This is a genomic window from Thalassotalea mangrovi (assembly GCF_005116735.1).
Taxonomy (GTDB): Bacteria; Pseudomonadota; Gammaproteobacteria; order Enterobacterales; family Alteromonadaceae; genus Thalassotalea_A; species Thalassotalea_A mangrovi.
The window spans coordinates 57,672-115,342 of sequence record NZ_SWDB01000022.1; the positions used below are offsets into that span (position 1 = coordinate 57,672).

The following is a 57,671-nucleotide window of genomic DNA, read 5'->3' on the forward strand; positions in this document are numbered from 1 at the left end:
CTACGGAAATGTGGCGGGCGGTTCGTTTAGTCGTTGACACTGGGTTGCACGCGAAAAACTGGAATGAGCAACAGGCAGTTGATTATTTTAAACAGCATACGCCGTTATCTGAGGAAATCATTCGCTCGGAAGTCCGGCGTTATCTGGTTTGGCCCGGTCAGGCTACGGCTTACAAAATGGGAATGATGAAAATCCAGTCATTACGAAAAATGGCTGAAACGCAATTGCAGCAGGATTTCGATATTCGTGAATTTCACGATGTTGTCCTGACGGGTGGTGCGCTGCCGTTGCATTTACTGGAACAGCGCGTTAATACATGGCTTGAGCAAGTGCCAACAGGCAATGGCGCAACCGTAGTGAAATAATCGCAACTTTGAATATTGGCGAAACCTTACCCATTGATGGCGTTCGTTCGGGGCAAGGTATAAAAGTGGGGCATGGCCCCTAATCGACCGACCAGAATATTTTTCCGGCGGTTACTAGCGTAATAAGTGTGCTGTTCGTTGCAACGGTTTAACAATTAACAGGCACTTATTGAACGACTTAGGGCTAGCAAAGGTTAACAGGTTTTAGTTGAAGGGCTGGTTTAATAATTCCAATTTGCCATTCTCAGCTTTTAACCAGGCTCCTTGCTCGTACCAGTCACCGAGCACGATGCGCTTGGCTGGCATACCGTCAATGTTAAATTGATGAATTGCCGGGCGATGAGTGTGGCCATGGATAAGCAAATCGCAGTTTGCAGCGCGTAATTCCTTTTCAACCTCGGCCTGGGTCACATCCATTATTTCCTGCGGCTTCTGAGCCGTGGACATCGCACTTTTGGCCCGATAACGTTGGGCAATATGACGACGTAGGCGCAAAGGCAGGTTGGTCATAAATACTTGCCACCACCAGGTTCGTGACTTGGCCCGGAATTTTTGATAATCCACATCGCGGGTACAGAGAGTATCGCCATGCATGATTAAGGCCCGCTGACCGTCAATGTCGATGAGCTGTGTATCCGGCAGCAGTGTCATGCCGCACCGTTCAGCGTAGCGTTTGCCAACGAGGAAATCCCGGTTACCCTGAATAAAATAAACGTCGGTGCCTTTGCTTGTGAGTGCTCGTAAAGCCTCAGCGACCGCTTCAGACAGAGGGGTAACATCATCGTCACCTATCCAGTACTCAAACAAATCACCAAGGATATACAACTGTTTCGCCGATGGTGCGGTATTTTTCAAGAAGTCGAAAAAACAGGCTGATATATCAGCCCGTTCTTCGCTTAAATGCAGATCTGCGATGAAATAAATGGGGTTGGACAAGATTAAGCGACTTCCACCGACTCAATGATAATTTCATCTTTTGGTACATCGTCATGAAAACCGAATCGGCCGGTTTCAACCAAAGTCATCTTATCCACGACTTCCATGCCTTCAACAACTTTGCCGAATACGCAATAGCCCCAGCCCTGTACGGTTTCGTTTTTAAAATCGAGAAAACCATTGTCCACTAGGTTAATAAAAAACTGTGCAGATGCAGAATGAGGATCCTGGGTACGAGCCATGGCAAGGGTTCCCCGAGTATTACTCAGGCCATTATTGGCTTCATTTTCGATAGCAGCACGAGTGGTTTTCTCAGCCATACCGGATTCAAAGCCACCGCCCTGAGCCATAAAGCCTTTAATGACGCGATGGAAAATGGTGCCGTTATAAAAGCCGTCCTGACAATATTGTTTGAAGTTTTCTGCCGTCTTTGGGGCATTATCGAAATCTAATTCGATTTTAATATCGCCTAAATTGGTTTTAAATGTGATCATAATTGGTTCCTAATGTGGGAAACATGCACAAGGCAATGGTAATTCAGTGAATGCTGAATTGTACTCAGCCTTTGCAGGAAGTACAAGAACGGGCAATCTGACCGGTTGTGGTAATACCTGTTAGCTGATTAATTTTCAGGGGTATTTTCCGGTCTTTAGTTATGGCGGGGCTTAATGTACAATTGCCGCCATATTTTCCCCTTTATTTATAGTGAATCGAGAACGTTAAATGTTACACGTATACAATACCCTTAGTCGTAAAAAGGAAGAGTTTAAACCCATAACACCAGGCAAGGTGGGTATGTATGTATGCGGTATTACTATTTATGATCATTGTCATATTGGTCACGCCCGCACTTATGTTGCCTTTGACGTAATTGCCCGTTATCTGCGTCACCTCGGATATGACCTGACCCATGTGCGTAATATCACCGATGTTGACGACAAAATTATCAAGCGTGCAGCTGAGAACAATGAAAGCTGTGACAGCCTGACCAAGCGCATGACGGCGGATATGTATGCAGATCTTGATGCCCTAAATGTTGAACGTCCGGATATTGCCCCAACGGTTACAACCCATATGCTAGAGATTATTGACCTGGTGGAACGTCTGATCGAGCGCAAACACGCTTATGTTGCCAGTAATGGCGATGTGATGTTTGATGTACAGTCTTATCCGGATTATGGCAAACTCAGCATGCAAAATCTGGATATGTTGCAAGCCGGTTCACGTGTTGATGTGGATGAAGCAAAACATAACCCCCTGGACTTTGTACTTTGGAAAATGGCAAAGCCAGGTGAACCTTCCTGGCAATCACCCTGGGGTGATGGCAGACCTGGCTGGCATATTGAATGTTCAGCAATGAACTCCAAGCACCTTGGGCAGCATTTTGACATTCATGGCGGCGGCAGTGATTTGCAGTTCCCGCATCATGAGAATGAAATTGCCCAGTCTTGCTGTGCGTTTGATACTCCTTATGTGAATTACTGGTTACATGGTGGCATGGTGCAGGTAAACAAAGAAAAGATGTCGAAATCGTTAGGCAACTTTTTTACCTTGCGCAGTGTGCTTGAGCAATACGACGCGGAAACCGTTCGTTATTTTCTCATCTCTAGCCATTATCGCAGCCAGTTAAATTATTCACAGGAAAACCTGGCTCAGGCCCGTGCTAGCCTCGAGCGTATCTACACGGCACTGCGTTCGGTTACACCAATCGAGGTTCCTTTGGCTGGCAACGATTATGTTGTGCGTTTTGAAACAGCGATGAATGATGACTTTAATACGCCGGAAGCCTTGCCTGTGTTGTTCGAACTGGCTAAAGAGGTGAATCGCTTAAAGGCTGAGGATGGCCAGAAAGCTGGAGAGTTGGCCTATATTCTGATTCAGCTAGGCGCCATTATTGGTATCGCCCAATCTGAGCCTGAGGCGTTTTTGCAAGGTTCAGGAGCTGGTGATGATGAAAGTGAGTTGATTGAGCAGTTGATTGCCCAACGTAACCAGGCTCGTGCAGATAAAGACTGGGCGAAAGCCGATGAAGCGCGAGACAAGCTTAAAGAAATGAACGTGATTTTAGAGGATAGCGCAGGCAAAACCACCTGGCGCCGAGGCTAATACCAATCCACAGTAATTTCCGATCACTCAGCAAATTTTCGGAAGGGTAAAATTCAAAAATTAGTTCAGCAAATATTATTAGTATAAAATCGAGTTAATTGAATAGGTCGTTTATTCAAATTTGCCCATGCGGGAATGCCTGCGAGGCAATTCTACTGCGTAATCGCTATTTGAAATGGAATACCATTCCTAAATATCGACGCCTTGTAGAATTCCCTCGGCTGACATTCTGACTAGATCACATATTAAGTGCATTGGTATAAACTGAAATTTCACATGACCCTGAAAGTGACATAAAAAAAGCCGGTTATTAAACCGGCTTTTTTTATGTCGATACCAACCCTGTTAATCGTTGTATTCTTCGCAGGCAATCAAGGTATTTTCAATCAGGCTGGCAACCGTCATTGGGCCAACGCCGCCAGGCACTGGGGTAATAAATGCGGCTTTATCTTTTGCCACATCAAACTCAACGTCGCCAACCAGTTTACCATTGGCCAGACGATTGATGCCTACATCGATAACGATAGCTCCTTCTTTTATCCAGTTACCTGGAATAAATTCAGGCTTGCCGACGGCAACAACCACTAAATCGGCTTCCTTCACTTTTTGTTCCAGATCCCGGGTAAAACGGTGAGTCGTAGTTGTGGTACAGCCGGCCAGTAATAACTCCAGGGTCATCGGCCTGCCGACGATATTTGAAGCACCAATAATCAGGGCATTGAGACCGTGGGTTTTAATCCCCGTTGATTCAATCAAGGTCATAATACCTTTAGGCGTACAAGGTCTTAAGCCGGGTTGGCGCAGAGCCAGTTTTCCAACATTGAATGGATGAAACCCATCGACATCCTTGTTTGGATCGATGCGCTCAATAATTAAATTGGCATCCAGACCTTCAGGTAAAGGCAACTGAACCAGAATACCGTCAATCTGCGGATCCTGATTAAGCTGGTCAATTACGTCTAAAAGTTCTTGCTGCGTCGTTGTTGCGGGCAAGTCAAAGGACTTAGATACAAAACCGACTTCTTCACAGGCACGGCGTTTGGAACCAACATAGACTTCAGATGCCGGATCATTACCGACCAGCACAACAGCCAGTCCCGGAGCCCGTTGATTATTATTAATGCGTTGTTCGACACGACTTTTCACATTCTGACGAATCTGAGCCGCGATTTGTTTTCCATCGATTAGGGTCGCTGACATTGAAAAATTAACTCTGGTAATTGCGGTGAAAAAAACTACCGTTATTTTCCCATATATTGTTGCATAGTTATATAGCCATGAAGCGCAAAACTTTAAATTGATATCCAGCCATGGAGAGCAATACCTTAAATTGATCCTAGCCGTTCCATTCTCGTATACACTATAGAAAAAAGGGGCATAGTCGCGATTTCACGTAGCGATTGATGCCGGGTTGCTTTAAAATTGAGCGAACAGTTATAAATTCTAAAAAAATATTTGACGACCTTATCCTGCATAGGTAATATGCGCATCCGTTGAGGCACGACAGTGTTTCATGTGTCGGTGATTAGCGCAGCTTGGTAGCGCACTTGGTTTGGGTCCAAGGGGTCGCAAGTTCGAATCTTGCATCACCGACCACTCTTTTCTTTTTAAGAAAATAATTTTAGCGTTTGAAATATTTAATCGCTAAAATAACCTGTAAGGTAGTTTTGCGCCCTTAGCTCAGCTGGATAGAGCAACGCCCTTCTAAGGCGTGGGTCGTAGGTTCGACTCCTACAGGGCGTGCCATACCGTGGTGGCTGTAGCTCAGTTGGTAGAGCCCCGGATTGTGATTCCGGTTGTCGTGGGTTCAAGTCCCATCAGCCACCCCATCTTGTCGGTGATTAGCGCAGCTTGGTAGCGCACTTGGTTTGGGTCCAAGGGGTCGCAAGTTCGAATCTTGCATCACCGACCACTTTCTTTTTTCCTTCTTAACGTTTTCTTTATTCGTCATTTTTACCTAAAGCTGTTGGTTAACCCCTTTCGTCAGGTTTTGTTAATAGTTTGCAACGCCCCCAGAGCGTTTGTCCTCTATTGTCCAAAAGCTGTTTACTCTTCCTATCAGCCTCGTTATAATCCCGCGTCACATAATTTTAATCTTGCTGGTAATGGGTATTCCAGATAGCAGCATTAAGCATCTTTCAGGGATTTTTGATTCCCATTCAAGGTGATTTTCAAAGTCAGGAAAGATGAATGAAATGGCGTCGAAAACGTCAGAATTTGAGGTATGTAAATGCAAGTTTCAGTTGAGACTACTCAAGGTTTAGAACGTAAATTATCAATTTCTGTTCCAGCCGAGACAGTAGATGTAGAAGTTAAGAATCGTTTGCGTCAAATCGCAAAAACTCAAAAGATTAACGGTTTCCGCCCAGGTAAAGTTCCACCATCAGTGATTCAGAAGCGTTACGGCCAGTCTGTACGCCAGGAAGTTGCTGGTGAATTAATGCAACGTCACTTTGTTGAAGCAATCGTTGCTGAAAAATTAAACCCGGCAGGTCGCCCGGCTTTCGTTGCCAAGAGCAATGAAGAAGGTAAAGAGCTGGAGTTTGAAGCAACGTTTGAGATCTACCCTGAAGTTGAACTTACTGGCCTTGACAAGATCAAAGTTGAGAAGCCACAGGTTGAAGTCACCGATGCCGATCTTGACGAGATGTTCGTAACTCTGCAAAACCAGCACAAAACCTGGAAAGAGAACAAGCGTAAGACTAAGAAAGGCGACAAGTTAACGATCGACTTTAACGGTCGCGTTGACGGTGAAGAGTTTGAAGGCGGCAAGGCTGAAGGCTTTGAGCTGGAGTTAGGTTCAAACCGCATGATCCCTGGTTTTGAGAAAGAAATCACAGGTATGAAAGTTGGTGAAGAACAAACCATCAAGGTGACTTTCCCTGAAGATTACCACGCGGAAAACCTGAAAGGTAAAGAAGCTGAATTCGACATCAAAGTGCACAAGACTGAAGGTCCTGTCCTTCCAGAAATCGATGATGAGTTCGCAAAACTGTTTGGCGTAGAAGAAGGTGGTGTTGAAGCACTGCGTGACGAAGTACGTAAAAACATGGAGCGTGAACTGACTCAGGCTGTTAAAGGTAAAGTGAAAGAGCAAATCCTTGACGGTTTAGTAGAAAACAACGATGTTGAGATCCCGAAAGCCCTGGTTGACCAGGAAGTAGACGTATTACGTCAGCAGGCTCTGCAGCGTTTTGGTGGTCAGTTTGATGCGAAAAACATGCCTCAGCTTCCAGCAGAAATGTTCACAGAACAAGCCAAACGTCGCGTAAAAGTAGGTTTGTTACTGGGTGAAGTTATCAAAGTTAACGAACTGAAAGTGGATGACGCTAAAGTTAAGTCTCTGATCGAATCAGCAGCTTCTGCGTACGAAGATCCGCAGGAAGTTGTTGACTACTACATGAATAACCAGGAAATGTTACAGCAAATGCAACACGTTGCAATGGAAGAGCAAGCAATTGAATTGCTGCTTGAAAAAGCTGACGTAACTGAAAAAGAAACGGCGTTTTCTGAAATCATGAATCCAAAGGCTTAATCACTGATTAGTGATTGACTTTGTGTCAAGCAATAGCTTAAATGGCTTATATGAATGCATATAAGCCATTTTTTATTTTATAAGGAAGATCATTGTTTACTTCTAATAATAAACACGCTGAGATTGAAAGTGCTTTGGTTCCTATGGTTGTTGAGCAAACAGCTAAAGGCGAGCGTTCCTACGATATTTACTCGCGCCTGTTAAAAGAGCGGGTCATATTTCTTTGTGGCCAGGTAGAAGAACACATGGCGAATCTGATTGTGGCACAGTTATTGTTCCTTGAGTCAGAGAGTCCGGAAAAGGATATTTATTTATACATTAATTCGCCGGGCGGCAGTGTCACTGCTGGTATGGCGATTTATGATACGATGAATTTTATCAAGCCGGCGGTAAGCACGGTTTGTATGGGGCAGGCAGCCAGCATGGGCGCTTTCCTGCTTTCCGCCGGGGAAAAAGGTAAGCGTCATTGTCTGCCAAACTCCCGGGTAATGATTCATCAGCCACTTGGTGGTTTCCAGGGGCAGGCGTCAGATTTTGAAATTCATGCGAAAGAAATCCTGTCTATTAAGGAACGCTTAAACCGTTTGATGGCTGATCATACTGGCCAACCCTATGATAAAGTAGCGGTAGATACCGACCGTGATAACTTCCTGAGCGCCGAAGCCGCTGTGGAATATGGCTTGGTCGATAGCATTTTAAGCCAACGTTAACCACTGGTTGTGCATTGAGATTTGCGCAATCTGTGAAATACTTATACATAGCGAATGTTGTGTAGTCGCCTGCTGGCAGGCAACAGAAAATATGAGGTACTGACCGTATGACCGATGGCATAAAAGGTAGCGGTGATAACGAAAAATTATTGTATTGTTCCTTCTGTGGCAAGAGCCAACATGAAGTTCGCAAGTTAATTGCCGGTCCATCCGTGTTTGTGTGCGATGAATGTGTGGAACTGTGCAATGATATTATTCGCGAAGAGATTAAAGAAATATCTCCTCAGGCAGACACCGAAAAGTTACCAACACCGGTTGAGATTCGCGAGCATCTTGACGAGTACGTAATTGGCCAGGAACATGCCAAGAAAGTACTTTCCGTGGCGGTTTATAACCACTACAAGCGACTGAAAAACGGTGATGTTCATAATGGTGTAGAATTAGGCAAAAGTAACATCTTGCTGATCGGCCCTACCGGTAGCGGTAAAACGTTACTGGCAGAAACTCTGGCGAGATTGCTGGACGTGCCTTTCACCATGGCAGATGCCACCACGTTAACTGAAGCAGGTTATGTCGGTGAAGACGTTGAAAACATTATCCAAAAACTGTTGCAGAAATGTGATTACGACGTTGAAAAAGCCCAGCGCGGTATTGTCTATATCGATGAGATCGATAAAATTTCGCGCAAGTCTGACAATCCATCGATTACTCGCGATGTTTCTGGTGAAGGCGTTCAACAAGCCTTGTTAAAGCTTGTTGAAGGAACCATTGCTGCCGTACCACCGCAAGGTGGCCGTAAACATCCACAGCAGGAGTTTTTACAGGTCGACACATCGAAAATCCTGTTTATCTGTGGTGGCGCCTTTGCTGGCTTAGATAAAGTTATCGAACAGCGTATGCTGACTGGTACAGGTATCGGCTTTGGTGCGGAAGTCAAAGGTGAAGATCAGAAAAAATCTCTGACCGAACGATTCCAGGAAGTTGAACCGGAAGATTTGGTCAAGTATGGATTGATTCCAGAATTTATCGGCCGTTTGCCGGTTGTTGCAACCCTGAGCGAACTTGATGAAGATGCCCTGATTCAAATTTTGCAAGAACCGAAAAATGCCTTAACTAAACAGTTTACGGCGTTGTTCGACATGGAAGGCGTTGAGCTTGAGTTTCGACCGGATGCCCTGAAAGCGATTGCCAATAAGGCTATGGTTCGCAAAACTGGTGCCCGTGGCCTGCGATCCATTGTCGAGGGTGTTTTGCTTGATACCATGTATCAGTTGCCATCCACCCAGGACGCTACCAAAGTTGTTGTGGATGAGGCGGTAATTAAGGGGGAGAGTAAACCATTAATTATCTATCAGTCGGCAAAAGAGCAACAAGCTAACGCTGAATAGTTAATGCTGTTATCTGTTTGAAAGCCTCCCTATGGAGGCTTTTTGTTTTCTTAAAGCCGTGAAAATTAGTGCCTGGTTGCTGCCGGGCAACCGGCCGATCGCTAAGGCTGTGTTGGCCAGTGCCAATCTTACCTTGTTGCCGTCACGTTAATTATTTTAATTAACACGTTGAAACTCCAGTTGCTATCCCCATATACTCATTAAAGCTAAAACGAATTTTGCTGCTCAATAATACCAATTATTATTGAAGTATGTGCAATTCAGAATGCCAGCCGAGGCATTTATACAAAGCGTCGATATTTAGGAATGGTGATTCCATTTCAAATAGCGACAATGCAGGATAAGTGCCTCTCGGGCATTCCCGAACGGGCGAGTTTTAAAAAGACCCATGCTGCGTTATTCGAAATTGAAATAGATTACTATTCCTGCTTTCGAATGCCTTGCCTGAGCCATTTTAAATTCTCGCTGAATGGGCAAACTTCAATGTTAATTGGTATAAGGCCACGGCCTTCCATTCATATTGAGTGTGGTAAACCACTATTTCCAAGAGAATTTCATGACAAAAGAGCATTCAGGACAGATTGAAACCCCAGTATTAGCCCTGCGCGACGTGGTCGTATATCCGCAAATGGTAATCCCACTGTTTGTTGGCCGTGAAAAGTCCATTCGTTGTCTGGAACAGGCTATGGATACGGATAAGCGTGTTTTTCTGGTGGCACAAAAAGACGCCAGTGTCGATGATCCAACGCCAGACGACTTATACAAAATTGGTACCGTTGCCACCATTTTACAGATGTTAAAGTTACCGGACGGTACGGTAAAAGTTCTGGTCGAGGGCATACAGCGTGCCAGTATTGAAGAGTTTACTGAAACAGAACAGTCGTTTATAGCCAAAGTCAGCTTCATTGCCTCAACTCAGGTAAATGAACAGAACTTTGAAGTGTTGGTACGCTCAGCTGTATCTCAGTTCGAAGGCTACGTAAAACTGAATAAAAAAATTCCACCTGAGGTACTGACTTCAGTCTCTGGTATTGAAGATGCAGAGCAGCTGGCCGACACCATGGCAGCGCATATGCCTTTGAAACTGGAAGATAAGCAACATGTGCTTGAAATTATCAGTGTAAACGAGCGCATCGAATATCTGATGGCGCTGATGGAAGGCGAAATCGATCTGCTTCAGGTTGAGAAGAAAATTCGCTCCCGGGTGAAAAAGCAGATGGAAAAAAGCCAGCGCGAGTATTACCTCAACGAACAGATGAAGGCGATTCAGAAAGAATTGGGCGATATGGACGAAGTCCCCGATGAAGGTGAACAGTTACTTCAGAAAATTGAAGAAGCGAAGATGCCCGCTGAAGCGAAAGAAAAAGCATTGGCTGAATTGCAGAAGCTTAAAATGATGTCACCTATGTCAGCAGAAGCGACTGTGGTTCGAAGCTATATTGACTGGATGATTAGCGTACCGTGGAAAAAACGCAGTAAGCTAAAGCGCAACTTAAAACTTGCTGAAGAAGTATTAGAACAGGACCATTACGGCCTCGAGAAGGTCAAAGAGCGCATTATTGAGTACCTTGCGGTACAGCAACGGGTTAGTCAGTTAAAAGGCCCTATTCTTTGTCTTGTTGGTCCTCCGGGGGTAGGTAAAACCTCTCTGGGCCAATCAATTGCAAAATCTACCGGTCGTAAGTACGTGCGCATGGCATTAGGCGGAGTTCGTGATGAAGCGGAAATTCGCGGTCATCGTCGCACCTATATTGGTTCTTTGCCGGGTAAGCTTATCCAGAAAATGGCGAAAGCCGGGGTTAAAAACCCACTATTTTTGCTCGACGAAATCGATAAAATGTCCTCGGATATGCGCGGCGATCCGGCTTCTGCGCTGCTGGAAGTGTTAGATCCGGAGCAGAACAGTAATTTTAACGATCATTACCTGGAAGTGGATTATGACTTGTCTGATGTGATGTTTGTCGCCACATCAAACAGTATGAATATTCCGGGTCCATTGCTGGACCGTATGGAAGTTATCCGCCTTTCTGGCTACACCGAGGATGAGAAGTTAAATATCGCTCGTCGTCATTTGTTGGCTAAACAGATCAAACGTAATGGCCTGAAAGATTCTGAAATAGAAATTGAAGACAGTGCCATTATTGGCATCATTCGTTTCTACACCAGGGAAGCGGGTGTGCGTAGTCTTGAGCGTGAAATTTCCAAACTTTGCCGCAAAGCTGTGAAGAAAATCCTGCTAAATGACGACATCAAGAAGGTAACTATCAATCAGGATAACCTCGAGGAGTTCCTTGGCGTTCAGCGTTTCGACTATGGTAAAGCCGAAGATGAAAACCGTATTGGCCAGGTAACGGGTCTTGCATGGACCGAAGTGGGTGGTGAGTTACTGACTATCGAAGCGGCTTCAGTACCAGGTAAGGGCAAGTTAACTTATACCGGATCCCTTGGTGATGTGATGAAAGAGTCGATCCAGGCAGCGATGACCGTGGTTCGTAGTCGTACCGAAACGTTGCGTATCAATGACGATTTCAACGAAAAACGTGATATTCACGTACACGTCCCTGAAGGCGCTACACCAAAAGATGGACCAAGTGCTGGTATCGGCATGTGTACCGCTCTGGTATCAAGCCTTACCGGGAATCCGGTGAAAGCCGATGTGGCAATGACCGGTGAGATTACCCTGCGTGGCGAAGTGTTGGCGATTGGTGGATTAAAAGAGAAGCTACTGGCAGCACATCGCGGTGGTATTAAGACCGTAGTAATTCCAAAAGATAACGAGCGTGATTTAAAAGAAATCCCGGAAAATGTGAAGGCAGACCTCTCGATTCACCCTGTTAAATGGATTGATGAAGTACTAAATTTGGCACTCGCAGAGCCTGTTGAAAAGTGGTCTGCAGGCAAGTAGGCGGTTAATTTTTGTTAAGAAAATCCCTTTTTTCAGACTTTTTTTATAAAAAAATGAAAATAGGGCTTTTCAAACAGAAAAAAACTGGTAGTCTGGAAATCGAAGCCACGCTATCCCCCTGTAAGGCTTAGTGAAGCAAGGGATTAGCTGTTAGTTCATAAGATTTTAAATAAATTTTATTTTTGGAACCTGGGGCTTGCGTTTAAAAAAAATGCTTGATATAAAAATTGAGAGCATTTTTCGAAGCTCCGTATAATAACAAGTAAAGGGGAAGACATTGTGAATAAGTCTCAACTAATCGAGAAAATTGCAGCGGGTGCGGATATTTCTAAAGCAGCTGCTGGTCGTGCGCTAGATTCTTTTATCGACGCGGTTTCTGACGAGTTAAAAGCAGGTGAGCAAGTTGCTCTGGTAGGTTTCGGTACTTTCTCTGTACGTGACCGTGCTGCTCGTACTGGCCGTAATCCTCAAACTGGTGCTACCATTGAGATTGCTGCAGCTAAAATCCCATCTTTCAAAGCGGGTAAAGCTCTTAAAGATGCAGTGAACTAAGATTAGTTTCTGAATTTAAAAAAAGCCGGCATATGCCGGCTTTTTTGTGCCTGTTGATCATTGCCAATTCATTTTTCAACTTAGCGACTGGCTGGTTGACCTCCGCTTGCTTAGTTAGGTAATTTGATTTGACCGCTGAGCGCTCTAACCAGCAGTCTACAGTGTCTCAGTCAGGTGAAAGGATAAGCTGGTAGGTATACTAGTATTGTCAATTATTAAGTTAATCCGATGTAACATAAAGAAAGGTCGGGAGAGAGATTTCTCACGCGGGCAACTGGCTTGGAGAGAGCTAAGTAAATGTGATGGCTTCGAAGGTCAGTTGGGTGGCTGGACAAAAAGTGACGATGCCGTTGTTTTAGGTGGCTGGAGTTCCCAAGAGCATGTACGACACTTTATGAGTTCTATTCATGACAATATTTACGATAAAAGTAATCAGTCAGGTACATACAGTCACTGCAACGTTCAATACTTTGAAAAAGTTTTGGATATTACCTCTACGGGCAGTGGTAGAGCAGCTTCTCAACAAAGCATTTTTCAGTTAACGCTATGTCGGGAAGTCGAAGCCATAGATAGATTTATGCGAGACCAAAAATGGCTATGGAATCCTAGCCTGGGAAACGCGAAGGGAATGCTCAGCGGCGTTGTCGCTCGCAGCCTGGCGCACAGGGACCAGTTTCTGGTTGTGACTCGATGGAATTCAAACAGAAATTATCAGGGCTACCGGGAATCTGTTTTGCCGAGCCTAAAACAGCAGGTAAAGCCAGAGGATTATATTAAGGATATATCGGGGTTTTTAGTTCGTGAAGAAAACTTATGGACCGTTAAACCTGATCATGCCGTTCAGCTAATTCAAAATCCTAGCCTAATTTTTATGTAGTTAAATTTTGACTTGAACGGGATTATTGTTCGTTAGGCCTTCATCATTACCCGCTGACTTCGATGTTACGCTTCAACCTAAAGCCATCTTCGAAGTTGCTAACATGCATAGATTGGTAAGTTTGCGTCTGTCGACACTATCCGGTAATTTGGTTAAGCAGCCAGGGGCTGTAATGAGCTGTGAGTTCAACCGATGGACGCAACACACTCATTAAATCGTTCAGCGGGTGTTTCATATTCAAGTGTCTTTCTCGGTCTTTCATTAAGTTGCCTTGCAACTTGATTCAATCGTAACTGAGAATGCACGCTTAAGTCAGTACCTTTGGGGAAATATTGTCGTAGCAACCTGTTAGTGTTCTCATTTGAGCCACGCTGCCACGGGCTTTTAGGATCGCAGAAATACACCTGTATATCGGTTGCTAACGTGAAGTCTTTATGGTTTGAAAGCTCTGCACCTCTATCCCAAGTAAGTGATTTATATAGCTCTGTAGGCAGTTTATTCGATTGTTTGATTAAAGCCTTTATAACCGTCACGGTTTTGTTGTTTGGGACTTTGGCCAGCATGACATACCGTGAATGGCGCTCTACTAATGTGACGATATAGCTGTTGTTCGAACCTTGTATTAAGTCACCTTCCCAATGTCCAGGAACAGCCCTATCTTCTACTGAAGCAGGCCTCTCACTTATCGGTATTGCGTCTGCAATTCCACCAAGCCCTTTGCCCTTTAACGAGGTCTTTCTCGATTTTCGAACTGGCCGGTGCGTTCTAAGGTGCTTTTGGAGTTCTTTTTTCAAAGCTCCGCGAGTTTGTATGTAAAGCGTTTTGTATATCGTTTCATGCGACACATGAAGCTCCTCTTTATCGGGATACTTCCGTTTAAGCCAACCTGATATTTGTTGCGGAGACCAGGCAGCTTTCATCTTGCGAGCAATTATTAAGCATAATGCTTTGCTACCAGCTAGCTTACAAGCTTTTGGGCGCTTGGCATTTTCCCATGCAGTTTTATCGGCTTTACTTGCACGATAACTTCTTAATCCCCCATGACGTTTTACCTCACGACACACAGTTGATGGAGACCTACCAAGAATTCTGGCTATTTCACGAAAGGACTTATCAGAGGCCAGTCCTCGGGAAATTTCTTCTCGCTCATGAAGGCTTAATGCTGAGGGATGTCGCTTCTTTTCAGGAGGTCGAATACCCCCGGCGTTATAAATGGTTGGTTGGATTGACGTATGACCACGATTAAACATCTTGGCGATAGCATGCAAAGTGTCACCTTGTTTATATCTATCCCAGATTATTGCTTTTTGCTCAGCCGTAAAATATTCACGCTTTTTCTGTTTCATGCAGTCGCTCCTCAAGTTAGTTTAAGGATAGCGTTGCACTCACCAGTTGAATTCGCAGCGAACTACAGCCGTTCATCCCAGCTTTTCAAACTATGAACTTGAGTTTTTAGGAAACCTAGTTCGTTTTTAATGCGTCATACCAAATTGGTGAGCTCCAAACTCGTTCCTTAATTGTCTCTGGTAATTCTTTCGGATGCGCTACCTCAGCAGCTTTTGCGTCATACATACTCCATCGACACACCGGATTTTCTAATACTCTGACATAATAAAATGCACTCTGGTCAGCCGAAAAATCTTTATCTTCCCATGTGGCAGCCAGAGTATTAGCTCCTTTATCTTGACTGATGTTGCAAGTTTTTAAGTCTACTTGGGCACCGTTATCGGGACAGCGGTGCGTATCGGGATCAGGTACGGCTCCGTCTGAACAGGCCACGTCGTAGGTATATTCATGTAAGTTTTGGTCGTTATCCATCCACCCCTTAATAACCTGAACCTTCGCAAGTGGTGCACTATCTGCATCCCGCATTGCCCAAATCACCAATTTAGGCGTCTGACCTGATTTAGCGGCAGGTAGGTCACCACCCTGAGGTACTCCATTTTCATACCCCAATTCCACCCAGTTATTTTGCTCATGGCTATTGGCTGGAAAATTGTATCCGGCAAAAACTCGAACCTTGGCACGAGTGCCACTGGTGGCAAAAGTCTCTTTGCGATATAAGGCATCCCATATGTCTTCTCGGGTGTTACTTTCGGCCCAAACTCCAGTGATTGCACCTGGGTTATACAATTTAGTTGGGTCATCATCACCACTCATTCCCATGGCCTCTGCTGTTGGATTGGCTTCAAGGCCCAAACGGATTTTTGGGGTGCTATCATTGGTGGCGTAATGGCCTTTGTAGTCATACTCTGCGGTATCGCTCGGAGTTCCATTGTGATTGTCGGTTGCGCCAACAAAGCCTTGTTTGAATGGGTTTATACCCCACTTGGTTTCTTGTTTCAGGCCAAACTTGAGGCCGTTACGAACAAATGCATACTCATTACTGCACCCAGCGTTTTCACCTTTAGGACATTGCTCAAACACGGTTTCAAAATTGCACTCTTCATCGGTTGTCATAATACCGTTCTGACACTCTGAATTACCTTTAATTTGCATGATTTCGACAAGCCGATCCATGCGGGCACGACGTTCAACGATCTCCTGAGTAAATTCACTACCATCACTATTTTTCCCCCAGTAAAGGCGGCCCCAATAAAAATTAGGGTTGTGAGGTATAGTCAGGACGTTACAGTTGTCAGTACAATTTTGCTCAAGCCAGGCATGCAATTCTTCTCCTGTACCGTCAAAAACACCAAAAACGGTGTCAGTGACATCGGCAGATTTAAAGATAACGTTGCGATGCATCATGCCGCCTTTTCCTTCTGGAGCTCCTGCACTGAATTCCCAGGCAACGAATGTAGTGAATTTACCTGGCTGATAAAAATCAGCGGCGGCTTGTTGGGTGCGTTGCCAGGGACCCGCAACGGCTTGTTCGCAACGCTTGCCATCTTCGCCACAGATATCCTTTAATCGCTGCGCTGGAATTTTAGCAACGCCCGCAAATATGTCCTGATAGGGTTTCATATCGTTTGCTCTGACACCGACACAGGTTTGCGTTTCGTAGCCCTCCTGTTTCGGATTGGTACAGATTTCATATTCACCCAGTCCGCCGCCGTGATCTGTAACAGCCGCAAAATCCAGAGGTTTGCTAATTCGTTTTGACATACCGGTAGGGAGTTTTACTTCTTCGCCCAAAGCGAAGCGATAGGCAGTAAACGGGTCATTCATCGTGTTGCCAAAAATGTAGGCGTCAAGAGAATAGGAAGTATGTAAATGTAATTCGCCAAAATAAGCTTGTTTTAATGGATCGCGCTTAACATTGGCTTCTAGTTCAGCAATGGTAGGTGTTCCCTTTTGAACAGAAGTGGCCGAATCTTCAGGCATACGCTGATCTACGGTTTCGCCTTTCGCCTCGCTAACAGCGAATAAAATTGAAATAGAGGTAAAAAGTATCAACTGCTTTAAACGGGGATGAATTGAGGAAATTACCGGTTTCATAGGTGCCTCTTGTCGGATATATGAAGCAAACCTATTGACCTGGATCTCAAAGTTAATGTTCATCATTATTCCAACTGGAATAGTGATAGAGATCCCTCTCTCATAAACTGCCAGCCACTGCGGTTAAGAGGTTGCAACAACGTTAGGTTATAGCAATAAAGGTAGCTATTAATTACAGTTAATCTAGTTTCAAGCGGTTTTATATTAGAAACTACTAACGGGCCGAGTTTGGCACAACGCTGCCGCTCAGGCTCGGCTAAGATTCCCTGTCGTGGCAGGGAATGACTCAAGGGTTTTTGCTTTTTCTACCACCTTCCTCTTCCACCAGCAAAGCTTACCTCACTCGCAGCGACGCTGTTTGTCGCGTGCTCGGAACAATCTTTGATTGTGTGCTCGGAGTGGCGATTTCTGCCACGTGTTCAAAGCATCGTTTACGATACGTACGCAGGGAGTTTTAACTCCCTGTCTTGACTCTATATTGACCTTGTGCGGCTAGCAGATGTGCCGCGAAACGTTTGTGCTTACGGTTGTTTAACCACTGCACCGGAATAATTTCCCGGGCCAGCGCAGCTTCGAATATGCGAATAGGGTACGCGCCGTAAAATATTCTGGTTGCCTGGATATGGCAATCGCCGTTTGGCGTTAAATCACATCTCGACTCAATAAGCTCCTGTTCAATTGCATCCAGCAACTGTGGCTTTATGTCTGCATTTAACCAATCAACAAATCGATTGTACTGTCTGGCCTGGATCAGTCTCCAAACCATAAACGAGATAATAATAAGCGCCAGGATTACCAGTACTGCTTCCATTTCTTTGTTATTTACCCAAGCGTGTCAATAAGAAAAGATAATACCATTAAGACGTGAAGTCGGCACCCTCAAGAGTCAGCAATTTTGCTTTTAAATCCAGGCCACCGGCATAGCCGGTAAGGGATTTATTGGCACCAATGACACGGTGACAGGGGATAATAATAGCGATTTTGTTGGCGCCATTTGCGGTGCCCACCGCACGCACGGCTTTGGGGTTGTTGATGCTTGTAGCCAGCTCACCGTAACTGCTGGTTTTGCCATACGGAATTTGTTGTAGTGCTTGCCAAACCTGCTTTTGAAATTGGGTACCAGCAGGCGCAAGTTTAACGTCGAACTGGGTTCGCTTACCGTCGAAGTACTCTGTTAACTGCTTACAAACCTGAGTAAATTTCTCCGGTGTATGTTGATATTCCGCTTTTAGTTCGATCGGGACCTTACCTTGTTGAAAACTCAGCTGGGTAAGCCCCTGGTCATTTGCCAGTATTGCAATATCGCCAAACTTACTTTCGAAGACATGATAATACATAGTTTCTTGCTCTTTAAATTGCGTTCTTTTACATATGTTAGTGACTTAAAGAGTGCCACAGGTAGATAGCCGCGTATGCTCGCCAGGGACGCCATTTCTCGGCACTTGCCAATATTTCGGTTTTCTTAGGCCTTACGTTATCGATGGCCAGGGCTTTGATGATCCCCAGATCTTCCGCCGGGAATGCATCGACCACCCCAACACCGCGCATGGCAATGTAATGAGCAGTCCAGGGACCAATCCCTTTTTGTTGGCAAAGTAAATTAACAAATCTGTCAAAATCAACCTGCGGATTAAACCACTGTTGGTGGCTCTGGTAAAAGCCTAACCAGTTTATTAAGGTATTTTGACGTGTGCTGGTAATACCAAGATCCTGAAAGTCCTTTTTATCGCATGAGTCTCCGAAACATTGCACCATCATGGAATCGATAGTAGGAAACAGATTATCGACTTTAGCGTTGAGGTTGTCAGGCAATGACACCATAGCACCAAAGCGCTTGGCAATTCTTCCCGCTAGTGTTGTCGCGGCTTTGACAGTAATTTGCTGGCCAAGGATCGCGCGAATGGTAAATTCGAATATATCCCAACAACCCGGTAGGCGAAGCCCCGGGGTGTCTGCCACTATGATTGCCAGGCGTTGGTCTTTGCTGAGGGTTTCCCGGATTTGCTTAAGATCGCAGTCTAAATCAAACATTTGCCGTACTCGGTTAACCACTTGATCCAGTACTGAGTAATCGGTCAGGTAGACTTCTAAGTTCAGGGCATTCAACTTAAGCTCACTATCAGTGAGGCTGGTTACTTTGAACCATCCCTTGATACCCGCAATTTCTATACTTCGTTGGTAACTACTCTCATCGACATGTTCAACGCCGGGGATTTGTCTGCCCCGGAAAAACGACAGCATCAATGGCCAGTTTAAATTGCCCTGGTAATTGAGGCGGTAGTGAAAGCTCTGGGTATCATTAACCGGTCGGTTCTTTTGCGCACGAAGTTCTGCCGCACTGCAATGATACTGGGATTTAATATGTTGATTGAAGCTACGCAAGCTATTAAAGCCGCTCAGGTGAGCAACTTCGGTTATTGGTAAATTGGAGCTTATCAGGTATTTTCGCGCTAAAATTCCTCGTTGTTGGTTGAGAAAGTTTTTTGGCGGCATCCCTAATGCTTGTTGACACTGTCGTTGTAATTGTCGTTCGCTCATGTTTAACGAATTAGCGAGTGCAGCAACGGTGATTCCTGGATCAGTTTTCACCCGTTCAAGCATCGATGAAAGTGTTTTATGCCGGGATTGTGGTGCCAGCTCGGGGCGGCATCGTTTACAGGGGCGGTAACCTTGATGTTCAGCCTGTGCGGCACTCAGGTAATAACGAACATTTTCTTCTTTTGGTGAGCGGGCAGGGCAGATCGGACGGCAGTATATACCCGTACTGAGCACAGCAGTAAAAAATTGACCGTCAAAGCGTCGATCACGGCTCATCCGTGCCCGATGACAGACTTGTGGATCGATGTCCGTAAAGTCAAAGGTTTCGGGTGAATGTGTTGCCGTGTTGGTATCGTCATCAAGCGGACGATTCATAAGCCACCATACTAAAAAAAGCTAAAATAAGGCCAAAGATTTGACCTTATTGTATGGTATAGGTTTTGAGATTACTCGCAAAAACCCGACATTATAGCGAAAAAGAAATTACCAGCTTCGCACGCGTCCGGTGTCAAGGTGAATAAACCCGGACTCCGGATAATAGCCAACCCCACCGAGTCGCAAAGCTTTCGCCGTGTCTCTGAGCAAGGCCAGATCGACTCCTGGAATGGCAAAGTCGATCGCCATGCCACGCATGTGATAACTTTTTTTAGCCACGCCGGTGCTTTTGCTCGCTAACATTGCATTGGTTTTCGGCGACCGATAGCCGGAGATAATATGGATTTCCTTATCGATGCCTAACTGTTCACAAATGGCATGGATAAAGTCAAATAGTTTGGGATCAAGCGCTGCGACTTCCTGTTGGCGGTGATCTCGTAAATGATGATCAAATGATGCCAACACTTGTTTATTGTATTGACCATTTTGCCAGAATACCCCTTGAACGCGCTCCTGCGTGTGACGGTTATAAAACTTCAGCGCTTTACCATGGCCGGAAAGTATATTCGCATAGGCTTTAGTGGTGAATAGCGGTGCGGTCGCTCCCAATACGGCTATGCCACTCAGGTTGCGGATGAAATTTCGACGATTTTTAGAAACGATGCTCATATAACCTCACTACAGCTGTTACTTACTTAAGAAAACAAGGGGTTTAAGTCAAAGTGCGGGGTAAGGTTAAATTTTCTTTAAAAAGACATCAATAGCTTGAAAAGTGAACAGCTCAGGAGGTGTTTGAATTTATTTCTAACAATATGTTTTATATCGCTTTAATTTTATAAATTATTGTTTACATCTTTGTAACAAGGGTGGGTGAAAAATGCACGGTTTACAGTTGTGTACTTACGAATAACAATTTGTTTACAACTTTATTTGGTACTTTCTCTCGTTTAAATGGACTTTTAATATAAGGCTTAAAAAAATAAAGGTTATTGATGCTTTACGAAATTTTACATGGTGCTGTTGATTGGCTGAAGTCGTTTTACAGTGAATTTTTGGGGAGATCTAAAACACGTCACCCAGTGTATCAGGCGAAGATTAAGGCCATTCGCATTCCGATGCCTGAAACCAGAGTCCCCGCTTTTTCGAGCGCCTCGAAAAAGCAGGCAAGCCTTGTTTACAATGCACCGTGCTCTTTCAGTAACTGATGAGCACGTTGCGCGAGTTGGTAGTAACCTTGCTGATTAAAATGAACACTGTCGGATTTCAATTCCGGCGTTCGTAACATCGATGCAATAATCTCATCGTCAAAGATTAGATCATGTTTGTCCGCTAGTTGGTGATAGAAATCGGCGCTGTCTGAAAACAAACTTTTCTTCGGTATACCAAATAAAACAACATCAATACCACGCTTTTTCGCCATTTGTATCATTTCATCAAGGTTGCGGTGGGTTTGATCTAAGTCCATATTTTTCAGAATGTCATTCCCTCCCTCAATCAAGATCAGCAAATCGACCGGGTATGCGTCGAGGTACTCAGGTAACCTTGCCAGGCCTTCACTGGTCACTTCGCCGGAAACGCCGCCATTTACTACGTTAATACCGGTCATTTGTTGTAATACGCTCGGGTAGCTATGTTCATTTGAGACGCCTTTGCCTGAGGTCAAACTGTCACCAAAGGCCAGGATGGTCGCATCGTTTCCCAGAGGTTGCAGTTGTGGACCGCCACAACCTGCCGTCATTAGCATTATCAAGCCGATAGTAAAGCCGCATATAGCTGACTTTGTGGTGCGAATGGTTATTAAATTGAGCATTTTCGATTGTCGTTATTAGAGAGGGTTGTCACAGAAATGTGAATGAAATTAACGAAATTCATTCAAGTTTTCCACAAAAATAACAAAAATCACTTTGCCTTGCTACCTGCGTATGGTATCAATAGTGATGTTGCAAGGGTTGCGACGCACTAACAATCTAACCTTCCAGAACCTGATAAAAAATAAAAAACTATAAGTTCAATTTATTGGGGAAAAGAAGTGTCTTATACAAACATTCCAGGGAAATCTTGCGCAAGATTTCGCAAAAAACTTATCGCCCAGACAGTGGCAATGTCACTGGCTGCAACCTCGTTTGCCTCCACGGCAGCGTCTGACCAACCTGAAGAAGATATTAGTGATGTGATCGTCGTTACCGCCCAAAAGCGTGTTCAAAACGTGATGAAGGTGCCGGTAACCGTAGACAGTGTATCATCCGATACGATTGAAGAATCCAGTTCCATCTTACTGCAGGATATCGATAAATTTATTCCTGGCTTCGATTTCTCCGAAGGAACCATGACCCAGGCAGGCGTAACCATTCGTGGAATATCCAGTCCAAATATCAGTGTTGGCCTGGATCCATCTTCGGCGACCTTCTTTGACGATGTCTACATGCCGCGCGCCGCACAAAACGTATTATTCTCAGACATGCAACGTATTGAGGTGCTCAAAGGACCTCAAGGTACGCTGTTTGGTAAGAATGCGGCGATGGGGGTTGTTAATATGATCCCAAATGCGCCTCAGGAAGATTTTGAAGGTTTTATTAAAGGCACGTTAGGCACCGATAACCTGGTCCGCATCGAGGGAATGATCAATTTCGAATTGATGGAAGATGTGTATTTTCGCGCAAACTTCCTGAGTAATGAGCAGGATGGTTTTGTTGACAATGTAGCGCGTCCGGAGTGGAACGAAGGGACAAAGATCTGGCAATTGGGCGCGGAGAACCATGATGCAGCGCGGGTTTCTATCAAGTGGCAGGTTAGTGATCGTACCGATGCAACCTTCTCGTTCGACTGGGATGACCTGGAACAGGCTCCACCGATGGCGATCGGTTTAAGTCCTTACGCCTGGGAGAATCCAAATGATGGTGTTCCCGGCAATATAGATCCGTTTGTCAGTAAAGCTGAAAATGATGTGCGTCACGGCGTTGAAGGTCGTGATATGACTGCTTACACATTCAAACTCAATCATGAATTTGATCAATACTGGTCAATGAAACTGGTATCCAGTTATCGTGAATGGCAGACCGTGAATCGTCAGGATGAAGATGGCACAGCAAATATTACTCGTTACCTTGATACTTCCAACAATGAAGAATCGGATATTTTCTATAACGAGTTGCAGATTAATTACAGTGGCGACAAGTTAAACTATGTGGGTGGTGTAACCTATTCAAAAGAAGACGTATGGCAGGAATCGGAGATTAACGTAACTACCGATACTGTTGCTCGCCTGGTAACTCAGGACTTAAATGGCCAGGTTAAACAGGTTGTCGGTGGTGAGGTTCTCTCGGGGCTGCAACAGGCGGGTCTTATCGATATGGCGATGGGGGACGTTGACACGGCAGCGGCAATCTATGCCTGTAGCCTGCAGGGACTCGACCCTTCTAACTGTATCGGTCAGGTGACCTTTAATGATGTTGTTGACCAGGCGTACGCTGACTCCGGCCTTGAAATGGATCACCTATGGAACGCCGATGAGTGGGCCAACGTGTTGTCCGCCTTCGGCATGGACGCGAGCGCAGGCTTTGTTGCAGCTACCGGCGATCTGACATATGACCTGGCCGCACAAATGTTCAACGAGCCATTAATCTTCGGGCCAAGCTTCTCTGGCATGTTCTGGTCGGAAAATTTTGTCAACACCGGTGACTTTACCAGTTACGGTATCTACTCTGATTTTGACTATCAGTTTACCGATAAATGGAATGCCTTCTTTGGCTTGCGTTATACCCGTGATGATAAAGAATTTAGCTGGGAAATTACCGAAACCCAGTTTGCAGAAGAACGTCCTGGGGTAAGTAATATCCTGTTTCCTGCAGTTCCTCGGTTTTCGGCTGAAGAGTCCTGGAATGAGCTAACGGGTCGTATTGGTACGGGTTATCAAATTACCGATGACCATATGGTATTTGTGTCTTACGCGACGGGCTACAAAGCGGGGGGATATGACTCATTAAATATTTCCAGCGCAACCCAGCCATTCGAACCGGAAGAAGTGAAAAACCTGGAGTTTGGTTATAAAGGTGTCCTGGCCGACAGCCTGACCACGACTCTGGCTTTTTACCATACCATTCTTGATGGCAGACAGCGCAGTATTGAGTCTAAACCTCCGGGTCAAAATCAGGCTTTACCAACGGTGGTTAATGAAGATCTCGAACTCAACGGTGTTGAAATAACCCTGAAGTGGGAAATCATCGATGGCATGACCTTTGGTGCGGTCACCGATTATCGCGAGACGGATCAGGAGTCAGAAGCATTTTACAATGCCGTCGGTGACCTGATTGATGCGCAGACAATCTCTGGTGAGTCCAGCGTCAATTATACCCTGACCTATGACTGGTTGATGGATATTGGTCTTGGTGATACGCGTTTACATATCGATTATGTGTTTACCGAAAACACTCGGGTATTCGATGTAGGTCAACCAGCGTTTGTTGAGAACATCCCGAATTATTATGATGATCGTCAGGATCTCAATGCCCGAATTTCCTGGGCCAGTGACGATGATAACTGGGAACTGGCTGTCTGGGGTAAAAACCTTCTCGACAATCGTTACGTCGAAGGTAGTTTAGGTGGCCGTACTGCCGGCGTACTGGGCACACCTTACGTAACCATTAACCGTGGTCTCGAAGCCGGGGTAGAAGTGAAATACGGTTTCTAACCTGACACGCCAATAGCAATAGCGGAGAATATAGGCGACTGTATTCTCCGTTTTTTATGCAGTGAGTTTTTGGTTGATCATCTACAAAGCCAGTATTATTCGTCTGTGATGACACTGAGCTGAACACTTTAATTTACAACGATGTCGACATTTTTTAGCCGAAAACGAGTAATATTTAGCACCTTGTCAACAATGTTTACCGGCCTGCGCCAATATTTACTTTTCGTTTGCGCGTCCCTGTGATATCAATAATACAGCTGCAAGGGTTGCAGCCCACTAAAATTTTACCTTCACGAACCTGATAACGTATCGATTAAGCCAGGGTGCTGGATATAAAAACAATTATTGGGGAAATGAAGTGTCCTTAACTCACAATTCAGGGAAATCTTGCGCAAGATTTCGCAAAAAACTTATTGCTCAGACAGTGGCAACGTCGCTGGCTATGGCATCGTTTGGCGCATTTGCCGCTGAACAAAACGAACCGGAAGAAGATATTAACGACGTTATTGTCGTTACCGCGCAAAAGCGTGTCCAAAATGTCATGAAAGTACCGGTTACGGTAGATTCTGTATCGTCGGATACCATTGAAGAGTCTGGCTCTATCTTGTTGAAAGATATTGATAAATTTATTCCTGGCTTTGATTTTTCCGAAACTAGCATGACCCAGGCTGGTGTAACCATTCGTGGTATATCCAGTCCAAATATCAGTGTCGGCCAGGATCCATCATCGGCAACCTTCTTTGATGACGTCTATATGCCGCGTGCGGCACAAAACGTATTATTCTCAGACATGCAGCGTATTGAGGTACTGAAAGGCCCTCAAGGTACGTTGTTTGGTAAGAATGCGGCGATGGGTGTTGTAAACATGATCCCGAATGCACCGCAAGAAGATTTTGAAGGCTTTGTTAAAGGCCGGTTTGGTACGGACAATCTGGTTCGGATTGAAGGTATGATCAACTTTGAAATGATCGACGACATTTATGTTCGCGCCAACTTCCTGACCAACGAGCAGGATGGCTTCATTGAAAATGTGGCCCGTCCTGAGTGGAATGAAGGTGATAAAATCTGGGATCTTGGCGCCGAAAACCACGACGCTGCGCGCGTAGCCGTTAAATGGCAAGCAAGCGACCGTACGGATTTGACCTTTTCATTTGACTGGGATGATCTTGATCAGGCACCGCCAATGGCCATTGGTTTAAGCCCATATGCTTTTGATGAAAACCCGGATGATGACGTTGTCGGTAACTACAATCCGTTCCCGAATAAAGTTGAAAATGATCTTCGTGGTGGTCAGGAAGGTCGTGATATGACCGCCTATACCCTGAAAGTGAACCATGAATTTGATAATTACTGGTCGATGAAACTGGTATCCAGTTATCGTCAGTGGGAAACCGTGAATCGTGGCGAAGAAGACGGTACCGCCGATATTACCCGCTACCTGGATACCTCAAACAATGAAGATAGCGATATTTTCTACAACGAGCTGCAGTTTAACTACACCGGTGATAAATTAAGCTATGTGGGTGGTGTAACCTATTCAAAAGAAGATGTATGGCAGGAATCGGAAATCAATGTCACTACCGATACCGTTGCCCGTCTGGTTACTCAGGACTTAAATGGCCAGGTTAAACAGGTTGTCGGTGGCGAAGTCCTTTCGGGGCTGCAACAGGCCGGGCTGATTGATATGGCGATGGGCGATGTAGATACAGCAGCAGCAATTTATGCCTGTAGTTTGCAGGGATTAGATCCTTCTAACTGTATCGGCCAGGTGACATTCAATGACGTTGTTGACCAGGCTTATGCAGACTCAGGCCTTGAAATGGATCACCTGTGGAACGCCGATGAGTGGGCAAATGTCTTGTCCGCATTCGGGATGGACGCAAGCGCAGGCTTTGTTGCGGCTACCGGCGATCTGACTTACGATTTGGCCGCACAAATGTTCAACGAGCCACTAATCTTCGGACCAAGTTTTGCTGGTATGTTCTGGTCGGAGAATTTCGTCAATACCGGTGAATTTACCAGTTATGGTATTTACTCGGATTTCGATTATCAGTTCAGCGATAAATGGAATGCCTTCTTTGGTTTACGTTACACCCGTGACGATAAAAAGTTTACCTGGCAAATTACCGAAACCGAATTTGCTCAGGAACGTCCAGGGGTATCCAATATTCTGTTCCCGGCGATTGATCAAATCAGTGCGCAAGATTCCTGGAATGAGTTGACCGGACGTATTGGTACTGGTTACCAACTTACTGATGACCACATGGTTTTTGCCTCTTACGCAACGGGGTATAAAGCGGGTGGTTATGACTCTTTAAACATCTCAAGCCAGGCCCAACCGTTTGAGCCTGAAGAAGTGAAAAACCTTGAGCTAGGTTATAAGGGCGTTTTAGCCGATAGCCTGCGTACGACCTTAGCTTTTTATCACACCATTCTTGATGGCAGACAACGTAGCATTGAGTCAAAACCGCCGGGTCAGAACCAGGCTTTACCTACCGTAGTGAACGAAGATCTCGAACTTAACGGTGTGGAAATTACCCTGGAGTGGGAAATCATTGATGGCATGACCTTTGGTGCCGTCACCGATTATCGCGAGACCGATCAGGAATCAGAAGCATTTTACAATGCCGTCGGTGACCTGATTGATGCACAGACTATCTCTGGTGAGTCCAGCGTCAATTATACCCTGACCTATGATTGGATGATGGATATCGGCCTGGGCGACACCCGGTTGCACATCGATTATGTGTTTGCTGAAAATACGCGAGTGTTTGAGGTGGGTCAGCCAGCGTTCGTCGAAACGATTCCAAACTATTATGATGATCGTCAGGATCTCAATGCCCGCATTTCCTGGGCTAGCGAGGACGATGACTGGGAATTAGCCATCTGGGGTAACAACCTTCTTGATAATCGCTATGTTGAGGGCAGTTTGGGTGGTCGTACCGCTGATGTATTGGGTACCCCATACCTGACCGTAAACCGCGGCTTAGAGGCGGGAGTAGAAGTTAAATACGGCTTCTAATTGTACCGAACCATTCTCTTAACAAGGGTAGGTGAAGCAATTCGCCTGCCCTTTTTTTAGAGGCGAAAATGCCAGACTTTCAGGCTTCAGGCTTCAGGCTTCAGGCTTCAGGTTTCAGGTGTCAGGCTTGAGACCGCTCATCTTCAAAATCCGGGAATCGGAACCTGCGTAGAGTATGTTTGCGGAATCGAATGGTTTTGGGAGCAGAAAAAGGATTAGATATGATTACCTTGAATAACCATACCTAATCCTGTTTTCGTACTTAAATAAAAACAAATCAAACCTTAAGGTGATAATTTGTTTTTCAGTTACCCTTCCGTGGGTGCACTAAAATTAACCTTCTAGAACAAATATTCTATAACTGGTCAGATGTCAACCATGGTTAAATCACGACTAAAATCCCAAATAAATCCTTATATGTCAATAACATCCGACCAGTTTAATTAGAGCTATTAATCTAATTTAGCTGTGTTTTTCGACAAAGCAATTGAAAAATAATTGTTTTTTGAAAATGAAATATATTAACTCAGGATCGACACTGGCAAATGAAAAAGGCCAGTGATACTCTCTTGCCATTATCAAATGAAACCTGATTACCATTGAGTTCAATGAGTTCCCTCAATCTGTTTTTGAGCCATTTTGCGTTCGCACAGTTTACACTGGCATTACTGGTATTGTTCCCAAGAGCCGGTCAGTCTCTGCAAATTCGTTTATATTGTGTGTTGATGCTAACCACAATGTTTTATCTGTTGCCTCAGGTAATCGGGCCATTAACGCTTTATAGCCCACTTTGGCTCCTGGTATTCCTTGCTTCAAATATTTTACCGGGTGTATTTTTTCTGGTCGGCTTGAGTGTGTTTAGTGATCATATAGAAATCAGGCTCTGGCAATACCTGTTGGCGGTAACACCATTAACCATCGCTTGTATTGCGCAGATAATGCTTGCCTATGCCAACCCCGCGTCGGCGCTCGTTGAATCTCTGGCATTGACTGCTAAGGTCTCGGTCATGTTGATTGAGCTGGGGTTAATTCTGTACACCCTGTTTATTGCCCTGAAGTTCTGGCGCAACGATCTTGTTGCCGAGCGGCGCTTTATCCGTGGTGCGGTAATTAGCTTTTGTGCAGCTTATATTTTTCTGGTGATTTTTGTAGAGCAGCTTTTAGGTGTTCGGGGTGACTGGTTACTAACCGGTAAGCTAAGCCTTCTGGCAATATTGGCCACCGGGCTGAACATGATGTTGATGCAGGTGAAGGCGAACTCTATGTTTGAGCCTCCGCAACAAATTCCAGAAAAGACAGATGCTAATGAGCCATTACTGCAACAGCTAAACAAGGCGATGCTCAATGACAAACTGTATCAACAGGAAGGCATTACGATTGCCAGGCTGGCGAAGCACTTAGGGTACGGTGAGCAAAAATTACGGGCGTTAATCAATGGCGTATTAGGGTATCGAAACTTTAATGACTATTTGAATTTTTTTCGTATTGAAGAGGTAAGTAAACAGTTGTTGCTGCCAGAAAATACTTCGACGCCGATACTGACTTTGGCCATGAACAGTGGTTTTCGTTCCTTAAGTTCGTTCAATAAAGCGTTCAAGGACACCCACGGGGTGACACCCAGTCAATATCGTAAGAATCACGGGATAACCTATAAATAATGCGGGTTTGCAAGGAATCCGTCAGACTTTTTCACGAATCCGTAAGCTTTTAATTGTGCAAATTGTATAGTTAATCTAAGTCGTACCCTAAAGGTAACTCTCGTGATAATTAAAATGATAAAACTCATCTTCTCTACTTTTTCTTTAGGATTTTTGTCAGTGCTATTTAATGGCGCATTGGCATTCGCACCTGCTGATGGTGATGTGGAAAAGGGCAAACAGCTGTATCAATCCTGTATCGCCTGCCACGGTGATAAAGGTCAGGGTAACGATACCATGCAGGCGCCAGCGTTGGCCGGTCAATATTCCTGGTATTTGTCGATGCAACTGGATAGTTTTAACTCAGGCAAACGCGGTACTCAGGCAGGAGATACTGCCGGCATGCAAATGGTGCCTATGGCAAAATTGGTTGCCGAAGAAACAGCGAAAACCGACATATTGGCCTACATAGCCACGTTCGATCTGGAAAGTGCGACTAAACCAGAATTAGATGCCGAAACCATGCGCAACGGTTCAAGACAATACAATGCACAATGCAGTGCCTGTCACGGCAACAACGGTAAAGGTAACGCAGCATTAAAATCGCCAAATCTCACCAGCCTTTCACAAGACTACTTAACCCGTCAATTACAAAACTACAAAGCCGGTATCCGCGGCTATCATCAGGACGATAAATACGGCCGGCAGATGAAAATGATGGCGAATACCATCAGCAATGATAAAAACCTTAAGGACATTGTTTCATTCATCCAAACCCTGGATAAGTAATTGAGATGAAATTTATGATTGCCGTTAAATCTAAATTTCAAGACCTGATAAGCCTTGGGGTAGCCTTGGTTGCCGGATTGTCTTTGGCACTAATCTTCGCATCAATGTCAAATGCCCAGGCCAATGAATCGGCAAACTTTGAATTAAAGCAGCATTGTCCACCCAGTTTTGAGAAGAATGTCAAAGGGCATTGTATTCTGCGTACTATGTATGAGTTTTATAATTCGGTTCAGAATCGTGGCGTTGGTGGTACCCAGACTTCTTTGCCGGAACATCGCGATGGCTTTACCCCGGCGCAGATTGATTTAGGCCGTTATCTGTTTTTTGATCCGTTATTATCAAAAGATGGCTCGTTGTCCTGCGCCAGCTGTCACCAGCCAGATAAGGGATTTAGTGATGACCTTGATCGCAGCGTCGGGATAACGGGTGAAAAAGTTGCCCGCAGTGCGCCGACTCTTTGGAACGTCGCATTTCTTGATAAATTTTTCTGGGATGGTCGGGCCAAGTCTCTTGAAGAACAGGCCCTGGGGCCATTATTTGACCCCAAAGAAATGGGTAATAATCCGCAGCAACTTTTGGCAGCGTTGCGCGCTAATACGGTTTATCGGAAGTTATTTCAGCAGGCCTTCGGGAATACTGGGCCAATAGAGCTTGAGCAGGTGGCCCTGGCTTTAACGGCGTTTCAAACGTCTTTGATCTCATTAAATTCTCGCTATGACCAGTACGCGCATGGCTTTCATGACGCGTTGACGGAAAATGAAGTAAAAGGTCTGAATATATTTCGTTCTTTTGTAGCCCGTTGCGCAGAGTGTCACCAGCCACCGTTATTTACCAATAACCAGATAGCGGTTATCGGTACTCCTGAACCAGAAGGAATGGCATTCGACCCGGGAGCTGAAGTTCCATTTCACGATAAGCGGATGCGTGGCGGCTTTAAAGTGCCAACCCTGCGTAATATTGCTAAAACCGCACCTTATATGCACTCAGGCGGTATGAAAGATTTAAAACAAGCGGCTGAGTTTTATACCAAAGGTCGCGGTCATGCGGTACCTGAGGGCGAAGAGTTACTGATTCACTGGCATATCTGGGAGCCAAACCTTAGCGATGAGGAATTGGACAGAATTGTTGATTTTCTTCATGCCTTGACCGATGAGAGCCTGACACCACAAATACCTGAAGTGTTGCCATCGGGTTTGCCACCAGTCGATGCCAAATATGCAGCGAGCCTGCAACAACTTAAAAATTCTACAGGGAATAAACCGATGCCTTCTAACGATCATAATAACAATCAGAACGCATCATCGATTAAAAATCTACAACAAGAAAATCTAGAGGAAGTAAGCGGAGATACATATGAGTAAAGGAAAAATTATTTTATCAGCAGTGCTTGTGGCTGCTGCCTTTGCTGGAGGAACTTATTACGGCGGCAAAAATAGTGCGCCGGTAATTACTTCAAGCACCGGTGGAGCGAGTTTCAGTGGTGGTTATGATAAATCAAAGGATATTGAAGCGCAGGCCGGTACCACTGACGTCGTTGACCTGAAGGCAACAGGTAATGTTATTGTTGTGAAGGAAGGCGACTTGATTATGGACGCGGTTAAAGCCGCAAAGCCAGGCGATACCATTCAAATCATGCCGGGTACTTACCATGAAACGGTTTACGTGGATAAGGAAAGTATCTCGTTAGTTGGGGTAATCAAAGAAGGCAAACGCGCCACTTTAGACGGTAAAGGTATTCTCAATGATGCGGTATTGTATTCTGGCAATAATTTCTCCGTTGAAAACCTGAAGATTACTCAATACAAAGGCAACGGTATTATGGGGCAGGCGGGTAACAACTTTGTAATCCGTAATAATGTCATCGTGGATACTGGTGTTTACGGTATTTTCCCACAACTGGGTAAAAACGGGGTGGTTGAGCATAACGTGATCTCCGGTATTGAAGATGCGGCGATTTATGTTGGTATGAGTGATAACATTCAGGTGGCTTATAACGATGTGTTTGAATCGGTTGCTGGTATTGAGATTGAAAACTCGCGTCATGCCATCGTTGAAAACAATTATGTTCACAACAATACTGGCGGTATCCTGGCGTTTATCACCCCGGGCCTGCCCATTAAAACCACCTACGATGTGATCATCCGTAATAACTTTGTGGTCGATAATAACCACGAAAATTTTGCCATTCCTGGCTCCATGGTAGCGATGATCCCTCCGGGTTCTGGTGTTGTTGTCTGGGCTGGCGATGATGTGATTATTGAAGGTAATATTATTACCAATAATAAGACCGCAGGCATTCTGATTTCCGATCATATCTCCTTTGGTAATGCGACCGGTGATCCAGATTCAGAACCGTATCCGGATCGCACCATGATTTTGGATAATGTGATGATGAGTAACGGCTATGACACCATTGATGAAGTGAAAGCATTGATGCTGACTGAATTCAAACAAGGCAATGCCGATATTGTTAAAGTCGGCGGTGGTGTTGACTCCTGTATTATCAATCGCCATCGTTATGTGACCGTTGGTGTGGATGATTGGAAAGAGTGTGATTTCACCAACACCGATAACATCGAGACTTACCTGTTGGATAAGCCAGTACCACCGCGTGAAATCGATCATTCTGAACGCGGCAAAATTGCCTACCTTGGTATTTGTACCGGCTGTCATACCTATTCAGGCCGTATGATTGGCCCACCGGTGCAAATTATCCAGGCGCTATACATGGATAACCCACAAGGATTGGCGGACTGGATTGCCAACCCAACCAAAAAGCGTGAAGATTATCCGGAAATGCCGCCGCAAAATTATCTTGATGACGAAACCCGTTTAGCCGTCGCTAAATATATGTTGTCGGTCAGCAATTAGCCGAACGACCCATTGCATGAAAAAGCCAGGTTTACCACCTGGCTTTTTTGATTTTGAACGGATACTGGTTCGCTGCTTCGTTACTCGGGTGTGTACCAAACCGGTGAGGTATAGGCTCTGTCCTGAACGATCATTTTTACATCATCAGCGAGTTTTAAATTAAAAAACTTGGCGTCATAAGCAGTCCAACGTGGTTTGGGTATTTCAATCACACGAACATAATAAAAGGCTTTTTCATTGGAATCAAAATCCGGATCCTGCCAGTAGGCCTGTTGTGCAACCGCTCCAATATCATTAGTGTAGGTAGCGTCTTTTACATTGACCGTATTACCAACAGGCTCTTTACAGATCCCATCTTTATCTATCGTTCTACCATCTGAAACGGCAACATCATAAACCCGTTCGTGAGTTGTACCGTCTTTGTCTAACCAGCCTTTGATTATTTGTATCCGGTCGAGATTTGCACCGTCCTGATCTTTCATTGCCTGAACCAGGAGAGTGGGAGATTTTCCGGATGGGGCAGCAGTCAGGTCGCCGCCCATCGGAACGCCGTTAGCATAACCATGGATGGCAAAATCTTCCCGACTCAAATCGGACTCCTGAAAATCCCAGCCAGCGAACAGTCGAACCTTCAGTCGCGAACCTGAGGTGGCGTATACTTCTTTACGGGCCATGGAATCCCAGATTGCTTCCCGGGTATTTTCCCGCGCCCATACTGCAGCCAGACCTGATGCGCCTAGATCTTTAGCGTACAAAGAGAGTTCGGGTTTGGCACCTTCAATCAATACATGCTCGATGCGGTGTGGGTCCGGCTCTACAAAGTGGGCTTTGCCGAAATTGTTATCTTCTCGGGTGGTCGCCAGGCCGGTATGGTTGTCGGTGGAACCTACCATGCCAAATTTAAATGGATTGCTACCGAGTTCGGCTTCTTGTTTCAGGCCTTCTTTTAACGCTGAGCGGGCGTACTCACCCGGGAGCATGTCATTGGTTTTCGGTACCTTACCACTGATATTTCCAGCATCCATGGTTTCGAAATCCGCAAAAGCATCATCCGGAGATAAAAACGGGTGGGTTTCACCATCGCCTTTTTGCTGGGTAACTTCGACAATCGGTTCCCATTTCATGCGAGTTCTGGCATAAGCTTCTGTTAGCGGGTCGCCACTTAAGGTCTTGGTATCAAACATATAGCCGTTCGAGAGATTCCCGTTGTGTGGTATGGCCAATACTTTGCCGCCAGTTTTATCCTCATAGGTTTGCATGTATTTCCATAAATCTTCCGCATCGACGGAATCAAATTGCGAGTAGGGGAGTACCCGATTGGTCTTGTTTTTGTCATCGCGGAAAATGACAACCCGGTGCATATTGTTGCCATTTGGGTGTGAGGTCCATTCAAAACCGTGAAAGGCGGTAAATGAACCGGGCCGGTTATACTTATCGGCGTTCGTCGTTACCAGATCCCAGGCCGCTTTGACCATTTTCGGGTCGTCGATTAAATCGTTATCTTCGGCTCTCAACCATTCGATAAAGGCGTCATAACCTTTGCCAGCTTTGGTCATTTCAACCCACTTTCTTCCTTGTTCATTTTTCATCAGAATTGGATCTTCGCGGCGAATGAAATCGGCAAGACCGAGGTTTTCGGCATGGTCAGCAACGACAATAAAATCGAGAGGTCGTCGGAGTTGGGCTTTCCAACCAAGGTTACTGGTAACGGTTTCTCCCATCGCAAACCGGTAAGCGTCATCTGGTGTTAGGGTAGCACCCGCCATTCCTGAGTCGGTCGACCAAGAGGTGTGTAAATGGGTATCGCCGAAATATACATTGATGGGAGTAGACATCCCCTGGTAGGGCGAATACTCCTTATCAAATTTGTCGGCCTGTGCCATGACGGTTTTGTTAGCGGCGATTGCCAGAAATACACTGATTACCAGAGTTATTCGATTGAGTTTCATTATGACTCCGCTGTACTAAAACTAATTAAAATCAGCGTCCGTTGCGACGAACCGAATGAGCGAGTGTCTCACTGGAGTCCATTGCTTCAATGATTGGTTAAGTATAGAAAAGTACGAACAAAAGTCGAAAATTACTGGTTGTTATAATACATTGCAACGAGTTGCTGTTTTTTACCGTAGGCAAGATACCTTTGTCGCAATTCTTCGGGTAGAGATGCGTCGTCAATGATTACGAACTGTTTCTTCTGATAAAAGCTCGCTAAATCATTTTTGCAAAAGCAATAAAGTTGAGGGTGGTGCACTTTTGCTTTTGCCAATAAGGTTTTAGCTATACCGCGGCCCTGGAAATTTTTATCGACAACTAAAGCATGCAGAAACGGGTAGCTGTTTTGAAATGAAACGATTGCAGAGGCGATGATTTCCCGATTCTCGCGGACCAGGTAAGTAACATCAGCCCCTAAAAAACGGGCTGAATAGCTTTGTTGCTTATAAAAGCGCTGAATCGATTTTTTATCGGACTTGTTTGCGGTCTCAATGGAATAAGTCATTAAGCATGTGTGGGGTCAGTGTCTTTTCGGGTTGTAATATAACATACGGTTGGTTGATGCTTGGAAAATTACAACCGACATTGACCCCATTATTTATATCAGTAAACGCGTCATACTAAGAAGCGCGTAGCGCCTTCTCACCACGGGCAATCCCGACCGTACCGGAGCGAACCACCTCAATGATTTCGGTTTCATTACCGATGATCTTAACGAACGCTGACGTCTTTTCTTCATCGCCGGTCAATTGAATGGTGTAGATTTGTTTACCGACATCAATGATATCGCCACGAAATATATCGGCAATCCGCTTTACTTCGGTGCGGGTTTTGTCGCTCATCGCCAGCACTTTAACCAATACAATCTCACGTTCAATATGAGCGCGTTCCGTTAGGTCAGCAACTTTAATAACATCAATAAGTTTATTCACCTGTTTGGTGATTTGTTCCAGTATCTTGTCGTCACCACGGGTGGTAATGGTGATCCGGGAAAGGCTGGCGTCATCGGTCTGGGCAACACTTAAACTTTCGATATTATAAGCCCGTTGAGAAAACAGCCCGACAATACGAGATAAAGAGCCGGGTTCATTTTCCAATAAAATAGATAAAATACGGCGCATCAGACCTTCTCTCCTTTTTTCAGCCACATGTCATCAACGGCGCCAAAACGCACCTGCATCGGATACACATGTTCCGTTTCATCCACCAGCACATCGATAAACACCAGGCGATCTTTCATCGCAAAGGCCTGGGCAATCGCATCATCGAGTTCACTCGGGTGATTTACCTGAATGCCCACGTGTCCATAGGATTCCACCAGTTTTACGAAATCTGGCAATGACTCCATATAGGAGGATGAGTGACGACCACCGTAAATCATGTCCTGCCATTGCCTTACCATCCCCAAAGAGCGATTGTTCAGTGACACAATCTTGACCGGCAGCTGGTATTGTAAGCAGGTGGCAAGCTCCTGAATATTCATCTGAATAGAACCATCACCTGTTACACATACCACATCCGCATCGGGAAAGGCGACTTTTACACCCATTGCCGCAGGGAAACCAAATCCCATCGTCCCCAGGCCTCCGGAGTTGATCCATTGCCGTGGTTTGGCAAACGGATAGTATTGGGCAGCGAACATTTGATGCTGGCCAACGTCCGAGGTCACGTAGGCGTTACCTTCAGTATGTTTGTAGATGGCTTCAATCACTTGTTGTGGTTTAATGCGTTCCGGATCCTTGTCGTAGCTGAAACTGTTTAAACTGCGCCATTCGTCGATTTGCTGCCACCATTCGCTATAATCATTATCTTCAGTTTTATGGCCTGCAGCATCCAGGCCAGCCATTAATTGGTCAATGACCACATCGACTAAGCCAACAATAGGAATATGCGCATTAACGGTTTTTGAAATCGATGTCGGATCGATATCGACATGAATAATGGTGGCATTAGGGCAGAATTTCTCGACTTTATTGGTAACCCTGTCATCAAACCTGGCACCCAATGCCAGGATAACGTCTGCATTGGCCATGGCTTTGTTTGCTTCGACGGAGCCGTGCATCCCCAGCATGCCAAGGAAATTAGGATGCAATCCGCTTAAGCCCCCCAATCCCATTAACGTGTTGGTGGTCGGCGCATTCAATCGCTCTACCAGCGCTGTCAGTTTGTCACTGGCATCGGCCAGGACAATGCCGCCACCGGTATAAATGACCAGGCGCTTTGCCGCCAATATGGTGTTTACAGCCTTTCTAATTTGCCTGCTGTGACCCCGTACGTTGGGGTTGTAGGAGCGCAGCTTTACTTCTTTATCTAACACAAATGGCGCTTTGTTATCCGGTATCAGGATATCTTTTGGCAGCTCGATCACCACTGGCCCGGGACGCCCGGTTTCAGCCAGGTAAAAGGCTTTGGCGAGAACGTTTGGTAATTCAACAACAGAGCGGCAATTAAAGCTGTGTTTGACGATTGGCCGGGAGCAACCAATGATGTCGGTTTCCTGAAAGGCATCATCACCGATGAGCTGCGAAGGAACCTGTCCTGCTAACACCACCATAGGGATGGAATCCATATAGGCGGTGGCGATACCGGTTATACAGTTGGTATTGCCAGGCCCCGACGTGGCCAGCACAACCCCGGTTTTGCCGGTGGCGCGGGTATAGCCGTCAGCCATGTGAGTTGCCGCCTGCTCGTGGCGGACGAGGATATGTTCGACTTTGTCCTGCTGAAAAATCGCATCATAAATATCTAACACCGAACCGCCCGGATAGCCAAAGATGTAGTCCACCTCCAACTCTGCCAGAGCTTTGATCAGTAATTGTGATCCGCTGTACAACTCTGTTGTCATTTTTTTGCCTTTTTTTTAAGCCGCTAAAAAGAAAAAACCCTCGGGTTTTAAGCGAGGGTCTTGTGAATGTTTATGCGTTTCTTAATTATTCAGTCAAAACCCGGCCCTTGGTAATAAAACCACGACCAGCAGGAGAATGATGACTGAGTTAATAAATTTCACGTTAGATTTCTAATTAAGAATTGTTCATTTATATTTAAGAGGTTTATCTGGGGTTGTCAACAACTAATTAACATTTGCGTAAAAAAAGCACGATTTGGCGTTATTGATGCCATTTACAAGGGGATTTAACTCGTTACAATAGCTACAAATTTTAGTAATTAACAGACGTTTATTTGCAAACGTTTAGTGACCACAATGGGGCGCAGTATGAAGAGTTTTGAAGTAAATTTTGATGGCTTAGTCGGACCTACTCACAATTATGCGGGTTTATCTGAGGGAAATGTTGCTTCACTTTCCAATGCTCAGGACATATCGAGTCCCAAAAATGCAGCCCTGCAAGGTTTGCAAAAGATGAAAGCCCTGCATGATATGGGGATGGTTCAGGGGGTATTGGCACCACAGGAGCGCCCGGATATCTTCTCTTTGCGCCGCCTGGGATTTTCTGGTGATGACGCTTCGGTATTAGCTCAGGCTGCGAAAACCTCGCCAGCTGTGTTATCGGCTTGTTGCTCAGCATCCAGCATGTGGACCGCCAATGCGGCAACCGTATCTCCTTCGGCGGATTCCGCCGATGGTAAAGTACATTTCACACCAGCCAATCTGACTAATAAATTTCATCGTTCGTTAGAGCCGGAAACAACGGGTAATATTCTCAAAGCGGTGTTTAATGACGATAACGTTTTTGCCCACCATTTACACTTGAATGACAATGACCACTTCGGTGATGAAGGGGCAGCGAATCACACTCGCCTGTGCAGTGAGTATGATGACGCGGGCGTACAGATCTTTACCTTTGGCCGCTATGCGTTTAATCGTTCAATGCCGATGCCGGTTAAATTTCCGGCGCGACAAACCTTAGAAGCTAGCCAGGCCATTGCCCGTTTGCACCAGTTGGATGACAGCCGCGTGGTTTACGTGCAGCAAAACCCTGCGGTAATCGATCAGGGCGTGTTCCATAATGATGTTATTGCTGTAGGCAACCAGAATGTGTTGTTTTACCATGAGCAGGCATTCCTGAAAACGGATGAGTTTCTGACCGAGCTGCGCCAGAAGTTTTCCGGTGATGACTTACATTGCATCAAGGTGAGCACTGACGATGTCAGCGTTCTTGATGCAGTGAATACATACTTGTTCAATACCCAGATCATTACTCTGGCAGATGGTTCGATGGCAATTATTGCGCCGATGCACTGTTATCAAAACGAGCGGGTTAAAGCGTATTTAGATAACCTGGTTACCCAGAATACTCCGATCAAACAGGTTAAGTACTTTGACGTGAATGAATCGATGAAAAATGGTGGCGGTCCGGCGTGCCTGCGTTTGCGCGTGGCGTTAAAAGAAAATGAACTTGCCGCAGTAAACCCAAATTGTGTGATGAATGATGAACTTTACACTACCTTAGTAGGCTGGGTAGAGAAGCACTATCGTGACCGATTAAATTTTGATGATTTACGCGATCCGCAATTACTTGTAGAGTCTCGAAACGCACTTGATGAGCTGACCCAAATCCTTAACCTGGGTTCGGTGTATCGTTTCCAGCGATAATGTGCAATTGGTATGAGTTACTTCAGCCTTTTGTATACAAAATTACTGACAGTAACTGAAATAAATACCAAACATGGATAGGTGAACCAGTGTGCCTGTAAGCCGAGTATGTGCAACAGGCAAATTGGAACCAACAAGAACACTACAAAAGGGATAATTAGACAGCTTAGCCAAGTAAATGCTAATGTTTTCATTATCTTTTTATTTTGCTGCATCTCAATTCCTTTTAAGATAAGCGCTAAACTACTAGTTTAGCGCCCGTTTTAGATCTAATCTGTAGCTAATGTATATCCAACACTGATTAAAGTGCCGAGTGCAAATCCAGCAACTGCACCTACTGGTCCGCCAATTGCGAATCCGGCGACGGTTGCCGCCCAACTTCCCCCGGTAGCGATTGCGATGTCGCCGGCATCTGTACCACCAGATACATGGTTTAATTCATTTGTGTTTAACTCTCTCATAAGTTGATTCCTTTCCTTAATTAATAATATGTGTTGCAAAGCAACGTATTAATTATTTATTAGTTGGAAAAGAATTTTACCAAACAACAGATTAAATTCAGTATGGATTCTATACTGTTGTTTTTAAAATGATTTATTTTCAATCGTGGTGATCTTAAATGTGGTCTCCGGATCGTTTATTGATTAACTTCTGATATCATCGTCAGCACATCTTCCAGTGTCTGGGTAAAGTAGATGACATCGGCATCACTAATATCACGGTGACAAACTAGGCGAATTTCTTTACCGGCACTGATTAATATTCCCTCGGCTTTCAATAATTGCGCAATCAGGGCGGGATTGATGTTGTCGGAAAATTTAAAGTACAACATGTTGGTATCGCATGCCGTAATGGTGATGCCATTGATATCCTGTAACCGGGATTTCAAATCCTGACAACGTTGGTGATCCGTGGCAAGGTCACTCACATGATGATCCAGTGCATAGTTCATCGCTGCGGCTATGAGCCCTGCCTGGCGCATGCCACCACCTAGCATTTTACGCCAGCGCCTTGCTGCATGAATAAACGCCTGATTGCCGCAAAGAACCGAACCCATGGGAGTTCCCAGGCCTTTTGAAAAACAGATGGAAACCGAGTCTACATACTGACAGAGCTGCTTCAGGTCGATGTTTAATTCCGTCAGGGCATTAAACACACGCGCGCCGTCAAGGTGAATACTTAACTGGTTATCGTTGGCCAGCTCCCGGATTGATTTAAAATACTCAAGCGGAATGACTTTGCCATGGTGGGTATTCTCCAGACTAATAAGCTTAGTCATGGCAAAGTGTTGATCGTCGGGTTTTATCACCGCCTTAATCGTATCCGGATCCAGTGAACCATTGTCAGCTACGGCGATAGGTTGCGGCACGATTCCGCCCAAGGCTGCGGCTCCCCCGGCTTCGTACAGATACGTGTGATAATGCTGACCAACAATATACTCCTCACCGCGCTGACAATGGGAAAGTAGCGCACAAAGATTGGACTGGGTGCCAGAGCTGACAATCATTGCGGCTTCAAAGCCAGTCAATTCTGCCATACGTTGCTCCAGCGAGTTGACCGTTGAATCGTCACCGTAAACATCGTCACCAAGTTCTGCGCTAGTCATAGCGTTTAACATCTGAGAGGAAGGGCGGGTGACTGTGTCACTGCGAAAGTCAATATAGGAAGTCATGCAGGTTCTCGGGATTAAAAAGCCTGAAACTACGAGCCTCGGGCCTTGGATTATAAGGGTAGTTAATTAGGTTAAATATTAGTGTGCAATGGCGCAAGTGTTTAATGCAGCGTGCAAAAACACCAATTTATTACGGTGCACGGATAACGGGAAAAGTCTCAGGAAATCGATTAGAAGTCCCGGCGCAAGGCCGGGACGATAGCATAACTACTTATCGCTTAAAGCTTACCGCTTGCAGCTTACATCCAAGAAACCAGGATTTCATCTCTGGTTTCTAAAACTCATACATCACTCCCGCATAGCCGTTAATCCCATCTGCCTCGTATTGACTCACAGTTTGATATTGGCGATCAAACACGTTATTCAGCTTAACGTTAAATGACAGCGCCTGATTTAATGCATATTGCATCCCTAAATCAAAGGTGGTGAAACTTGGCAGGTTAATCATGCCGCTATCAAGACTTTTATCCCGGTAGTTGGTGATCAGCGTGAATGAATAATCACGCCAGTCGTAGCCCAGCATGTAATTTGCTGTTAGTGATGGTCGACGCACCAGGTCTTTGTTACTCTGGACATCTTTGGCATCGATATAGGCGACGGCCAGTCGGTTCGATGTCGGACCAACCTGCAATTCGAAAGTTGCTTCAGCGCCCTTGATTTTCGCTTCGTTAACGTTGCTCGGTTGCCACAATCCAAACTCACCGGGCGCCCAGGCAATCAGGTTTTCAAATTCAGAATCATAAGCCGATAATTCCAGTTTGCCCCGGGAAAACAGATATCGGACCAAAAGTTCATCACTCCTGGCCTGTTCAGGTTGTAAGTCGGGGTTACCACTGCCGGGCCAATACAGGTCATTAAAGCCTGGAGCTTTAAACCCGGTGCCGCGATTCAAGCTTACCAGCAAGCCAGGCGTAAATTGATACCCTAAGGAAAGGTTATAGGTCGTATTTTCACCCACTTTTTCAACGTAATCATAACGAATGGCTCCTTCGAGAATCAGGTCGTTAATCTGTTGTCTTCCTTGTAGGAATGCGGCACTGACATTACGACTTTTATTGCTCCATTGTTGAAATCCTTCAACCCAGGGATCTTGATCCTGGTTGGTGCTCACTTCTTCGTTGTACCAATCGACTCCCAGGTTTACCCGTACACCGTCTGCAATACGAAAATCATTAATAAACGCAACCTGCTGACGCCTGGTTTCTATTTTGTCACCATCGACGCGGTTGGTGCCGTTACCATAAGTGGTTGCTGAATTATCGACAATGGCCAGAGAAAGATCGGAGGTGATGGCACTGGTTTGATAAATACTGGCAAGTTTTATGTGAGAGTTCTCACTGTCCTGTTCGTTGGCGTAAAAACTCGGGCAGGTTTGTGACGGATCGTCCCAGCAGGGTTGTTCAGGATAAGATGCATCATATTCATTGTTACCATTTTGCAGGCGGCCGATAAACTCCATGCGAAGATCGTCATTCAGGTAAGACTGAGCGACTACAGCAAGGTTAAAGCGTTCAAAGCCATCAGCATCGCCTTCGTTAATATCGTATGGGTTGCTGGTATCTGTATGGTAAACATTGAAACCTTCACTGTTTTCGTTATTAACACTCAGGCTGATATTATGTTTGTCGGTACCAAATCCGACACCGCCATATCCTTGCAGATAACCATGATTGCCGATACTTGCTCCGACATTGCCTGAACCGTGGGAAAAGCGCTTGGTAAAAATATGAATCACGCCACCAATGGCATCACTGCCCCATAAAGAGGAACGGGGCCCTTTGATAATTTCAATGCGATCGATTTGCTGCGGTGCAACCTGGGAAAAATCCGCTAACCCCAGGCTCGCCGAATGGATGCGTACACCGTCTATTAGTAACAAGGTCTGGCTCGAGTTACTGCCTCGGGTAAAGACAAAGCTCGCCTGTCCTGGACCGCCCTGACTGGCGACGGACATACCGGCAACCTGATCCAGTACTTCACTGAGGTTTTTCGCCTGCAGGCGTTCGATATCGTCGGCGGTTATCACCTGGTTGGCCGATAAACTCGAGGCTCGTAACTCTTCTACACGATTAGCGGTAACCAGCATGGTCTCATCAATCTTTGCCAATGACTGGGCATTGACCTCGCAGCTGAATAGCAGAGAACTGGTAATCGTGGATAGTATGGCAGCAGGCATGCTAACAACCTTGCCTGTTTTTTTTATTTTTACGTTAAAACTCATATTTCCTCACTAAAGGCGCCCTCCGCACCTGAAAAAATTGCTGAAGTCGGTCTCCGGACTAAAACCGGTTGCTCTGTCGAACAGAACAACCGGTTATCACCGTTGCGGGGGCAGTACAGGACTTATCTAAATGACGCACCTGTTTCCCAGATTGCTCAATTAACCAAATTGCTTTGAGCCCTTCAGACAGAACTTCACTGACCCGTTGGCCAGCACCTGTTATTACCGGCTCTGATTGAGCCCGGTAAATTCTTAATCAATGGGACATGCCATTGTCGATTTGCTGATAATATTGCCGGCTTTGCTCAATTTGCTGACAAAGTCTGCCGAGCTCGGCCGGCAACCTTAGTGTCATCCGATGCAGGATGTCCGCATTAGGTTGAACTATCTGGTTATGTTTGATGGCAGAAAGCTGGGGGTACCGTTGCCAGTTAATTGCTGTCGACTCGCCGTTATCTGTGCCAGTCGGTATGATCAATAATTGTGGGTCAGCAAGCAGCACATCTTCGATATTGACTTGTGGATAGTCGCGGGAGTGACGACTAAATGGGTTCACTGCCGCACAAAGCTCGAGTTGTTGTTGCGACCAGGCCTTTCCGGCTACCGTGGTGAGTGGTTGCGACCATATTTGATAGAACACACGCACCGGAGCTTTGTGCTGATATTTGTGCCTTAATTTTTTGATCGATGCGCGAAACTCCTGGGCTTTTCCCTGGCCAATACCCGCTTTACCAAACCGAACGGCAAAAGCCTCAGTCTCTCTGGCGATATCGTCGATGGTTTGTGGGTTGGAATACACCACCGTCTGACCGAGTTGCCGAAGTCGCTGAATATCTGCATCGGGATTTCCGCTTTTCCAGGCAATAATTATATCTGCCTGCAAAGCAATGATGGCCTCGATGTTGAGCTGTGCATAACTACCAACGACGGGAATTGATGTTGCAGCGCCCGGGTAATCAGCATGTTCAAGTGTGGCGACGATGTTGTCCCCCAAGCCAATATCGTAGAGCATTTCTACGAGATGAGGTGCCAGCGCGATAATCCGCAGCGGCTCTGGCTGCTTCTGAGCACCGATAGCAGGAGATGACAAGCAAAGGGCAAGTGCCAGGGCGAGGGCATACAGACCTGTTGTGAAACGCGACATTACCAGTCCAGCCCTTTTTGGGCTTTAACGCCTGAGTGAAAAGCATGTTTGATTTCCTGAACTTCTGATACGGTGTCAGCCATTTCAATCAAACGTCGATGACAGGAACGTCCGGTTATGATCACATGTTGATGGTGCGGACGATTGTTGATGGCATTGATGACGTCATCCAGGTCCAGGTAGTGATAACTGATCATATAGGTCAGCTCATCAAGCAATACCATATCAATATCAGGATCTGCCAGTAAACGCGTGGCGTCTGCCCAGGTTATTTGTGCGGCGGCGATATCGGCCGCTTTGTTTTGGGTTTCCCAGGTAAAGCCGGTCGCCATGACGCAGAATTCAACCCCGTGTTGTTTTAGCAGGTTAGCTTCACCACATTCCCAGTTGCCCTTGATAAATTGCACCACTGCGGCATTGAGTCCATGTCCGGTTGCCCGGGCTACGGTGCCAAATCCAGAAGTCGATTTTCCCTTACCATTACCAGTAATGACGATGACGAGGCCACGTTCATCTTGCGCCTTGGCGATCTTCTCATCGACTTTTTGTTTGATTTTTTGCTGGCGCTGTTGATGTCGCTGTTGTTCACGATTGACCGCATGTTTTTCGTTTGTCATCTTATTTACCCCGTTTGTTTAATTGCCTGGCTGAAGAAAATTACTGCGATTACCCACTTAACGTCGCATCAGGGCGAGAAAAAATATCGAGCCGATAGCGGCAGTAATAACGCCAATGGGAATTTCTTGTCCCTCTAATGCGGTACGGGCGATTACGTCCACCAGCATTAAAAAGCCGCCGCCGTATAAACCGCTGAATACCAGCAGTTTGGCGGTGGTAATGCCAACCCATTTTCGAACGAGATGGGGAATCATTAACCCGACAAATCCGATGCCACCACAGAAGGCAACGATAACCCCGGTTATCGCCGCGCACACGATTAACATAATAATTCGCACCTGATTCACCGAAACCCCCAGGCTCTGGGCACTTTCGTCACTTAATAACAGCGCATCGAGTTGTCTTGATAACAACAGTGAGATACACAAGCCAATGATAATAACTGGCACAATCCAGGCGATTGCCAAATCGTCACTGCGTGCCAGCGAACCCATCAGCCAGAAAATAACCCGGTTTGCGGCAAACGCATCGCTTAAGTACAGGGTAAAACTGGTGATTGCACCGAGTAGGAAAGAAACCGCGACGCCGGCGAGGAGAAGAAATTCTGTGCGTTGCCAGTGCCGGTTAAAAACAATGCCAATAACCAGTAACACCGCAAGCAGAGCGCCGGTAAATGCTGCCAGTGGCACCGGCAGTGCCATACTATCTGCAAAAAAGCTCATCAGGGTTACGCCAAGTCCAGCACCTGCAACGATTCCAAACAAGTAGGGATCTGCCAGCGGATTGCGGGTGATATTCTGCATCAGTGCGCCGGTCATTGCCAGGCCAAAGCCAGCAACAAATCCGGTAATAATTCTTGGCAGGCGAATATCAAAGAGAATTTGCTGGTCAAAGGGGCGCAGGCATTGCTCGAACAGGCAGGCATAAAGCGCCTCGAAGCCAACGCTTTGAGTTCCCATACTCAATGAAAATACTGCCGATATCATTAATATCAGGGCTATCAGCAAGGCATTGACCGCTATGGGGAGGCGTTTAACCACACGTTCCTCCGCTGACAAAGGTTACTCGTTTACCCGGATTAAACGGGTGTGATTCAACTTGACAGGGCAATTTAAATACCTGCTGCAGACGCTCTGTTGTCAGTACCTGACTGGCATCCCCCTGAGCAATAATTTTTCCATCTTGCATCAGCACCAATCGGTCGGCGTATTGACTGGCCAACTCAAGATTATGGATGGAAAAGATAACCGTAATATTTAACTCATTCGCTAATGAAAGGATCTGGTGTTGATAAAATATGTCGAGGTGGTTGGTCGGCTCATCCATCAGCAATATCTTTGCTGACTGAACGATTGAACGGGCGATAAGCACACGTTGTTGCTCGCCGCCGGATAAGGTGTTGAACGAATGCCACCGTTTGTGTTTAAGGCCAACCAGATCTAAGGCTTCGACAATGCGATGATCATCGCCAGAATCATCGATGGCCAGCAAGGGTTTATTGGCTAGCAATCCCATGCGTACCATATCATTGGTCAACAACTCAAACGCCGTACTTTGCTGCTGGCTAACCAACGCAACCCTCCTGGCTACTTGTCGGGTTGAAAGCCGGCTAATCGCTTCGCCAGCAAGCTCAATCTCACCGTTAAAGTTCTTATGTAATCCGGCAAGGCATTTGATCAAGGACGTTTTACCAGCACCGTTTGGGCCGATAATAGCAACCCGCTCACCCTCACGGATGGACAGGTTAATATCGGCCAGAATACAGCGCTCGGCTACATGCCAGCTTAAATTCTCGACCTTGACGGCGTTTTGTCTGGGGGAGCCTGCCACTGAAAAATCCACTTCTGCTATCGATTAATTAGGGGGGAATGGCAAAGAAGCAGGAGAAACAGAATCGATAACTAATAACGATCATGCACAATCAGCGGTGTTTGAAACTGGCTGCATGCCTTTTAGTTTACACTCGCTGGACCATGAATTTTCTCGACCTCACCGCGTCTTCCCGCACGGATTATCATATGCGCCTGATCTGCAATAACACGTTAGGATAATGCATGAAGCACAACAAAAAGGCAGGTATCCTGACTTACAGGGAGATCCCAGTATCAACCTTGCCAACCAATCATCGAAGCATTTGCTAACGTATGGTTAAAGGTTTTTGATTCTGGCCCTGTTCACAGTTGCGGGTACAGTTGTGGCATTAAGGCGCATGGTCGTTAACAACAAATTTGCTAACAGCATCTTGCACCACATTCCCTTTTCAGTCGCATAATGTACCGGGTCTGATCATTCTTCGTTTTTGAGCGGTGAATTCATTCAAATCGGCACGACGACACCATTTTTGCGTTGCTAATTGTAGCAGTAGTAAAACTGATTGAAAACCAGAATGTTAGGTGGGCTGATGGTAGCTGTGGGGCTTAAGGGGTTGGCTGCAGAAAACGACATCATATCGGGTCATTGCAAAAGGCGAAGTCGAGGCTGAAATTACGAAGATACCGTGTAAATTCGCGACTTAAGGAGTCATTTTTCTGAAACCTGTTAGCTTTTACGTTTCCGAGAGCTTATCGACGCTGGCGGTACAATACTGCAAAAAGGTTTCCATAAAATAACCTACTTCGGGCATTTCTTTTTGTGTCGTCAACAGTTTGGCTCGAAGCCGTTTTTCCACATGTTTAAACTCAACGTTATTGTGTCGGATTTCATCCAGGGTCTTGATGTAGGCGGCCAGATTATCAGCTGCCTTAACAATCGCTTTGTATTCCTCATCAACATTATCCTGAACAATGATATCGTGAAAGACATGACGAATGTCTTCGGGTAAAGAATCCAGGCATTGTTGCTCGGCCAATGCTTCTATTTTTTTAAATTCCCTGGAAATCTCTTTATTGGCATATTTCGTCGGTGAAACCACATCGCCGTATTGGGTCTCGGAGGCCTCATGGTATAGGGCGATAGTGGCCACTTTATCGGCATTGATGTTGCCGGAAAATTTTTCATTTTTAATCACCGCCAGTAAATGGGCAATGATCGCCACCTGGTGAGAGTGTTCGGCGACGTTTTCTTTTTTTACGCAATACATCAGCGCCCAGCGCTTGATCAGCGGCATTCGAAACATCCAGGCTAAAAATGTACTTTCCATCCGGCTCCCCTTATACCAATTCCATTAAGTTTCTGCACAACTCAGAGTTAGGGCAGAGGTTCATATGCAACATAGATTTCATTGATATCGTCATTCTATATTAAAGAAATGGTATTAATTAACTGTGACCTGATATATCAGCATATTGCCTGGTTGAATTTTAATCAATGATCGGTGGGCAGGGGGATTGGATAACTTTAACGTTACTAAAAGCTTAACGGCGGGCATAAAAAAGCCGACAGGTTGACGCTGTCGGCTTGGTAAAATTAGTCGGAGCCTGGACTACTGTCCGTTAACGCTCACTTCCAGGTTTTTCAAAATGCCATTGTTAATGTCATAGATAAAGCCGTGGACGGTCAGCTCTTGTTGTCGGTCCCAGGCATTTTGTACCATCGTTGTATTTGCGACGTTTTTCACCTGCTCAATCACGTTCAATTCACACAAGCGGTTGAACTTTTCCGTATCGCTAAGCGAGTTTAACTCGGCTTCGTTAAAACGCTGCACATCTTTGATGTGACGCAACCAGTTATCGATCAAACCATGTTGGTCTTCTGTCATCGATGCAGCAACACCGCCACAACCATAATGACCACAGACAAATATATGTTTAACTTTTAAAACTTCGACCGCATATTGGATGACTGATAAACAATTCAAATCGGTATGCACGACAACGTTGGCAATATTGCGGTGAACAAATATTTCACCCGGTAGCAATCCTAATAATTGATTTGCAGGAACCCGTGAATCAGAACAACCAATCCACAGGTACTCAGGCATTTGTTGTTTAGACAGTTGATCAAAAAAATCCGGTTGTTCGTCCTTAATCGTCTGTGCCCATTGTTTATTGCGTTCAAATAGGTGGGTGATATCAGTCATAAATTTCCCCGTCGGAATTAATTTTTGCCTATTGTCGATAAAAGGCTGATTCAAGTAAAGCGCAATCCCTATGGTCTAATCAGTTAAAATTTTTAGTAACACGGATTAAGCTTAGAAATATTGATATACTTTAGCAGTGTTAAGTTTTGACTTGGAGAATGGTAATGGCGATGGCCAGTGCCCGGCATATATTAGTAAACGACAAAGCCTTGGCGGAAAAGTTGAAAAAGCGACTCGATAAAGGCGAAGACTTTGCCCTGTTGGCAAAAAAATATTCAACCTGTCCTTCAGGTAAACGAGGTGGAGACCTGGGCGAGTTTCGTAAAGGTCAAATGGTAAAAGCATTTGACGATGTTGTTTTCAAAAAAGAAGTCTTGAAAATACACGGCCCGGTGAAAACCCAGTTTGGTTTTCACCTGATCCAGACCATATATCGCAATTAACCTAAAGTCGTCAGCGGCTTGTCAAAGTATCTTTGGCTTTTCCTGCCAGTACAGAAAGGTTGTTCTGGCAGGGACCGTTAATACCGTTAACCTAACGTTTAATTAAGCCGACAATAAATAGTAAAATCGCAGCCCCGACCGTTGCGGTAATGATACCACCGATAATCCCACCTGCGGAGATGCCAAGCATGCCAAAGACGTAGCCACCGATCACTGCGCCAATAATACCGACAATAATGTTGCCAATTAAACCGAATCCACCGCCCTTCATGAGCAAGCCAGCCAGCCAGCCGGCAACACCACCAATGATAAGAAATACAATTAAGCTTTGTGTTTCCATAGGTCACCTCTATCAAAGAAACCAACTTACCAATCCTGCTTTGCATGCGTCAGTTTGAAAACCTGAAAACAATGCATCGCAAGCGCAATGCTTAAAGGATAGTTTAAAATTCAACAAGTCCCTGATTTTCCGCGTATCGGTATTCAATCATCCGCTTTATATCAATAATTATGCTGTTATCTTCGATATGGGCTCGAGACATATTAACCTGCAGTTGGCTTGCACTGCTGTTCAGGCCTTATGACTATTGGTCCTTACGTTCTTCTTCATCCAATGCCTTATTGCGTTCGGCGATACGGCGTTTTTGCTCTTCGGTGAGGTTAAATTTGCGTGCCGTTTTATATAGGTAATAAACGCCACTAATAATAAAGCCAAGGACGGCCAGCAATATAATCCAGTTTGTTGTGCTCATAATTTACCTGTGTTGGTGAAATGGTGCGCAACGACCGGTCAGGAAAAAATCTGCTGTCCGGGCATCGCAATATTGTCCTCGCGTTAAGAGATTGTCGCTGCTTTCAGCCTTTGCACGAATTCAGCGAGATGTTTTAACATGAATTCTGGTTGTTCGAGATGTTGTTCAATAATTTTAACCGTAGCGCTACCACTAATTGCACCTTTCGCGCCACTGGTAATCGCTGCCTTAACATGTTCAGGGGTCGAGATACCAAAGCCTAGCACAGGAGCCGGTGCACCATAGTCAGCCAGCCTGGCCAATAACTGATCCGATGGCATTGCTGCTGCCACCTCAGTACCGGTCACACCAGCGCGGCTTAGCACATAGGTATAGCCTTTGCTGAGTTGCGCAACTTTTTTGAGCGTGGCATCATCGGCATTCGGTGGCGCAATAAAAATTTGCGCAATACCGTATTTTTCTGCGGCTGCTACGAAGGGACGACTTTCCCGAATGGGTACGTCGGCCAATAACACCGAATCGACGCCAATATCACTAAGTTTCTGGTAAAACGCATCCAGGCCGTAGGCAAATACCAGGTTGGCATACAATAACAAACCGATTGGCGTTTTTTCCGAATACGCCCTTACTTTCGCGAGAATCCCGAAACAGGTTTCGGTATTTACATTTGCCTTGAGGGCACGATTTCCCGCCATTTGAATAGTAATGCCGTCAGCACTCGGGTCTGAAAACGGGATACCTAATTCCAGGGCATCAGCGCCGTTATCAATCAGAGTTTTGATAATCCTCAGCGATTGTTCGGCATTCGGATCGCCAATGGTGACAAATGGGATAAAAGCTCCCTGATTGTGCTCCGCCAAACGAGCAAAACACTCGTCATATCTTAATCCGGCCTGACTCATGCGGTTCCCTCCCGGTAGTTTTCGCCCTGTAAAATGTCATACACATGTTGTAAATCTTTATCACCACGTCCTGATAAATTGACCAGGATCACGGTTTCTTCGGTTGCAGCATCGGCCATTTTCAGGGCATGTGCGAGTGCGTGAGAGGACTCTAACGCGGGAATTATGCCTTCTTTTTGGGCCAGTAACTGAAAAGCATGTAATGCTTCATCATCATTGACTGGCACATATTCGGCTCGACCTGTTTCTTTGAGATGGGCGTGTTGTGGACCCACCCCTGGGTAATCCAGTCCCGCCGATACCGAGTAGGACTCTTCAATCTGGCCAAATTTGTCCTGCATAATGTAGGTATAGGCACCATGCAGCATACCTTTACTGCCAGCCACCAGGGTTGCACCATGACGATCGGAGTCGATGCCTTTACCTCCGGCTTCAACGCCAACCAGGGTGACATTCGCTTCGTCGATAAAATCAGTGAACATACCGATGGCATTCGAGCCGCCGCCGACGCAGGCCACCACCACATCGGGTAAACGCCCTTGTTCTTCAAGAATCTGTTGTTTGGCTTCAATGCCGATCATTTTCTGGAATTCACGTACCAGGGTTGGGAAGGGGTGCGGGCCTGCTGCTGTCCCCAACAGGTAATGAGCTTTGTCGTAATTTGCCGACCAGTCCCGCAAGGCTTCATTAACCGCATCTTTTAAGGTACCGCTGCCCGCCGTTACCGGGATCACCTCGGCGCCCATCAATTTCATTCGAAATACATTGGGTTGTTGTCGCTCACAATCTACCTGGCCCATATAGACCCGGCATTTCAGACCTAATAATGCACAGGCCAGGGCCGTTGCCACCCCGTGCTGGCCGGCACCGGTTTCGGCGATAATTTCGGATTTCCCCATACGTTTTGCCAGTAACGCCTGGCCGAGTACCTGATTGGTCTTATGAGCTCCTCCGTGCAGCAAATCTTCACGTTTAAGGTAAATTTTCGCCAGGGGATTGGACACCAGGTTACGACATAAGGTCAGTGGCGTAGGACGGCCCGCATAACTGCTTAACAGTTTTTCAAACTCCCGTTGAAATTCTTCATCCTGTTGCGCATCAACAAATGCCTGTTCCAGTTGCTCTAATGCCGGCACCAGTAGTTCACTGACGTACATACCACCGAACTGACCGAAATAGGCGTCATTGTATTGTGTTTCTGTCTTGTTCATGGACCTGCCTTGTTTTGTCCGTATAAAATTTGTTTAAATCCAGGCCTGGCTGTGTTGCCTTCAAGCCTGGTCTGTGTATCTCAATATTGACGAATCTGGTTAAATGCTAATGTCACTTTTTCCGCTGATTTGACCCCCGCAGACACCTCTAATCCAGAATTCATGTCCAATCCATAAAACTCCTGACTTTCCAGGATATTTAATGCCCTGGCTAAATTCTCCGGGGTCAGTCCGCCAGCCAGAAAGCTGTTGCTAAATAAGGCATCGCTTTGTTCAATTAACTGCCAGTCGAAGGTCTTGCCACTACCTCCACGGATGTTATCCAATAAAAAGTAGTCGGCGTGGCAATGAGACGTATCAAGTGGCGGCACTGCGTCAACCACCTTTATCGCTTTTATGACCTGGCAGCCGACTGGCAAACCTGGTTTAAGTGATTCGATGTATGCGTCACTTTCTTTACCGTGTAACTGCACGGCACTTAGGTTTAAGTCTGCGGCCAGTGTTTGCACCTGCTTAATATCATGATCGGCAAAAACACCAACGAAGTGCAGTGCTAAGCCGTTATCTGCAACGCTATCAATGATGGTCCTGGCTTGATGTGCGCTTACATAACGGGGTGAGTGTTCCACAAAAATCAGCCCAGCGTAAACCGCACCGGCCCTGGCAATGGTCATGGCATCCTCGGCTCGGGTGAGGCCACAAACTTTATGATTACCGTAAATCAGGGTGCGACAGGCAAGGTCGATATCCGCCTGTGCCATCACAGAACTGCCAACTAAAAAGCCATTGACGGCCGGGGCAAGTTCACGCACCTGATGATTATGATAAATGCCCGATTCACTGATGATCAGGCGATCGTTTGGGATCATTGGCGCCAGCTCAAGGGTACGGCTGATATCGGTACTCAGATCCCGTAAATTACGGTTGTTAATCCCTATTAGCCGTGCATTTAAGCGGATCGCCCGTTCGGTTTCCTCGACATTAGAAACCTCCGTTAACACCCCTAAGTTGAGCGAAGCTGCCAGTTCACTCAAGCTCTGGTACTCTTCGTCATCTAGTACACTGAGCATCAATAGCACACCATCGGCGCCATAGTATCGGGCCAGGTAAATCTGATAGGCATCGATAAAGAAATCTTTATTCAATACCGGGCAACCAACCCGTTCGGTTACCTGTTGGAGGTAGTCAAAATTTCCCTGAAAATACTTTTCATCGGTTAATACCGAAATGATCGCTGCATAGTTTTCATAAATATCCGCGATTTCGCCAACATTAAAACTGTCGCGAATCAATCCTTTCGATGGCGAAGCTTTTTTACATTCAAGGATAAATCCCGCATTGTCAGTGGTTAATGCCCCGTAAAAGTCTTTTTTACTCGGTTTAACCGCATCGATAAATCTGGCAAGTGGAAATTCACGTTTTCGCTGCGAAATTTCAATGCGTTTATCGGCAACGATTTTTTGCAATATATTAGCCACGGCTGGTCTCCACCATCGTATTTAATGTGGTTAATGCCTTACCAGAAGCCAGCACCGTCAGCACCATATCCGCCGCTTGTTTGAGGTTATCGGTTTTACCTGCCAGGTAGAGCAGGGCTGCGGTGTTAATCGCCACAGCGTCTCGATGAGCATCCTGGCCACTACCGCTGAGGACTGCCCGGGTAAATTCGGCGTTTTGCTGAGGCTCACCGCCTTCAATATCCGCAAGCTTATATTGAGCTAAGCCAAACATCGCTGGGGTTACCTCTTTCTCCTCCAGACTGTCGCCGTCGATTTCAATCACCTGGGTTGGACCATGAATGGCGATTTCATCGAGGCCACTGCCATGGACGACCCAGGCGCGATTAACGCCGGTTTTTTGCAGCGCTGCGGCGATTGGCTTTAATAGCGCCGGGCTGTAAACACCGAGTAACATGATGCCAGGGCTGGCTGGATTGACTAATGGGCCAAGAATGTTAAACAGGGTCCTGACCCCCATCGCCTTTCGCACCGGTGCCGCATGACGAAAACCACTGTGATATTGCGGCGCATACAAAAAACAAAGATTAGATTGTTTAATGCACTTAACGGCGGTATCCGCTGTCATTGCCAGGTTGACACCAAAGGCTTCCAATAAGTCGGCAGAGCCGGATTTACTGGATACGCTGCGATTTCCATGCTTGGCAACTTTCAGGCCACAGGCGGCGGCCACAATCGCCGCGGTCGTTGAAATATTGATCGTATGAGCACCATCACCACCGGTTCCCACACAATCCACTAATTGATCATCCTGCAACGGAAAATCGCTCGCCGCATCGCGAATGGCAATCGCGGCGCCGGCTATTTCATCAGGACTTTCGGGTTTCATTTTCAATGCGGTTAACACACTGGCAAGCAATTCACCAGGGACCTCGCCGTTGACCACTTTTGAGAAGAACTGCTCGGCCTGAGTAATACTGAGGTCTTTGCCTGCCATTAATTGTTCGAGTATCTGTGACATAATACGTTCCCTTGTAATGGTTAATCTGCGGCTTGCCGATTTTGGCTTAACAGGTGTTGAAAGCTTTGCTCCAGCAATAGGCTGCCATTCGATGTGAGTAGCGATTCCGGATGAAACTGAAACCCTAATGCGTTATCGCCTGGGTGTTCAACGGCCATTGCCATGCCCTTGTATTCGGCGATAACCGCTAAAGTGCCGGGCATCGATGTCGCCACCAGCGAGTGGTAACGGGCTACAGGTAGCGGACTTGGCATGCCTATAAAGGGTCCGTGACCCCGGTGTTCAATTAAAGAGGCTTTGCCGTGAACAATTTCTCCGGCTCTGTCGACTATGCCTCCGTAATGCTCGACTAACGCCTGATGGCCAAGGCAAATACCTAAAATCGGAAACTTACCACAGCAAAGGCTTAGTAGCTCCATCAGGCAACCTGCCTGGGACGGAGAGCCGGGACCTGGTGAAATCACCAGGATCACCGGGTCCGTTTCTGCGAGCATTGTCTGGTATATATGTTCGGCACTGATGGTATTGCGATAAATGACCGGGGCAAAACCTAACGTTTTAAATTCATCGACCAGGTTGTAAGTGAATGAATCCAGGTTATCCAGCATATATAATTTGATGTTCTGCATTACCCGTGCTCCCCTGATTTGTTTTGAGTTGCTGCGTTCGAGGCATGCTGTGCCAACTGGATGGCGCGGATCACCGCCTGTGCTTTTTGTCGGGTTTCATCAGCCTCAGCCTGAGGTTCTGAGTCATAAACGACGCCAGCACCAGCTTGAATATAAGCTATATTGTCCTGTACGAACGCTGAACGAATAACAATACAGGTGTCCATATCCCCATCACCGTTTAAATAGCCAACGGCACCGCCGTAACTCCCACGCCGCTGACCTTCAAATTGCCGAATCAACTCCGTGGCACGTACTTTCGGTGCTCCGGATAATGTCCCCATGTTCATGCAGGCCTGATAGGCATGCAAAGCGTCAAGCTGCGGTTGCAGGGTACCCACCACCCGGGAAACGAGATGCATGACGTGGGAATAACGATCGACCTTTAACAGCTCAGCAACATGACGGCTGCCGCCAACACTTACCCTGGCAATATCATTGCGCGCCAGGTCGACCAGCATCAAGTGTTCGGCTTTCTCTTTCACATCATTGCGTAGCTCCAGTTCAATGCGACCATCCAGATCGGCACTGTAGCTGCCATCGCGTCGAAATCCTCGTCCCCGGGTTCCGGCGATCGGGTATAGCTCGACCTTACGATTGCTGGCGGTAAACTTTAACGCCGATTCTGGTGATGCTCCGAATAATTCAAAGTCCTGGTCTTTGAGGTAAAACATATAGGGACTTGGGTTGGTCTGTTTCAGTTGTCGGTAGGCACTTACCGTGTCCTCACAGGCAAGTGAAAATGTCCGCGATGGCACCACCTGGAAAATATCCCCGGCACGAATATGTTCTTTAAGCGTTTCTACCTGCTGACAGAACTCCGCGTCGCTGACATTAACACTTACCGTCAATGGCTGTGCGTCATTGACATCATTGCCGGTATCATCTGAGCCTTGTGTGGTATCGATAAGTTGTTCGCACTGCTGATGCAAATCAATCAGTTTCTGCTGAACCTGGCGTTGTTCTGCCTGGCTAAAACTATTAGCAATAAATTCAGTGGTTCGTTGTTGATGATCTATCAAGACCAGTGTTTGCGCCAGATAAAAGACGTAATCCGGGCATTGATTGGCGCTATTGGCAACCGCTGGCAGGTTTTCACACAGGCTGATTAAATCAAATGCAAAAGCACCGCCGAGAAACGTAGCATAAGGGGTAGCGCTCTGTGGCGCCATGTTTTGCAATACTCTCAGCACTTCAAAAGGGTTTAAAGCAAGAAGTCTGGACGCTTCATCTAAGTTGGCATCAGCTTGTTTAAACCGAAAATGACATTGTCCGGCACAGGCTTTCGGAACCTGGCATTCCTCAATGCTGTCAAATACCTCCAGGACATCCGCAAAGCAAGGGGCACTGAAATGATTTTGCAAATCGACTATCAGTACTTGTCCATCTTGATCAAGGGCGTAAAGATCAACACGATTACCATGACATTCAACTTTTAAACAGGCATCGACCAGCAAGATACTTTTCAGAGCACGTTTGTCACTAATTTCTGCCGACTCTAACAGTAAACAATGTTGCTTTTCGCGGGTCAGGTGAGCGAACAAAGACAGGGGGTCAGGCTGATAGGAGCCCGCCAATATCTCGGTGTGTACCTGCATCGTAAATGCTTGTTGGTGTTGCTTCATTATTTTTCACCAGTAATTTATTAATGTATAACTGATTGTTTTTTAAGTCTAAAAACGAAAAAACCCGCTAAGTAGCGGGTTTTTAGTAATTTTTTGCGAACGCGCAAAGCCTCATAACCCACCTATGTGAAGTTATGCCACCACCAAATAATTAGAGTAATTGCTTGCTTTGCCTGTACCATTACGCTCAGTTTCCACGTAAAATATAAAATTCTATTTATTAGAAAACAGTAAAATCTACGCTAAGTCAACCTCTGGAGCAAAAACTCTTGAAAAAAAGTGGCGACACTCAACTGCCCTCAAAAAGTGACAGCTCGAAAGGGACGTCAAATGCGGCGCAAGCTCGTGGTTCTATGCCGGTAGCTAACGCATCGGCGGTGAATGATGTTCGCGTTGATTTACACTCCCATACCCAATGTTCGGATGGACATCTTACGGTTCAGGAATTAATCGACAGAGCAAGCACTTATCAGATTGACCAGCTTGCCATTACCGATCATGATACGGTGGCAGGGATTGCCATTGCCAAAGCGCATATTGTCGATAACGAACTACCGATAAGGCTCATTAACGGCATTGAGGTTTCCACCAGCTGGCAAGGATTTGAAATTCATATCGTCGGGTTAAATTTTGATGAAAAT

The 57,671-nt window shown here is 45.8% G+C and carries 48 protein-coding genes, 4 tRNA genes and 2 riboswitches (2 of these 54 cut by a window edge); of the genes, 21 read left to right on the plus strand and 31 right to left on the minus strand.

From position 1 onward, the window contains the following. Nucleotides 1–365: the end of a DUF885 domain-containing protein gene (locus E8M12_RS09705; RefSeq protein WP_136735960.1), read on the plus strand. The gene continues 1,561 nt to the left of window position 1, outside the view; 365 of the gene's 1,926 nt are visible here — the last part of the coding sequence; its start codon lies off the left edge, out of view; its stop codon occupies nt 363–365. Between the two features lie 204 nt (nt 366–569). On the opposite strand, the gene E8M12_RS09710 is transcribed toward E8M12_RS09705, so the two are convergent. Continuing rightward, the gene (locus tag E8M12_RS09710) at nt 570–1,301 is read right to left on the minus strand and encodes a UDP-2,3-diacylglucosamine diphosphatase (protein ID WP_246034095.1); all 732 of its coding nucleotides are present in this window, start codon (nt 1,299–1,301) and stop codon (nt 570–572) included. Nucleotides 1,302–1,303: 2 nt separating this feature from the next. Then, nucleotides 1,304–1,795 carry a peptidylprolyl isomerase gene (locus tag E8M12_RS09715; RefSeq protein WP_136735961.1) on the minus strand — a complete coding sequence of 164 codons (492 nt, stop codon included), beginning with the start codon at nt 1,793–1,795 and terminating at the stop codon, nt 1,304–1,306. Between the two features lie 229 nt (nt 1,796–2,024). Here E8M12_RS09715 and cysS point away from each other — a divergent pair, with 229 nt between their 5' ends. Further along, entirely contained in the window at nt 2,025–3,407 is a 1,383-nt protein-coding gene (gene cysS, locus E8M12_RS09720) for a cysteine--tRNA ligase (RefSeq protein ID WP_136735962.1), read from the plus strand. Between the two features lie 345 nt (nt 3,408–3,752). On the opposite strand, the gene folD is transcribed toward cysS, so the two are convergent. After that, nucleotides 3,753–4,607, minus strand: coding sequence for a bifunctional methylenetetrahydrofolate dehydrogenase/methenyltetrahydrofolate cyclohydrolase FolD (gene folD, locus E8M12_RS09725; RefSeq protein WP_136735963.1), 855 nt, complete (start codon nt 4,605–4,607; stop codon nt 3,753–3,755). Nucleotides 4,608–4,926: 319 nt separating this feature from the next. On the opposite strand from folD, the gene E8M12_RS09730 reads away from it, so the two are divergent. The 10 genes from E8M12_RS09730 to E8M12_RS09775 all read left to right on the plus strand — a co-directional run bounded on the left by E8M12_RS09730 (nt 4,927) and on the right by E8M12_RS09775 (nt 13,374). Next, nucleotides 4,927–5,003 (plus strand) — tRNA-Pro (locus tag E8M12_RS09730). Nucleotides 5,004–5,076: 73 nt separating this feature from the next. Next, nucleotides 5,077–5,153 (plus strand) — tRNA-Arg (locus tag E8M12_RS09735). Between the two features lie 7 nt (nt 5,154–5,160). Beyond that, a tRNA-His gene (locus E8M12_RS09740) sits at nt 5,161–5,236 on the plus strand. Between the two features lie 6 nt (nt 5,237–5,242). Beyond that, nucleotides 5,243–5,319 (plus strand) — tRNA-Pro (locus E8M12_RS09745). Between the two features lie 318 nt (nt 5,320–5,637). Beyond that, entirely contained in the window at nt 5,638–6,942 is a 1,305-nt protein-coding gene (gene tig / locus E8M12_RS09750) for a trigger factor (protein WP_136735964.1), read from the plus strand. 92 nt (nt 6,943–7,034) lie between these two features. Next, on the plus strand, nt 7,035–7,652 hold the full coding sequence (gene clpP / locus E8M12_RS09755; RefSeq protein WP_281277712.1) for an ATP-dependent Clp endopeptidase proteolytic subunit ClpP: 618 nt from the start codon (nt 7,035–7,037) through the stop codon (nt 7,650–7,652). A gap of 107 nt (nt 7,653–7,759) precedes the next feature. Next, nucleotides 7,760–9,040 carry an ATP-dependent protease ATP-binding subunit ClpX gene (gene clpX / locus E8M12_RS09760; protein ID WP_136735965.1) on the plus strand — a complete coding sequence of 427 codons (1,281 nt, stop codon included), beginning with the start codon at nt 7,760–7,762 and terminating at the stop codon, nt 9,038–9,040. A gap of 556 nt (nt 9,041–9,596) precedes the next feature. Beyond that, a complete protein-coding gene (gene lon, locus E8M12_RS09765; RefSeq protein ID WP_136735966.1) occupies nt 9,597–11,945 on the plus strand; it encodes an endopeptidase La in 2,349 nt (782 codons plus the stop codon). 279 nt (nt 11,946–12,224) lie between these two features. Then, the gene (hupB, locus tag E8M12_RS09770; RefSeq protein ID WP_136735967.1) at nt 12,225–12,497 is read left to right on the plus strand and encodes a nucleoid-associated protein HU-beta; all 273 of its coding nucleotides are present in this window, start codon (nt 12,225–12,227) and stop codon (nt 12,495–12,497) included. Between the two features lie 205 nt (nt 12,498–12,702). Continuing rightward, a complete protein-coding gene (locus E8M12_RS09775; RefSeq protein ID WP_169303103.1) occupies nt 12,703–13,374 on the plus strand; it encodes a YdbC family protein in 672 nt (223 codons plus the stop codon). A 185-nt stretch (nt 13,375–13,559) separates the two neighbouring features. On the opposite strand, the gene E8M12_RS09780 is transcribed toward E8M12_RS09775, so the two are convergent. The 7 genes from E8M12_RS09780 to E8M12_RS09810 all read right to left on the minus strand — a co-directional run bounded on the left by E8M12_RS09780 (nt 13,560) and on the right by E8M12_RS09810 (nt 21,538). After that, nucleotides 13,560–14,720, minus strand: a complete 1,161-nt coding sequence (locus E8M12_RS09780) for an IS30 family transposase (RefSeq protein WP_136735969.1) — start codon at nt 14,718–14,720, stop codon at nt 13,560–13,562. Nucleotides 14,721–14,835: 115 nt separating this feature from the next. Continuing rightward, the gene (locus E8M12_RS09785) at nt 14,836–16,815 is read right to left on the minus strand and encodes a DUF3604 domain-containing protein (protein ID WP_169303104.1); all 1,980 of its coding nucleotides are present in this window, start codon (nt 16,813–16,815) and stop codon (nt 14,836–14,838) included. 454 nt (nt 16,816–17,269) lie between these two features. After that, nucleotides 17,270–17,626, minus strand: a complete 357-nt coding sequence (locus E8M12_RS09790) for a hypothetical protein (RefSeq protein ID WP_136735971.1) — start codon at nt 17,624–17,626, stop codon at nt 17,270–17,272. A gap of 46 nt (nt 17,627–17,672) precedes the next feature. Further along, nucleotides 17,673–18,152: a methylated-DNA--[protein]-cysteine S-methyltransferase gene (locus E8M12_RS09795; protein ID WP_136735972.1), complete on the minus strand. Its 480-nt coding sequence runs from the start codon at nt 18,150–18,152 to the stop codon at nt 17,673–17,675. A 37-nt stretch (nt 18,153–18,189) separates the two neighbouring features. Beyond that, nucleotides 18,190–19,728, minus strand: coding sequence for a DNA-3-methyladenine glycosylase 2 family protein (locus E8M12_RS09800; RefSeq protein WP_136735973.1), 1,539 nt, complete (start codon nt 19,726–19,728; stop codon nt 18,190–18,192). Nucleotides 19,729–19,836: 108 nt separating this feature from the next. Continuing rightward, nucleotides 19,837–20,397, minus strand: a complete 561-nt coding sequence (mepK, locus tag E8M12_RS09805; RefSeq protein ID WP_136735974.1) for a peptidoglycan L,D-endopeptidase MepK — start codon at nt 20,395–20,397, stop codon at nt 19,837–19,839. A 505-nt stretch (nt 20,398–20,902) separates the two neighbouring features. Beyond that, nucleotides 20,903–21,538, minus strand: a complete 636-nt coding sequence (locus E8M12_RS09810; RefSeq protein ID WP_136735975.1) for a GDSL-type esterase/lipase family protein — start codon at nt 21,536–21,538, stop codon at nt 20,903–20,905. Between the two features lie 219 nt (nt 21,539–21,757). Between E8M12_RS09810 and E8M12_RS09815 the strand changes: the two genes are divergently transcribed. The 6 genes from E8M12_RS09815 (at nt 21,758) to E8M12_RS09840 (ending at nt 32,734) form a co-directional block, all read left to right on the plus strand. Beyond that, nucleotides 21,758–24,415: a TonB-dependent receptor gene (locus E8M12_RS09815; RefSeq protein WP_246034096.1), complete on the plus strand. Its 2,658-nt coding sequence runs from the start codon at nt 21,758–21,760 to the stop codon at nt 24,413–24,415. 358 nt (nt 24,416–24,773) lie between these two features. Then, nucleotides 24,774–27,437 (plus strand): TonB-dependent receptor, encoded by a 2,664-nt coding sequence (locus tag E8M12_RS09820; protein WP_246034097.1) that lies wholly within the window; start codon nt 24,774–24,776, stop codon nt 27,435–27,437. Nucleotides 27,438–28,045: 608 nt separating this feature from the next. Continuing rightward, nucleotides 28,046–29,095, plus strand: coding sequence for an AraC family transcriptional regulator (locus E8M12_RS09825; protein WP_136735976.1), 1,050 nt, complete (start codon nt 28,046–28,048; stop codon nt 29,093–29,095). Nucleotides 29,096–29,197: 102 nt separating this feature from the next. After that, nucleotides 29,198–29,863: a c-type cytochrome gene (locus E8M12_RS09830; RefSeq protein ID WP_136735977.1), complete on the plus strand. Its 666-nt coding sequence runs from the start codon at nt 29,198–29,200 to the stop codon at nt 29,861–29,863. Between the two features lie 5 nt (nt 29,864–29,868). Further along, a complete protein-coding gene (locus E8M12_RS09835; protein ID WP_246034098.1) occupies nt 29,869–31,224 on the plus strand; it encodes a cytochrome-c peroxidase in 1,356 nt (451 codons plus the stop codon). Beyond that, the gene (locus tag E8M12_RS09840; protein ID WP_136735978.1) at nt 31,217–32,734 is read left to right on the plus strand and encodes a parallel beta-helix domain-containing protein; all 1,518 of its coding nucleotides are present in this window, start codon (nt 31,217–31,219) and stop codon (nt 32,732–32,734) included. Before E8M12_RS09835 ends, E8M12_RS09840 begins: the two co-directional genes overlap by 8 nt. Before the next feature lie 80 nt (nt 32,735–32,814). Here E8M12_RS09840 and E8M12_RS09845 read toward each other — a convergent pair whose 3' ends face one another. The 4 genes from E8M12_RS09845 to E8M12_RS09860 form a co-directional block, all read right to left on the minus strand. Continuing rightward, on the minus strand, nt 32,815–34,683 hold the full coding sequence (locus E8M12_RS09845; RefSeq protein ID WP_136735979.1) for a DUF3604 domain-containing protein: 1,869 nt from the start codon (nt 34,681–34,683) through the stop codon (nt 32,815–32,817). A 131-nt stretch (nt 34,684–34,814) separates the two neighbouring features. Beyond that, on the minus strand, nt 34,815–35,231 hold the full coding sequence (locus E8M12_RS09850) for a GNAT family N-acetyltransferase (RefSeq protein ID WP_136735980.1): 417 nt from the start codon (nt 35,229–35,231) through the stop codon (nt 34,815–34,817). A gap of 115 nt (nt 35,232–35,346) precedes the next feature. After that, the gene (gene ilvN / locus E8M12_RS09855; protein WP_136735981.1) at nt 35,347–35,847 is read right to left on the minus strand and encodes an acetolactate synthase small subunit; all 501 of its coding nucleotides are present in this window, start codon (nt 35,845–35,847) and stop codon (nt 35,347–35,349) included. Beyond that, nucleotides 35,847–37,571, minus strand: a complete 1,725-nt coding sequence (locus tag E8M12_RS09860) for an acetolactate synthase 3 large subunit (protein ID WP_136735982.1) — start codon at nt 37,569–37,571, stop codon at nt 35,847–35,849. Before E8M12_RS09860 ends, ilvN begins: the two co-directional genes overlap by 1 nt. Before the next feature lie 369 nt (nt 37,572–37,940). Between E8M12_RS09860 and astB the strand changes: the two genes are divergently transcribed. Next, nucleotides 37,941–39,278 (plus strand): N-succinylarginine dihydrolase, encoded by a 1,338-nt coding sequence (gene astB, locus E8M12_RS09865; protein ID WP_136735983.1) that lies wholly within the window; start codon nt 37,941–37,943, stop codon nt 39,276–39,278. Between the two features lie 269 nt (nt 39,279–39,547). On the opposite strand, the gene E8M12_RS09870 is transcribed toward astB, so the two are convergent. The 9 genes from E8M12_RS09870 to can all read right to left on the minus strand — a co-directional run bounded on the left by E8M12_RS09870 (nt 39,548) and on the right by can (nt 48,951). Continuing rightward, nucleotides 39,548–39,739: a Blp family class II bacteriocin gene (locus E8M12_RS09870; protein ID WP_136735984.1), complete on the minus strand. Its 192-nt coding sequence runs from the start codon at nt 39,737–39,739 to the stop codon at nt 39,548–39,550. A 176-nt stretch (nt 39,740–39,915) separates the two neighbouring features. Further along, nucleotides 39,916–40,950 carry a low-specificity L-threonine aldolase gene (gene ltaE, locus E8M12_RS09875; RefSeq protein ID WP_136735985.1) on the minus strand — a complete coding sequence of 345 codons (1,035 nt, stop codon included), beginning with the start codon at nt 40,948–40,950 and terminating at the stop codon, nt 39,916–39,918. A gap of 274 nt (nt 40,951–41,224) precedes the next feature. Continuing rightward, nucleotides 41,225–43,126, minus strand: coding sequence for a TonB-dependent receptor domain-containing protein (locus E8M12_RS09880; RefSeq protein WP_169303105.1), 1,902 nt, complete (start codon nt 43,124–43,126; stop codon nt 41,225–41,227). Nucleotides 43,127–43,198: 72 nt separating this feature from the next. Continuing rightward, a riboswitch (cobalamin riboswitch) is annotated at nt 43,199–43,371 on the minus strand. A gap of 56 nt (nt 43,372–43,427) precedes the next feature. Then, entirely contained in the window at nt 43,428–44,315 is an 888-nt protein-coding gene (locus E8M12_RS09885; RefSeq protein ID WP_136735987.1) for a cobalamin-binding protein, read from the minus strand. Next, nucleotides 44,315–44,932: a cob(I)yrinic acid a,c-diamide adenosyltransferase gene (cobO, locus tag E8M12_RS09890; protein ID WP_136735988.1), complete on the minus strand. Its 618-nt coding sequence runs from the start codon at nt 44,930–44,932 to the stop codon at nt 44,315–44,317. The genes E8M12_RS09885 and cobO overlap by 1 nt, the downstream gene beginning before the upstream one ends. A 57-nt stretch (nt 44,933–44,989) precedes the next feature. Then, nucleotides 44,990–45,973: a FecCD family ABC transporter permease gene (locus E8M12_RS09895; protein WP_246034099.1), complete on the minus strand. Its 984-nt coding sequence runs from the start codon at nt 45,971–45,973 to the stop codon at nt 44,990–44,992. Next, entirely contained in the window at nt 45,966–46,763 is a 798-nt protein-coding gene (locus E8M12_RS09900; protein WP_169303106.1) for an ABC transporter ATP-binding protein, read from the minus strand. Before E8M12_RS09900 ends, E8M12_RS09895 begins: the two co-directional genes overlap by 8 nt. A gap of 224 nt (nt 46,764–46,987) precedes the next feature. Continuing rightward, nucleotides 46,988–47,234: riboswitch (cobalamin riboswitch) on the minus strand. Between the two features lie 244 nt (nt 47,235–47,478). Next, the gene (gene yfbR, locus E8M12_RS09905) at nt 47,479–48,072 is read right to left on the minus strand and encodes a 5'-deoxynucleotidase (protein WP_136735990.1); all 594 of its coding nucleotides are present in this window, start codon (nt 48,070–48,072) and stop codon (nt 47,479–47,481) included. Nucleotides 48,073–48,354: 282 nt separating this feature from the next. Further along, nucleotides 48,355–48,951: a carbonate dehydratase gene (gene can / locus E8M12_RS09910; protein ID WP_136735991.1), complete on the minus strand. Its 597-nt coding sequence runs from the start codon at nt 48,949–48,951 to the stop codon at nt 48,355–48,357. Nucleotides 48,952–49,115: 164 nt separating this feature from the next. On the opposite strand from can, the gene E8M12_RS09915 reads away from it, so the two are divergent. Next, nucleotides 49,116–49,394 carry a peptidylprolyl isomerase gene (locus E8M12_RS09915; RefSeq protein ID WP_136735992.1) on the plus strand — a complete coding sequence of 93 codons (279 nt, stop codon included), beginning with the start codon at nt 49,116–49,118 and terminating at the stop codon, nt 49,392–49,394. A 91-nt stretch (nt 49,395–49,485) separates the two neighbouring features. Here E8M12_RS09915 and E8M12_RS09920 read toward each other — a convergent pair whose 3' ends face one another. The 8 genes from E8M12_RS09920 to E8M12_RS09955 all read right to left on the minus strand — a co-directional run bounded on the left by E8M12_RS09920 (nt 49,486) and on the right by E8M12_RS09955 (nt 57,030). Continuing rightward, a complete protein-coding gene (locus tag E8M12_RS09920; RefSeq protein ID WP_136735993.1) occupies nt 49,486–49,734 on the minus strand; it encodes a GlsB/YeaQ/YmgE family stress response membrane protein in 249 nt (82 codons plus the stop codon). A gap of 244 nt (nt 49,735–49,978) precedes the next feature. Beyond that, nucleotides 49,979–50,146 carry a DUF2897 family protein gene (locus E8M12_RS09925; RefSeq protein WP_136735994.1) on the minus strand — a complete coding sequence of 56 codons (168 nt, stop codon included), beginning with the start codon at nt 50,144–50,146 and terminating at the stop codon, nt 49,979–49,981. An 83-nt stretch (nt 50,147–50,229) separates the two neighbouring features. Continuing rightward, nucleotides 50,230–51,048 carry a tryptophan synthase subunit alpha gene (gene trpA, locus E8M12_RS09930; protein ID WP_136735995.1) on the minus strand — a complete coding sequence of 273 codons (819 nt, stop codon included), beginning with the start codon at nt 51,046–51,048 and terminating at the stop codon, nt 50,230–50,232. After that, on the minus strand, nt 51,045–52,259 hold the full coding sequence (gene trpB / locus E8M12_RS09935; protein ID WP_136735996.1) for a tryptophan synthase subunit beta: 1,215 nt from the start codon (nt 52,257–52,259) through the stop codon (nt 51,045–51,047). The genes trpA and trpB overlap by 4 nt, the downstream gene beginning before the upstream one ends. An 80-nt stretch (nt 52,260–52,339) precedes the next feature. Further along, nucleotides 52,340–53,737 (minus strand): bifunctional indole-3-glycerol-phosphate synthase TrpC/phosphoribosylanthranilate isomerase TrpF, encoded by a 1,398-nt coding sequence (trpCF, locus tag E8M12_RS09940; protein ID WP_136735997.1) that lies wholly within the window; start codon nt 53,735–53,737, stop codon nt 52,340–52,342. Continuing rightward, on the minus strand, nt 53,730–54,737 hold the full coding sequence (gene trpD, locus E8M12_RS09945) for an anthranilate phosphoribosyltransferase (RefSeq protein ID WP_136735998.1): 1,008 nt from the start codon (nt 54,735–54,737) through the stop codon (nt 53,730–53,732). Before trpD ends, trpCF begins: the two co-directional genes overlap by 8 nt. A gap of 20 nt (nt 54,738–54,757) precedes the next feature. Then, nucleotides 54,758–55,366 carry an aminodeoxychorismate/anthranilate synthase component II gene (locus E8M12_RS09950; RefSeq protein ID WP_136735999.1) on the minus strand — a complete coding sequence of 203 codons (609 nt, stop codon included), beginning with the start codon at nt 55,364–55,366 and terminating at the stop codon, nt 54,758–54,760. Beyond that, entirely contained in the window at nt 55,366–57,030 is a 1,665-nt protein-coding gene (locus E8M12_RS09955) for an anthranilate synthase component 1 (RefSeq protein ID WP_136736000.1), read from the minus strand. Before E8M12_RS09955 ends, E8M12_RS09950 begins: the two co-directional genes overlap by 1 nt. A 353-nt stretch (nt 57,031–57,383) precedes the next feature. Between E8M12_RS09955 and rnm the strand changes: the two genes are divergently transcribed. Beyond that, nucleotides 57,384–57,671, plus strand: the 5' portion of a protein-coding gene (gene rnm, locus E8M12_RS09960) for an RNase RNM (RefSeq protein WP_136736051.1). It continues 573 nt past the right edge of the window; the window shows 288 of its 861 coding nt (coding positions 1–288); it begins with the start codon at nt 57,384–57,386; its stop codon lies off the right edge, out of view.

Excerpts from the sequence above, each read along its gene's own strand:
- E8M12_RS09715 (WP_136735961.1), bottom strand. The coding sequence starts at position 1,795 with ATGATCACATTTAAAACCAATTTAGGCGATATTAAAATCGAATTAGAT.
- cysS (WP_136735962.1), top strand. The coding sequence starts at position 2,025 with ATGTTACACGTATACAATACCCTTAGTCGTAAAAAGGAAGAGTTTAAA.
- folD (WP_136735963.1), bottom strand. The coding sequence starts at position 4,607 with ATGTCAGCGACCCTAATCGATGGAAAACAAATCGCGGCTCAGATTCGT.
- tig (WP_136735964.1), top strand. The coding sequence starts at position 5,638 with ATGCAAGTTTCAGTTGAGACTACTCAAGGTTTAGAACGTAAATTATCA.
- clpX (WP_136735965.1), top strand. The coding sequence starts at position 7,760 with ATGACCGATGGCATAAAAGGTAGCGGTGATAACGAAAAATTATTGTAT.
- lon (WP_136735966.1), top strand. The coding sequence starts at position 9,597 with ATGACAAAAGAGCATTCAGGACAGATTGAAACCCCAGTATTAGCCCTG.
- E8M12_RS09780 (WP_136735969.1), bottom strand. The coding sequence starts at position 14,720 with ATGAAACAGAAAAAGCGTGAATATTTTACGGCTGAGCAAAAAGCAATA.
- E8M12_RS09785 (WP_169303104.1), bottom strand. The coding sequence starts at position 16,815 with ATGAAACCGGTAATTTCCTCAATTCATCCCCGTTTAAAGCAGTTGATA.
- E8M12_RS09790 (WP_136735971.1), bottom strand. The coding sequence starts at position 17,626 with ATGGAAGCAGTACTGGTAATCCTGGCGCTTATTATTATCTCGTTTATG.
- E8M12_RS09795 (WP_136735972.1), bottom strand. The coding sequence starts at position 18,152 with ATGTATTATCATGTCTTCGAAAGTAAGTTTGGCGATATTGCAATACTG.
- E8M12_RS09800 (WP_136735973.1), bottom strand. The coding sequence starts at position 19,728 with ATGAATCGTCCGCTTGATGACGATACCAACACGGCAACACATTCACCC.
- mepK (WP_136735974.1), bottom strand. The coding sequence starts at position 20,397 with ATGAGCATCGTTTCTAAAAATCGTCGAAATTTCATCCGCAACCTGAGT.
- E8M12_RS09810 (WP_136735975.1), bottom strand. The coding sequence starts at position 21,538 with ATGCTCAATTTAATAACCATTCGCACCACAAAGTCAGCTATATGCGGC.
- E8M12_RS09825 (WP_136735976.1), top strand. The coding sequence starts at position 28,046 with ATGAGTTCCCTCAATCTGTTTTTGAGCCATTTTGCGTTCGCACAGTTT.
- E8M12_RS09835 (WP_246034098.1), top strand. The coding sequence starts at position 29,869 with ATGAAATTTATGATTGCCGTTAAATCTAAATTTCAAGACCTGATAAGC.
- E8M12_RS09840 (WP_136735978.1), top strand. The coding sequence starts at position 31,217 with ATGAGTAAAGGAAAAATTATTTTATCAGCAGTGCTTGTGGCTGCTGCC.
- E8M12_RS09845 (WP_136735979.1), bottom strand. The coding sequence starts at position 34,683 with ATGAAACTCAATCGAATAACTCTGGTAATCAGTGTATTTCTGGCAATC.
- E8M12_RS09850 (WP_136735980.1), bottom strand. The coding sequence starts at position 35,231 with ATGACTTATTCCATTGAGACCGCAAACAAGTCCGATAAAAAATCGATT.
- ilvN (WP_136735981.1), bottom strand. The coding sequence starts at position 35,847 with ATGCGCCGTATTTTATCTATTTTATTGGAAAATGAACCCGGCTCTTTA.
- E8M12_RS09860 (WP_136735982.1), bottom strand. The coding sequence starts at position 37,571 with ATGACAACAGAGTTGTACAGCGGATCACAATTACTGATCAAAGCTCTG.
- astB (WP_136735983.1), top strand. The coding sequence starts at position 37,941 with ATGAAGAGTTTTGAAGTAAATTTTGATGGCTTAGTCGGACCTACTCAC.
- E8M12_RS09870 (WP_136735984.1), bottom strand. The coding sequence starts at position 39,739 with ATGAGAGAGTTAAACACAAATGAATTAAACCATGTATCTGGTGGTACA.
- ltaE (WP_136735985.1), bottom strand. The coding sequence starts at position 40,950 with ATGACTTCCTATATTGACTTTCGCAGTGACACAGTCACCCGCCCTTCC.
- E8M12_RS09880 (WP_169303105.1), bottom strand. The coding sequence starts at position 43,126 with ATGCCTGCTGCCATACTATCCACGATTACCAGTTCTCTGCTATTCAGC.
- E8M12_RS09885 (WP_136735987.1), bottom strand. The coding sequence starts at position 44,315 with ATGTCGCGTTTCACAACAGGTCTGTATGCCCTCGCCCTGGCACTTGCC.
- cobO (WP_136735988.1), bottom strand. The coding sequence starts at position 44,932 with ATGACAAACGAAAAACATGCGGTCAATCGTGAACAACAGCGACATCAA.
- yfbR (WP_136735990.1), bottom strand. The coding sequence starts at position 48,072 with ATGGAAAGTACATTTTTAGCCTGGATGTTTCGAATGCCGCTGATCAAG.
- can (WP_136735991.1), bottom strand. The coding sequence starts at position 48,951 with ATGACTGATATCACCCACCTATTTGAACGCAATAAACAATGGGCACAG.
- E8M12_RS09915 (WP_136735992.1), top strand. The coding sequence starts at position 49,116 with ATGGCGATGGCCAGTGCCCGGCATATATTAGTAAACGACAAAGCCTTG.
- E8M12_RS09920 (WP_136735993.1), bottom strand. The coding sequence starts at position 49,734 with ATGGAAACACAAAGCTTAATTGTATTTCTTATCATTGGTGGTGTTGCC.
- E8M12_RS09925 (WP_136735994.1), bottom strand. The coding sequence starts at position 50,146 with ATGAGCACAACAAACTGGATTATATTGCTGGCCGTCCTTGGCTTTATT.
- trpA (WP_136735995.1), bottom strand. The coding sequence starts at position 51,048 with ATGAGTCAGGCCGGATTAAGATATGACGAGTGTTTTGCTCGTTTGGCG.
- trpB (WP_136735996.1), bottom strand. The coding sequence starts at position 52,259 with ATGAACAAGACAGAAACACAATACAATGACGCCTATTTCGGTCAGTTC.
- trpD (WP_136735998.1), bottom strand. The coding sequence starts at position 54,737 with ATGTCACAGATACTCGAACAATTAATGGCAGGCAAAGACCTCAGTATT.
- E8M12_RS09950 (WP_136735999.1), bottom strand. The coding sequence starts at position 55,366 with ATGCAGAACATCAAATTATATATGCTGGATAACCTGGATTCATTCACT.
- E8M12_RS09955 (WP_136736000.1), bottom strand. The coding sequence starts at position 57,030 with ATGAAGCAACACCAACAAGCATTTACGATGCAGGTACACACCGAGATA.